The following is a 56,809-nucleotide window of genomic DNA, read 5'->3' as shown; positions in this document are numbered from 1 at the left end:
GGTGCCGTCGACGATCAGGTCGTACTGGCGGAACAGCTCGATCGCGTTGTCGGGCTCGAGGCGAATCTTGTGCAGCTCCACGGTGATTCCGGAGTTGATCTCCAGGATCGAGTCGCGGGCGCTGTCGGCCTTGGAACGGCCGATATCGGACTCACCGTGAATGATCTGGCGCTGCAGATTCGAGGCATCCACCTCGTCGAACTCGACGATGCCCAGGGTGCCCACGCCCGCGGCCGCCAGATACAGCAACGCGGGCGAGCCGAGGCCACCGGCGCCGATGACCAGCACGCGCGCGTTCTTCAAACGTTTCTGCCCGACCGTCCCCAGGTCGGGAATGATCAGATGGCGGCTGTAGCGGGCGACCTCGTCGCGGGTCAGCTCCGCCGCCGGCTCCACCAGGGGCGGCAGGGATGTCATCGAATTCATATACCCTCCAGAGAAATTCAGTTGCTTCATGCCCAGAGTTGGCCGTCGAGTTTTTCCTCGGCCTCTTCGAGGGTGCCGTCATATGCGCCGGTCGAAAGGTACTTCCAGCCACCGTCGGCGACCACGAAGGCGATATCGGCGCGCTGCCCGGCCTTCTGGGCCTTCTTCGCGACACCGAGGGCCGCGTGCAGGATCGCGCCGGTGGAGATGCCCGCGAAAATGCCCTCTTCGGCCACCAATTCCCGAGTGCGGCGCACCGCATCGTAGGGACCCACGGAGAACCGCGACGTCAGGACCGACTCGTCGTAGAGCTCGGGGACGAAACCCTCGTCCAGATTGCGCAACCCATAGACCAGTTCGCCGTAGCGGGGTTCGGCGGCGACGATATCGATGCCGGGCACCTTCTCGCGCAGGAACCGACCCGTGCCCATCAAGGTGCCGGTGGTGCCGAGACCCGCCACGAAGTGCGTGATCTCGGGCAGGTCGGCGAGGATCTCCGGGCCGGTGGTCTCGTAGTGGGCCAGGGCATTGGCGGGGTTGCCGTACTGGTAGAGCATCACCCAGTCCGGATGCTGCGCGGCGATCTCCTTCGCCAGCGCCACAGCCTGATTGGAGCCGCCCGCGGCCGGGGAGTCGATGATCTCGGCACCGAACATGGTCAGCAGCTGACGGCGCTCCACCGAGGTGTTCTCCGGCATGACGCAGATCAGCTTGTAGCCCTTGAGCTTGGCGGCCATGGCCAGCGAGATGCCGGTATTGCCGCTGGTGGGCTCGATGATGGTGTCACCGGGCTTGATCCGGCCCTCGCCCTCGGCCGCCTCGATCATGCGCAAGGCCGGACGGTCCTTGATGGAGCCGGTCGGGTTGCGGTCCTCGAGCTTGGCCCACAGCCGGACGTGGTTGTCCCCGTCCCATTGCGGGGACAGTTTCTGCAGCCCGACCAGCGGGGTGTTGCCCAGGGTCGCGATCAGCGACTCATAGCGGCTCACGACCAACCTCCTTCGCCGCCGCCCAGATATGAGACCGACGCTCCGCCAAAGGCAGCAGCGGCTCCTTGAATGGCATGCGTAGTCGCGACCGCGACTCCGAGCAGGCGCGACGCACGCAGCGCCCGGTACCGCCGATCAAGCTCGCGGCTCGAAGCAAGCCCTGACGCCGCAGTTGAGTGACCGCCAGGCGGGAGTTCTGGCCGTCGGAACACACCACGATCCATGGCACCGCCGAGTGTTTTGCGAGAGAAATCCGTTCGGGGCCATCCGGATCCAGGCTCGGCATGAGACGTGCCGAGTGAATCGCTATGGCGCCCAACAGCACTCCTTCGTCGATCCGCTCCCGCTGCGACCGGATATCGACCAATCGGCCGCCCTCCGCAACCGCAGCTCGCAGTCCGGTGACACTGATCGCTTCGGGACTGATCATCACGGCTGCACCGAAACCGCCCACGGCTCTTATCCGCCCGCCACGGCAGGCAGGATCGTTACCGTTGCCCCCACCGGGACAATGGCCTGCAAGCCACCATTGAAGCGCACATCCTCGTCGTCGACGTAGACGTTCACGTATCGGTGAAGCTTTCCGTCCCGAGCCACACGACCGGCCAGGCCCGGGTAGTTGCGCTCCAGATCCGAGATCACCTCGGCGACGGTCCCGCCTTGTACACGAACCCTCTTGTCACCCGATGTGTGCGGACGCAGGATCGTCGGAATCGAGACTGAAATCATCGTGACAGGTTCCTCACTTGCTTGCGGGTGAATACTCGGCGACAACTCGAATACCCTCTTCGGTCACTATGCCGTCGATGATTCGATAACTGCGAACCTCAGGCATATCCTCGTCCCGAGTTGAGATCACAACATAGTGCGCTCTCGGTTCGGAGGCATAGGAAATGTCCGTTCGGCTGGGATAGGCCTCTGTCGCGGTATGCGAATGGTAGATCACAATGGGCTCCTCCCCCGCATCGTCCAGTTCTCGCCACAGTCGTAGCTGCTCCCCGGAATCGAATCGATAGAACGTGGGCGAGCGGTCCGCATTCATCATCGGAATGAACCGAATCGGTCGATCACTATCGCATTGACCTGCGATGATGCCACATGCCTCGTCAGGGTGATCCGCCAGAGAATGAGCGATCATCGCATCGATCAATCCCGATTCAATTTCTAGCATAAGGGTGATTCTCCTTCACTGCCAAACTGTTGCAATTATCCGATTCGGCAAGTACCGTCGCCGATCGTGAAAGTTGCTTCAGGTATTGCTTACGATCGCCAGGGACAAGGCCCGACCGTTCTCCTTCTTCATGGCACCGGTGGGTCCCATCGCATTTGGCGACCAATTGTCGAGCGGCTCCGCGCCGACCGTGATGTCATTTCGGTGGATCTGCCGGGATGTGGATCCAGCGCCCCGATTTCCGCGCCCGGCCCGGTGACCAATGCCGAGTTCGCGCGCCGCATCGGCGCCTTCATCGACGAGCTGGGACTGCAGCACGTCCACGTGGCCGGGACCTCTCTCGGCGGGCATGTCGCGCTGCTGCTGGCCGCGGCAGGCAAAGCCGATGCCGCCGTGGCGTTCTCGCCGACCGGGTTCTGGAACAAGCGGCAGTCGCTCTATACCCGCACGCTGGTCCGCGTCTCTCGTTTCGGTACCTTCCTGTCCGCACCTGTCGTTCCCGCGCTGGCAGCTACGGTGTTCGGCCGAAATCTGTTGCTGGGCACCAGCTTCGCCAATCCCGCGGGTGTACCGTCCGAGGATGCCCACGCGGTGGTGACCGATCTGCGCACCTCCGCCGGCTTCGCCGGATTCGCCCAGGCCAACAGCGAGCGGCTCGGCGGCCAACCGGTAAGCACCAGCGAGGCCGCGTCCAGACCCGATGCCGGACTGCGTGACGCGCTGGCGAAGGTACCCGTGACGATCGCCTGGGCCGAGCAGGATCGATTCCTGTCCCCACGCCAGGCAGAGGTTGCGCGCCTGGCACTTCCACATGCTCGCCACACCACCCTCCCGAACTGCGGGCACCTTGCCACCTGGGACGATCCGGCACTGCTGACCGAACTCATCCTGACCGCCGACTTCGCCAACCACGAATCCCATTGACCCTCCCGGCTGGTGCGTCCGCAGCGGACGCACCAGCCGACCATCACGATGGGATCGGTTGCCGCTCACGCAATGCCACCGAGGCCTCGCGAGCAGCGCGGCGCCCCGAGGCGACCGCACCATCCATCTGCCCGAACGACTCGAAATCCGTTTCGGCTCCGGCCCAATGGATCCGTCCGGTGGCACGGTTCACTGTCCGAAACGGTCCTGTCAGCACTCCGGTGCCGGCGAGACCGAAGAAGCCGCCTCGCGCCCAAGGGTCTTCGGACCAGTCCTTTTCGATGTACTGGTCGCAGGCCTCGGCCTCGGGCCCGTACAACCGAGCCAAGCAGGCCAGTACGCGGGCTTCTCGCGCCACCGCGTCCATCGTCCGGAACTGCTGTGCCCACTCGCCGGGTATGACGCCGACCAGCACACCGGGGCCACCGCCGGCCGGCGTCATGTCGACCGTGGCCGCGATCGGGCCGTTGTCACTGCCGGCCTGGCCGCTCAATCCCGCTGCACGCCAGAATGGTTCGGGATACGCCACGATGACCTTGATGGCGTCGCCCATCGGTAGCCCCTCGAAGATCCGGAGTCGCTCGGGCGGTAGCGGCGGGTCGAACTCCACGGTCCGAACCAGCGGTGGCGGTAGCGCGACCACGACCTGTTCCGCTTCGACAAGCTCTGTGTCGGACATGATTTCGACCGACCCCTCACGTTGGCTGATCGCGCGAACCGGCCTGGACAGCAGGACACGAGAACCCAGAGCCGCCGCCATCCGGTGCGAGAGCTCTTGAGCGCCCGCCCCGAATCGATTGGCCAGCAGGCCCGCCGTCGAAGTCATCGCCTCCACGCTGCCCACCCCGTGGATGTAGGCCAGTGCCTGCAGCAGGTTGATCTCGTGAGGCTCGGCGGCCCAGATCGAGCGCGCCAGACTGGTCATCAGGGCACGGCCGGTAGCGGTCCGCAGTGTGTTCGCGATCCAGCTGCCGAGTGTGGTGGCATCCCATTCCCCGGCTCGCTCGGCCAACCACGGAGCTTCCGGTGGCACGGTCTTGGCGAGTTGATTCAACCTCGTCCGCGCCGTCGCGATGTCGAGCAGTGCCAGCGGCGCCAGGCGAACCATGCCACCGAAGACCCGATGGGTGTGCCCCTCCAGTTCCAACAGTTGTTTGCCACGGTCATAGGTCGGATGCGTTCCGGCGCCAACTTCCTCGGCCAGCTCGGCGAGGTGCCGGTGCCGCGTGGAGTGCCAGGTGCCGCCGATATCGATCATGTGGTCACCGGCGATCGGGACGCTGAGCGTGCGCCCACCGACCCGATCCTGGGCTTCGAGCACGACCACATCGTGTCCCTTGCGATGCAGGTCGTAGGCCGCGGTCAATCCGGCCAATCCGGCTCCGACGACAGCGATCTCGGTCTGGTGCCGGATCACCGTGTCACACTCGCCAATTCGGTGACGTCTCCGTTCAGGTAGCGCTGCCGGCATTTGCCGCGCTGTACCTTGCCCGAGGAGGTCCGGGGAACGGTGTCACGCGGGACGACGCTGACCCGGTCCGGTGCGTGGCCGAGCTGAATGCGCAGTCGGTTCATGACCGTTGTCGCCACCTCGGACAGGTCTGGCACCGAATTATCCGGCTCGACCAGCACGATCATCCGCTCGGTGTCGGCCAGGGAGAACGCGACACACATCGTCCCGACGCCGGGCACCCGAGCCGCGATGTGCTCGTAGTCCTCGGGATACAGGTTGCGGCCGCCAACGATGATCATGTCCTTGATGCGGCCGCAGACGACCAGTCCTTCGGGGATCAGGTAGCCGAGATCACCGGTACGGACCCATCCGTCGACCAGCACTCGCGCAGTTTCCTCCGGCTCGTCCCAATAGCCCCGCATGGCCGACGGGCTTCGGAACCACACTTCACCGATGTGGCGCTCGGAGAGTACGTCTCCCCCGTCGTCGCGGATCTCGAGCTCGATGCCCGGGAACGGCTGACCACACACGACGAGCAAGCGTGCATCGGGATCGCCGGGCTCGACGGGTCGCGCGTAGCGGCGATCGATCAGATCGGTGCGCGACACGTGGTCGCAGTACATCGGTTCGGCCATGGGACTCGAGGCCACCGCGACCGTGCCCTCCGCCAGGCCGTACATCGGGGTGATCGCTTCCGGCCGCAATCCGTACTCGGCGCCGACCTCGGCGAAGCGGGTCATGGTGTCTGCACGGATGGGCTCAGCCCCATTGCCGCAGATCAACAGCGAGGACAAGTCCAGCGGCCGCGGGCGGGCCAGCATGCCGCGTCCAGCAAGCTCGTAGGCGAAGTTGGGTGCCACGGTCGAGGTGGCCCGATACCGGGACAGCGCGTCCACCCACGAGTCGGGGCGGGCCAGATACTCCTCGGGCGGTTGCAGGACGAGCCTGCTGCGGATGGCGACCGAACCGAGCATGCTGATCAATCCCATATCGTGGTACAGCGGAAGCCACAACACGGTGGTCGGGTGCTCTACCACCGCCATGACGTCGTGCCATGCCGCGGCGACATTGGTCAACATCTGTCGGTGCGTCAGAGTAACGGCGCGCGCGTTTCCGGTTGTGCCCGAAGTGAATTGCAGATACGCGACATCGTCGGGATCGATGTCGACCTCATCGAACGTCTCCGCGCCGATGTCGTGGTGCGCGAGATCGCCACACTTCAGTACCGGGATATCAAGCTCGATCCGCCGAGCCAGGAAGCGATGGAAGGTGTCGGCGACCACCAGGCAGGATGCGCCGACGTGTCCGAGCCGACGGCGAATCTCGGCGAGCAGTTCCGGCAGGTCCGAAAGCCGGTGCGGCAGCGGCATGATCACCGGAACCGCGCCGGCCATCCATGCCCCGAACAGGCAGCCCAGGGACGCGATCGAGGTGGATGACATGATCACCACGCGATCGCCTCGACGCACGCCGTGGTGTGCCAGGCCCGCGGCCACCGAGCGAGCCATCGACTCGAGCCGCGCATACGGCAGCGGAGTCTCGTTCAGTTCACGGTCCACCATGACAATGCCCGAATTCTCCTGCGCGGCCAGTCGCAGCACGCCGGGAATGGTTGCGGCACCGAGAGAGTGCTCTGGACGCGGAGAGACCCGCGGTGCTGTCAAGACGTTGTCGGTTCCCATGAAGTCTCCTCGATTGCGGCCGAACGGCCGGATAGATATGTCGTCACTGCCTTCGCCAGACGCGGGGCGTCACGGCGCACGCTGCGGATGTTTCCGCTCAGGGGATGGGCGTAGCCCAGGAAGTACAAGCCTGGCGCCTGGGGTAGCGAGGTACCGCCACCTGCGACAGGAAACCCGTTGGACCGCAGTACATCTAGATCGCCGAGCATTTCCGGAAGGCCGGTATGATAGCCGGTCGCGGCGATCACCAGGTCGGGCGAGACCGCGGTCCCGTCCGCCAACAGGACCTCATTGCCGCGGAATCCGACCACATGCGCTACCGGCTCGATGGCACCTGTCCGCAGGCCCGCCAGGATGCCCGCATCAATGATCGGAGTGACGCCGGTCTCTGCGTATTGACTGCAAATTCCATTGGCCGGCTTGGGCATCCCGTACTTCGCCAGATCCCCGACCACCACCCGGATGGCAGCCCCCAAAGCCAGGTCACCGACTTTCGGGGGGAAGGGTTCGACCAGCACCGGCCCCAGCAGGGTCGGGACGCCGAGGATCGTGCGGGGCGCGATGTGAGGTGCGGTGCGCACCGCGATCCGTGTGCGCCGTGCGCCGCCCCCCGCGACCAACGCCGCGATCTCGCCCCCGGAGTTTCCGGTCCCGACAACCAGCACATCGGTTCCGCGGTAGCCGTCGGCATTCCGGAACTGCGACGAATGCACCACTGTCCCGGTGTATTCGGCCAAGCCCGGCCACTCGGGGATCTTCGGGATCCTGCTGTACCCGGTCGCGACGACTACCACGGGGACATGCCAGTCGCCACGGTCGGTTTCGATCCGCCAGCCGTCGCCACACCGGGTCACGCGACGGACCTCGGTGTCGAAGCGGATATCGATATCGAAGCGGTCCCGATAGTCGGCCAGGTATTCGAGGAACTCGTCGCGGGTAATCCACCGGCTGGCATGGCGTTTGTAGCGCATGCCCGGCAGATTCGACATGCCTTTGGGCGATTGCAATCGCACCGCGTCGTAGTGCCCGTGCCAGGGCGCCGCGAGGCGATCCGTTCGCTCCAGCACGGTCACCGATACTCCGGAGGCCCGCAGCATGGCGGCCGCCCCCAGCCCCGCGGGCCCCGCGCCCACGACGACGACGCTCGGTACGTCGGTGCGCCCGGTGGAACGCGGTCGTCGCAGGCGTCGGCCCCAGAAACGTTGTGTCACGCCGAGATCCCGATGCGCGAGGCCACGATGTCGCCGACCCGGGCCACGAACTGCGCCGCGAGCCGCTCGACGGTTTCGGTGCGGTGCAGGTTCTTGCTGTAGGTCCAGATCATGTGGATCTCACCATCGAGCGCCAGCCCCATGACGTCGATGACCCGCCACCGTCGCGCATTGGGGCTGCGGTGCTCACCGAAATGATCGATCAACGGCCGGGCCTGGTCGGTGAAGTATTCGCTCACGTCGCCCCAGAAGTTGAACCCCACATCGGGCGGGCGGATCGCTGCGACGGCGTCGCGCACGGACGGGTCGTCGCACAGGTAGCGGAGCAACCCGTAGCCGGTGCCGTGGTTCGGAATCGCACGCAACTGGTCACGCACACCGATCAATTCGGCGCCCGCGTCCGCGGCGTCGGTCACCTGGATCAGCGCGGGGGACAGCGTCGAGAATCGGCCGATGGTCCGGATGACATCCAGATCGCCGAAGACCTCATTGCGCCCGTGTCCTTCGAGCTCGAGCATCACCTCCCGCGAGCCGCTCCAGTCCGCGACCACACGCGCGAGCGCGGCCACCAGCACGTCGCGCAGCTCCAGATCGCCCTGTCGAGACAGCATGGCCATGATCGCCTCGGCCACCGCCCCCGTGAAGCTCACGATGTGCCGGTCGGCGGAACCTTGCACGTTGGGACCCAGATCGAAATCGACCGGCACCGAGGCGATCTCCGCGTTCGCCGACCGCGTCCAATGGGCCAGCTCGCCACGCGCCGCCGCAGAATTGGCATAGGTGCGCAGTTGGGCGGTGCTCTCGGCCAGCGAGGCATTGTGCGGCGGCAGGATCACGGGCTGCCCCACTACGAGCTGTGCGTACACGTTGGTGAGGTCTTCGAAGAACACGCGCGAGGAGTAGTAATCCATCACCAGCCAATGCGCGCTGATCAGCAGACGTGGCCTCCGCTCGTCACACCCGGTGAAGTAGGTGACGCGGACGGACGGGCCCGTGGACAGATTCAGGCTGCCGTGCTGGCTCGCCACGTATCGACCCAGTTCGGCGTCGTAGTCGTGGCCGGCCGCGCTGAGGTCGACGACCGTCAACGTGGCCATTCCGTCGGCCGGGTCCTGCGGAATGGCGGCCGTCCCGATCCCGTCCGCGTGCTCGTACCGGACCCGCAGTGCCCCATGGTGATTCACCACGTGACGCAACGCCTCGCCCAGCACCTCCACATCGAGCGCCTCGTTCAGTTCGAACAGCGGCCACATCCCGTTCCAATGGTCGCCATCGGCGAACCGTTGGTCGAAGAACCACTCCTGGCTCGCGGACAGTCCGACCGGGCCCGGACGATCCCCTTCCGCCAGGGTGTCGACGGCGCGCACCCGGACCACCCGCGCTTGCCCGGCGATTGTCGGGTTCTCGAAGAATTCGCGGACGGTCAGCGCGTATCCGGCCTCCGAGACTCGCGAGATGATCCGGATCGCCAGCAACGAGTCACCGCCGGAAGACAGGAACTCGTCGTGGCGGCCGACCCGCTCGACCGAGAGCACCGATTTCCAGGCTTGCGCGAGCATCTGTTCCAGGGGGCCTTCTGGCTGCTCGTAGGCCGTCGCTTCGAAATGCGGCTCGGGCAGTGCACTCCGATCGATCTTTCCGTTCGACGACAGCGGCAAGGCTGACATCGTGACGAAGGCGGCGGGAATCATGTACGCCGGGAGGCGATCCGCGCAGAACGCACGAAGGTCCGACTCGTCCAGGCCGCGTCCTCCGTCGGTCACGACATAGGCCACCAGGCGGCGACTCCCGCCGGCGGTGTCCTTGGCGGCGACCACCACCGATCGCGCGGCGCCGTGCTGGGCCAGCACGTACTCGATCTCGCCGAGTTCGATGCGATATCCGCCGACCTTCACCTGGAAGTCGTTGCGGCCCAGGATCTCGATGCTGCCGTCCGGGAGGTACCTGCCGAGGTCACCGGTCTTGTAGAGCGATCGGCCGCCCGACACGATGAATCGCTCCGCGGTGCGCACGGGATCACCGAGATACCCTGTCGCGACGCCGATTCCACCGATGTGGATCTCTCCGACGACGTGATCCGGGGTCTGGCGCAGGTTTTCCGACAGCACTTCCACGGTCTGGTTGTCGAGCTGCCGACCGTAGGGGATGCTGCGCCACCGGGGATCCACGTCGCCGATCAGATGGCCGATCGACCAGATCGAGGCTTCGGTCGCGCCACCCAGCGCGAACAACAGCGGTATTCCCGCGACCACCGCGCGAACGCGGTCCGGAAGCGTCAGCGGAATCCAGTCCCCACTCAGCAGTACGGCGCGGACATCGGTGATGCTCACCGACGCCTGCTCGGCGTGCTCGACGAGCAGTTCCAGTAGCGCAGGCACGGTGTTCCAGACCGTCACGCGGTGCTCGTTCACCAGCGTCAACCAGTGCGCCGGATCGTGGGTCTTGTCCGTGTCGGGCAGCACCACGGTGCCGCCGCAGCCGAGCACGCCGAAGATGTCGAACACCGACAGGTCGAAGCTCAGCGACGACAGGCACAGCACCCGGTCCTCGGCCGTCAGCACGAGCCGACGCGAGATGTCGTGCAGGGTGTTCACCACCGCGGCATGGCTGATCATGACGCCCTTGGGATTCCCCGTGGAACCCGATGTGAAGATCACATACGCAAGGTCGTCGGGCAGTGCGCGCGATGCACCGGCGAAGTCCGGCGCGCGTTCCAGCAGCGCGTCGTCGACAACAATGCCGTTCACACCTTCGGGAGGCTCGACACCCGGCTGAACCAGGGCCGCCCGAACGCCACTGACCTCGATGAGGCGGGCAATGCGTCCGGAGGGCAGATCGGCGTCGATCGGAAGATATGCCGCGCCGGCGCGATTCACACCGAGCACGCCAGCGACCTGCTCCCAGCCCTTGCGCATGATGACAGCCACGAGATCGCCACGGCCGATGCCGATCTCACCCAGCTCTGCAGCGATACCGCTGGCGAAACCGTCTAGTTCGCCGTAGCTCAGCGTCTTGCAGGACGTCACGACGGCGACCGAATTCGGTTGAGCGCGCGCGGCCCTGTCGAATCGGTCGTGGATCAATTCCAGGGTCGAGGCCGCAGTCGGCTCGACAGCCGCGGGCCGGACGGCCAGCTGCGACTCGGGCACGTTGACGACCAGATCCAAAGCGCCGGTGGGTGCGACGGAGATGTCGTGCAGCAGATCGGAATACGCCGTGAACATGTCGTCGAGCACGCCCGCCGGGAAGAGGCCGTCGATCGCGTCCCAGGTGATGATCAGTTCGCCGTCGCGCACGCTGACCTGATTGTCGAGGTACACCTGGGGCGTCTGCGAGATCCCGTAGTCGAGGCTGACCATGCTCGCCAGCTCGCCGAGACCGCCTTCGCTGAGCAGCGCGGTGAACACCACCGGCATCATCGCCTGCTCGGGGCCACGCAGCTTGGCGATTTCGCGCTGCACCTGGACGCCACTGAAACAGCGATGCTGCAGGTCCTCACGGAACTGCGCCTGCAGCGACCGGGTTGCCGCGGACAGATTCGAGTGCTCTCGGAGGTCACACTCCAGCAGAATCGTGCTACTGAAATCACCTGCGAGCTTCGCGAGCTCGCGATCCCACTGCGGGCGATCGGCGAAGGTCAGGTTCAGCGTGAAGGCACCCGAGGTCGACCACTTGCGCACCACCAGGGCATACGCGGCGCAGAGCAGCATGGCCGGCGTGGCACCGAGCTCGGCGGCACGTTCCTTGATTCGCTGCCAACAGATCGCATCAAGTGTCGCTGTCCGCCGGGTAAATTCGGGAGAATCGCCAGTTCCAGAACCGGTCACGACCGGCAGTGTGGGGGCAGCGGCAAGTTCGGGGGCCCGCTGCGTCCAATAATCTCGAGCATCGGCGTACTGCGACGTCTGTTTGAAGTCCTCGACGGCCACCACGTAGTCGCGAAAAGTCACGACCGGTTCGGCAGCCTCAGGTTCGGCCTCGAATCCGGTGAGCAGGCGCGCCCAGTCCGCGGCCAGGATCTGCAGGGTGCCGGCGTCGGCGAACAGCATGTCGATGCTGAGGCACAACCGGACCCTCGACTCCGGCAGCACATGTGCACGGACTTCATACAGCGGCCAGGTCTGCGAGTCGAATGCCTGGTGGCCCAGTTCATCTCGCGTCTGTTCCAGCACCTGCTTGCGCGTCGACGCGCGCGAAGCGGTCAGATCGATCCCGCGGATCCGGTACTCCGGCACCGAACGCAGGACCTGCTGGCGACCATCGGGCAGGACGACGGCACGCAACATGTCGTGCCGTGCGATCAGTGCGTTGAACGCCGATTCGATCTCGCCGAGATCGAATCCACGGACCTCGGCCTCGAGGTACACGTGCGTGGATCGCCCACCGAGCTCGAATGCCTGACTACCCAGCCAATAGGCCTGCTGAACATCGGTCAGCGGGAAGGGCTCGAACCGCTGCTCCGGGCGCGGCCGGAAATGGTCCACGACTCCGCGGCTCGAGCTCTCCAGTGCTTTGCCGTCGATCACGGCATTCGCCAGGGAATTGATTGTGCAGTTGGAGAACAGCAGTCCCAATTCGATCTCGACATCGAACTCCGCCTCGATGGCGGATTTCAGTCCGACGGCTTCGAGCGACTGCATGACGAGCACATCATCGCTGTCGGGCTCGAAAGCCGCATCGATTTCCATCCGCGACCACAGAACAGCCAATTGTTCCGCGATCGCATCCCGCGTCGAATCCTCGTGAACCTTCATATCCCCACTTTCAGAACGCACACCATCTGCTCGCCGGTGCCATCGGCACGGGCGAGTGTTATCGAGAGAAAAGTCAGACCGCCGATACGCTCATCGGACGGGCAACCTCATCGTCAGCGGAATCGGCCTCGCGCAGACCGATCCGATCGTGCAGGGCCGCCAGCGGTTTGGGCAGCCACCAGTTCGCGGTTCCCATCATGCGCATCAGCGCCGGCACCAACAGGGCCCTGATCAGGGTCGCGTCGGCCAGCACCGCGAGGGAGAGCCCGACGCCGAACAACTGCATCACCGAAACCCGTGATGTCGCAACACCGATGAAGACGATGATCATCAAACCGGCTGCGGCAGTGAAGATCCGGCCGGTACGCGCGACACCCATCGCCACCGCATGGGTGTTCGCCGCCGCCGAACGATCCGAGACGAGCCATTCCTCGCGGATCCGCGACAGCAGGAACACTTCGTAGTCCATGGACATCCCGAATGCGATGCAGAACATCAGGATCGGGATCGCGGCATTGATGTAGCCGGTGGGCGTGAACCCGAGCAGGCCGGAAAAGTGCCCCTGCTGGAAGACCCACACCATCGCACCGTAGGACGCCGACAGCGACAGCAGGTTGAGCAGCAATGCCTTCAGCGGAATCAGGATGCTGCCGGTGAACAAGAACAGCACGACGAAGGTGGCAGCGGCGATGACGATGAGAGCGAGCGGAAGCCGGGCCATGATGGCATCGAGGGAGTCCCTGTTCATTGCGGCATTACCACCGATCAGGACGGGTCCCGGTGCGGGCACCGCTCTCAGTGCGCGTAGCTGTTCAGCGCCGTCAGCGGAATAGGGGTCCAGCGTCGACTGAACGCTCAGATACGTTCCAGCGTCGTTGACCATACCGGCAGGTGCCGCTGTCATCCGTTGTCCGCCAACGTAAACGCCGGCGCTCGACAGCACCGCCGGTACATGATCAACCTTCGACAGCGCAGCGGCATACGCGCCCACGGCGGCGGCGTCGGATACACCGGGTAGGACAACAACCGGGCTGGCGCCGAAATTGGCCGCGAAGTCGGTGCGCAACTCATCACCCACCTGCCGACTCTGCGCGGACTCGGGTAGGGCGCGATCGTCCGGATAGCCGAATCGCAGGGACAGGAACGGCGCTCCCATCGCCAACAGCACAGCGGCCGCGGCGACGGTGACCGGAACGGCGCGACGCATGACCACGAGTACGAATCGATACCACCGCGACTTCTCGGGCGCAGGCGCGCTGCCCGGCTGACGACCTACCAACCGCAGCAAGGGTTTCCGTAGATCCCAGGCGTTGATTCGATCACCCAGCACCAGCAGAGCCGCCGGGAGGATCACCAGGGCGGCACCGGTGGCGGCACCGACGACCCCGAGGCCCGCGTACGCGAACGACCGCAGGAAGTACTGCGGGAACACGAGCATCGTGCCCAGGCACAAGGCCACCGAAAGCGCGGAGAACACCACCGTCCGCCCGGCAGTACGCACGGCGCGCTCAACCGCCGCCGGGGTGTCGTGACCGTCGGCCAGTTCCTCGCGGAATCGACTGACGATGAAGAGGCTGTAGTCGATCGCAAGGGCCAAACCGAGGGCCGTCGTAATGTTGAGCGCGAAGATCGAAACGTCGGTAACGGCGGTCAGCAGCCGCAGGATGCCGGTGGTTGCCACGATCGTGAATACGCCGATCGCGACAGGCAATGTCGCCGCCACGAAGCTGCCGAACACCAGGATCAACGCGACAAAGGTGAGCGGAACGGCGATCGCCTCCGCGGAGGTCAGGTCCTCGGCTGCCTGCTTGTTGATGTCGTACTGCGCCACCAGCGAACCACCGACGCGGACATCGACACCGGAGTGTTCCATCCGACCCAGTTCTTCGGCGATCGCACCGGCCGAATTCTGTGCCGCGGCTTCATCTCCCGTCACACCCACCAGGACGAGCCCGCTCTTACGATCCTTGCTGCGCAGCCCCTGCGCGAGGTCGGGACGATCGATGGTCCAGTAGGACTGAGCACCGGAGACATCTCGATGCTGCTGCAACCACGAGACGATCCGAAAGGCCGTGAACCGGACATTCGGAGCGTCCACGCCATCCGAACTTCCAATCGAGACAACCAGATTGGGGTTGCCGCCCGGGAAATGGTCGGTCAGGTAGTCATTGGCCCGCTGCGACTCCAAGTCCGACGTCATGACGCCGCCAGCCTTCAAGTGCGACTGCACGGACGCGCCGAAAGCACCTACCACCAGCACAAACAAAAAGGTGATAATAAGCAGCAACAGCGGCCTGCGCCCCACGGAACGCACCAATCTCACCAACACGTAAAACCCCTCATACGACGACCCGATGCTCTCGACGAGACATACGGAAGAACGAACCCATGAACGGAAGGAAAGTGGACGGCGAATCATTCGCCAGACGCATCCCCACAGGTACGGTTACTCCCCTGCAACACGTTTCACGACGTTAGCTACAAGATCGACGTAGCACAAACGGTAAGCGGTACCTTCGGACACAGGATCCCGCCGGTCCGCACATGCCAGAGGGTTGCCACCCGATCCCCCACGTCACCGACCTGCAAGTGAGCGAGGACACCGCGATTGCCATGATTGACAGTGCTACATGGAATATATGATTTCACGCTGATTCCAAACAGTGACATCGTCGACAGACCACCATGATCCGCCCTGGCGGGGCCGAATTGGTCGTCGAATCCCGGCTGCTGCCATAAGAATTCAGGGAAGTCGAAGAACAGCTGAACACCAGACAACCGCCAAGCTAATTGCTGGCGGCATCAAACCGGATGCACCCAGCGACAAGTGCGACTCTCCTCGGTTCCGGGCGGAATCAAGTTCCCAGCCAAGGGACTTGGGCGTTCGGACGCACTCGCTGAGACGGCCACGCTCTCCCGCATGTTCGCCATCCCGGCGGGCATCTAGGGCGGAACCCCGTGGTCGGCTATGTCGGTGAACCGCTGGGACAGCGGCACCGCGAAGGGGCATTCGTCGGCTACAAGTTCGGGCAAGACGTTCCGTACAACCAAGACGCGGTGCGGGCTCGTATCGACTTGACCGCTCGCGGCACACTAGGTCCTGTCTCCTGATGGTGAATCGGTCGGCCCCGCAGGCGGGGTCGACCGTGCATCATGACCGCCGTGGCGACCGCGATCGGTGATCGATACCAGGTTCTGACCGACAAGCAGTGGGAACTGCTGGAGCTACTGCTGCCGAAATCCCAAGGCCACGTGGGCCGTAACTTCGCCAACAACCGCCTGATCGTGGAAGGAATGCTGTATCGGCTGCAGTCCAGCCTGCCGGGACGCGACCTGCCCGAACTTCGGGCCGTGGCAAACGGTCTGGAAACGCCACCGCCGCTACGCCGCCGACGGCACCTGGGACCGGTGCTGACCGCGCTGATCACTTTGGCCGACACCACCGGCGACCTAAGTCGGAAACCGCTGCTGACCAGTGGAATGCAGCGCATCGGCGGACTATTTCGTGGTGGGTTTACCGTCACCCCGTGCGCCTACGAGGCGCCCGAATCCTCGCGGCGCAAGGCTGATGCCAACCTCGTGAAACCCTACGCCTAGGGGAGATCTCTGATCGGGCGGCCGCCAGATTCCAACTTTGCTCACGTTTTGAGGGTCGCAGCGACTCCATCGCGACAACGTTGTCCACTGCTGGACACGTGTATCCCTCCGAGTCGATGTAGTGCACGGTCGCGATCGTGGACGCCTCCTTGCGCCCCAATTGGGCACTGGCCCGCAGCGGATCGTTCGTCTTGCCCCTCACGTGCCTCGCGGCGGTGTCCCGGAAGTTGCCGCACTGCACCCATTCCAGCGCCGTGCCCCGAACCACCTTCTGCAGCAGTTGATCCGCGGCGCCCGTCGGGGGTCCTCCACACCCGCCTCAGCAAAGCCGGCGCCACGACATCGGCAAAGCTGGAAAGGGCTCTCGTCGAACGAGATCGGCGACGCAATCTTCGATGACAATGCCCTCTATCGGGAGGACATGGCGCGGATAACTGGCCAAGCGGCATCGCGACTGAGGATCACAGTCGCGAGCAGTCAGATCAGATTCCTCGACAGCAGAAGCGCGTGGACCTTCGTCACGGATTCCTCTACGGACAAACGGTGGGTCTCGAGCCATAGATCAGGATCGTCGGGCACCTCGTACGGCGCGTCGACCCCCGTCAGCCCTGAGATCTCTCCTCTGGCCTGTTTGGCATAGAGCTCCTTGACATCGCGTGCCGAGCACACCGCGACGGGCGCGGCGACATGGATTTCCAAAAACGGGATCGCCGCGGCATGGTGGCGTTCGCGCACAGCCTGCCGGCTGTGCGCGTAGGGAGCGATGACCGGGACGATCGCCGTGATCCCGTTGCGTGCGAGCAACTGTGCGAGATCGACCGGACACGGACGGCTCGCGGAATGAAGAGCGCGAGCCCGACATCCGCTTCGTATGGCACGCCGCCCGAGCGCCGAGCCCGAGAAGGCCGGGCCGAGTTGAAGTTCAGCCACACTGCACGTGATATCGGCTCGGCGGTCAGGGCGCCTGCACGATGGTGAGCTTGCCGCGTTTGCGGAGGGTGAAGCCGAGGGTCTCGTAGAGGCTGATGGCGGTGGTGTTGTGGGCGACGGCGTGTAGGAACGGGGTTTCGCCGCGGGCGCGAATGCCCGCGCCGACGGAGCGGATGAGGCGGGTGGCGATGCCGCGGCCGCGGTATTCGGCGTCGGTGCAGACGGCGCTGATCTCGGTCCAGCCGGGTGGGTGCAGGCGTTCACCGGCCATGGCGATCAGCCGGCCGTCGATGCGCATGCCCAGGTAGGTGCCCAGTTCTATGGTGCGGGGTGCGTAGGGGCCGGGGTCGGTGCGGGCGATCAGGTCGAGGATTTCGGGCACGTCGGCCGCCGTGAGCACCTCGAGCTCCGGGTCATGGGCGACGCGCAGCGCGGTGCCGTCCATCTGGACCGAGCCGAATTCGGCGAGAACCGTCCAGCCGTCGGGCAATTCGTGGCCGGCGCCACGCAGTCCGGTGCTGCCACCCGGCCCGAGCAAGGTGGCCAGGTCCGCCCAATCCTGTTCGTCCAGCGCCGGTGGATGCCCGATGAACCTGGCCACTTCCGGGTCGTAGCGCCCCACCCGCCCCGACCAGGTAGCGAATCGCCGATGTTCGCCCCGCAGTGACGCCCGCACCGGGTCGTCCAGCGGGTGCAGCGAGGTTTCGATATCGATGGCAGATTCAACGGTCAACGCGCACTCCTCCGGATCAGGGTTCAGCCACAGCACATTAGCGACGCGAACGACCTCTGGAACCGGTTGCGCTCAGCCCGATTCCGATGTGCCGGTGTCACCGCGTTGACAAGTCCGGGGCATCGGACTACCGATCCGGGTACTCTCGGTCAGCAGTCGGCGCACGAATTTCCGTTCCGCATAAAGGAACTCGATCGTCGACGGGGGCCGCGGCGCACTTCCACGGCCTTTCGGGGAAAAGGAGTACCGCGTGACCATTGATGCCGGCGTGCACCGTTATCCGTTCGGCGATCCGGTTCGGCTCGATCAGCATCCGATGGCGGCGAAACTGCAACGGGAGGAACCGATCTCGCGGGTGCGGCTGCCGTTCGGCGGGGAGGCGTGGCTGGTCACCCGGTATGCCGAGGTGCGGTCGGTGCTCAGCGATCCGCGGTTCGGGCGGGCGGCAACTGTGGGGCGGGAGGATGTGCCGAGAGTCCGTGAAACACCGGCGCTGCCGAACGTGCTGACCAGCATGGATCCGCCGGAGCTCACGAGGGTCCGCAAATTGACAATGACCGCCTTCACCTCTCGCCGGGTGCAGGAATTGCGGCCACGCGCCGAGCAGATCGTCGACGAACTGCTGACGGCCATGGCGGATTCCGGTTCGCCCGCCGACCTGGTGACGGCGCTGGCATTGCCGGTTCCGGTCACGGTGATCTGCGAAATGCTCGGGGTGCCGGCGCGGGATCAGCATCGGTTCCGCGAATTCTCCGATGCGGTCATGTCGACCACCGCGGTGACCGCCGAGGAGCGGATGGCCGCCTATGCCGAGCTCACCACCTATCTCACCGAGCAGATCGCGGTGCGCCGCACCGATCCCACCGACGATCTGCTGGGCGCGTTGGTGGCGGCCCGCGACAACGAGGACCGCCTGACCGAGGACGAACTGATCACCCTCGGCATCACCCTGCTGGTCGCCGGTCACGAGACCACGGCGAACCAGATCTCCAATTTCACCTACACGCTGCTCACCACGCCGGGTGCGTGGGAACGCCTGCGCGCGGACCCGGAGCTCGTCCCGACCGCCGTGGAGGAACTGCTGCGCTTCATCCAGCTGGGCAATGGCGGCGCGTTTCCCCGCATCGCGAGCGAGGATGTCGAGATCGCGGGGACCCTCGTCCGCGCCGGCGAGGCCCTTTTCGTCGATCTCCAGGCCGCGAACCGCGACGAATCGGTGTTCGAGGACCCGCACGCCCTGACCCTGGACCGACATCACAACTCGCACTTGGCCTTCGGCCACGGCTTCCACCACTGCATCGGCGCCCAGCTCGCCCGCCTCGAACTCCAAGTCGCGCTCACCGCGCTGCTGCGCCGCTTCCCGAACCTGCGGCTGGCGGTCCCCGCCGACGAGGTCCCCTGGAAATCCGGCATGCTCCTGCGCGGCCCGAAGAGCCTCCCGGCGGCCTGGTGATCGCGCGGCCGTGACATTCACGGCCTGAGCTTTACCCTTTCCCGCCGAAGGCTGGGCCGAGACTTCGCGACCGGCCGACCGTTCTGTCCTCACCGAGCTGCCACAGGCGACCTGATGCTCTCCAGCCAACTCGGCAATATCCTCCGTGCCCGGCTGAGCTAGCGCCTGCTCGCGCGGCGGTAGGCGAGGGCGGCGGGGACCGCGAAGACGCACAGCGCGCCCAGCGACCAGGCGAGCGTCAGAGTCAGCGGCCGCGCCAGCGGGCCACCCTCGGACAGCGCGCGCATGGCGTCGATGGTGACCGAGATCGGCTGGTGCTGCACCACGGGCCGAATCCAGTCCGGATACGCGGTGGCCGGGACGAAGCCGGTGCTGAAGAACATCAGCAGCGAGGTCAGAATCGTCATGCTCTCCACCAGTGTCGCTTTGGGGGCGGAGGCGGCGAGGGCGGTGACCATGGTGGCGAAGCCGAGCCCGAGCAGCACCGGGATCAGCAGGAAGGCGAGGGCGGCGAACACACCCTGGTGGAAGCGGAAGCCCAGCAGGTAGCCGAAGGCGACGATGATCACCGTGCCGACCAGGATCCGGGTGCCCTCGGCCAGGACGCGGGATGCGGGACCCGAGGCGCGGTGGATCGGCAGCACCCAGAAGCGGGCCAGCAGACCGGCTTCGCGTTCCCGCCACAGCATCGCGCCGCTGGCGACCGCTCCCGACAGCGCACCGATTACCGCGACCATCGGCACCGAACCGTAGAGCGCGTTGTGGCCGGAGAAGCCGCTCACCTGGCTGCCGATCACGGTATTGAGCACGAACAACAGCAGGCACGGGATGATGAGGGTTTCCAGCAGCGTGACCGGGTGCCGCGTCCAGCGCAGCAGTAGGCGCTGAGTCTGAATCATGGTGTCGCGCACCAGGACCGTGGTCATGCGCGGCTCCTGGTATTCAACCGCCAGGCCAGCGGCACACAGAGGACGATGATCGCCGCGATCCAAATCAGCGAGGGCCCGACCAGCGCGAGCGTCACCCCGGCGGTACGCGCGCCGGTGTCGCCCGCGAGCGCTCGCAGCACGCCGACGAACTGGGAGACGGGCTGGTTGCGCACGAAAGGCTGTATCCAGTGCGGGAATTGGCCGACCGGGGCCAGCCCGCTCGAGAGCATGCCGAGAATCAAGGGCGGCAATCCCAGGATCTGGGTGATCGATTCGGGACTGCGCGACGCGGTGCCCACCACGTCGGCGGCGAGGGTGAACACGATCCCGATCAATAGCGAGAAGCCCAGGAAGCCGAGTGTGTGCGCCGCGTCGAGCCGGAACCGGAACCCGATGACGTGCCCGCAGACCACGGCCGCCGCCAGCGAGATGCACAGTCGCACAACCGACCCCGACATCCGCGCCGCGACCGGCACCAGCGCGCCGACCGGCATCGCGGTGAAGCGGCGATCCAGCCCGGCCGCCGCGTCGGTGGCCGCACGCAAGGCCGCGGAGATGGCGGTGAAGGCGCTCGCCTGCAGGATCACCAGCGGCATCATGAACTGCGCGTAGCTGCTGAATCCCGTTCCGGCGAAGGACATCACGCGATTCAGCGGGATGTAGAACCCCGCGGTGAACACCGCCGGGGCGATCACGCAGGTCAGCATCTCCCCCGAGCGTACGGCGGGCACGATGGTCCTGCGGCTGAGCACCCACCATTGGCGCAGGGCGGCCGGGTTGGGCCGTATCGGCTCGAAGCGAAGCGCGGCGGTCACGGACGCACCGCCTCGACGCGCGTCTCCAGCGCGTGCTTGCCGGGCGTCTCCGTCAGAGACAGGAACACCTCGTCCAGCGACGGCCGCCGCAGGGCGATATCGCTCAATTCGATTCCCGCACTGTCGAGCAGCCGCAGCACCGCCGCCACGGTCTTCGCGCCGCCGGGCGCGGCGATGGTGAGCCGGTCGGGTGTGGCCGGGTCCCGTTGCGGCTCCAGCAGTTCCAGGACCGCCTCCATGATCCCCAGTTCGCTCCGATGCAGCGGGATGATCTCGCAGTAGCTGGACCCCGTGCGCGCCTTGAGTTCGTCGGGGGTGCCCTCGGCGACCACCGTGCCGTGGTCGATCACCACGATCCGATCGCAGAGCGCGTCGGCTTCCTCCAGATATTGGGTGGTGAGCAAGGTCGTGATGCCCTCGTTCCGGAAGTCGCGGACCAGCTCCCAAATGCCTTGGCGGCTGCGCGGATCCAGCCCGGTGGTGGGCTCGTCGAGGAACACCACCCGCGGCCGCACGACCAGCCCGCACGCGATATCGATCCGCCGCCGCATCCCACCGGAGTAGGTCCCGGCCCGCCGCGACGCCGCCTCCGTGAGTTCGACGAGCTCGAGCAGTTCGTCCGCGCGGGCCCGGGCGGCGCGCTTGTTCAACCCTTGCAGCCGCCCGAACATCACCAGGTTCTCGTAGCCGGACAGCATGTCGTCGAGCGCCGCGAACTGTCCGGTCAGCATGATGGACCGCCGCACCTCCGCGGCCTCGCGCACCACATCGTGACCGGCCACCGTCGCCTTCCCCCGGTCGGGTGTGAGCAGGGTGGACAGCACATTGACCGTGGTCGTCTTGCCCGCCCCGTTGGGCCCGAGCAGACCCAGTATCTCCCCGGGCGCGGCCGCGAAATCTATGCCGCGCAAGGCGGATACGCCGCCGAACGATTTCTCGATGCCCTCGACGCTCACGCCGCTGGATGTCACGAACGCTCCTCTCCTGCCGTGGCGGGCGGTTTGGACAGGTGGCCGTCGAGTAGGCGCGCGATCTGCGCCAACGCTCCGGGTGTGGCCATCCGGCTGTGTTCGGCATCGATGTCGTGCACGGTGATCTCGCCGCCGACATACCTCTGCCAGGCGCTCGGATCCGCGATGCGCGAAACACCTTGCGTGGCACGGAAGAACAGGATGTCGCCGTCGAAGGCGGGCCGCCGGTACCCGTCCATGAGCCGGATCGCGGAGTTGTAGGACCGGGTGAGCCGCTCCAGCAGCTCCGCGGTCACCAGCGACTCGGATCCCAGTTGCGCGCCGATCAATTCGGCGGCCTGCGCGGCGGTGGCCTCGGCGGGAATGTCGGCCAGTCCGAACAGTTCGCCGAACTCGCCGAGCAACGCACCGACTTCGAGTTCACCTGTGACATCGGCACTTTCGCCGTCGAGCTGGGCGTGCGCACCATTGGAGGCGTCCGCGTCCAGCAAGGCGACCACCCCCACCTCGGCCCCGTCGGCCCGTAGTCGAGCCGCGACGGCGTGCGCGATGATCCCGCCGAAGGACCACCCGAGCAGGTGATACGGCCCGTCGGGCTGCACGCCGCGGATCTCGCGCGCGTACCGCTCGGCGAATCCGGCAATGGAGTCGATCGCCGCCTCCCCCGAAAGCTCGGGAGCCTGCAGCCCGTAGATCGGCCGCCCCGGCCGCAGCGTCTCGGCGAATCCGAGGAATGGCCAGGCGATTCCGGACGCCGGATGAATGCAGAACAGGGCCGGTTCGTCACCGGTGCGGCGGATCGGGAGCACCACGTCCAGGCCCAGCGCCGAGCTGCCGCCGGTCTCGGTACCGGCGGCGAGGGCGGCGACCGTCCGATGCTGGAACACCTGCGCGGGTGTCAGCGTGAGACCCCGGCTCCGCGCCCGCGCGACGAGTTGCAGGGCGATGATGCTGTCGCCGCCGAGCGCGAAGAACGAATCATCCACACCGACCCGGTCGCGGCCCAGCAGTTCGGCGAACAGCTCGGCCAGGATCTCTTCGGTGGCACTGCCGGGAGCCCGGTATTCGGTGGTGTCGTCGGTGAATACCGGATCCGGCAGCGCCTTACGGTCGAGCTTGCCGACCGGCGTCAGGGGAATCGCGTCGAGGACGACGAAGGCCGAGGGCACCATGACCGCGGGCAGGCGTTCGCTCAGGTAGGCCCGCAGCTCACCGACCGCGAGTGCCGAACCGCCGGTGGGCACCACATACGCGGCCAGCGCCGGCGTCCCGGCCGGACCGCGAACCCCCAGCGTCACAGCGAATTCCACGCCCGGCGCACCCGCCAGCACCGTGTCGATCTCCCCCAGTTCGATCCGCTGGCCACGAATCTTGACCTGGAAATCCGAACGCCCCTGATACTCCAGCCGCGGCTCGTCATCCGTGGTCCACCGAACCAGATCACCCGTGCGATACATCCGATCCCCAGGTCCGCCAAAGGGATTGGCAACGAACCGGGCCGAGGTCAATCCGAACCGATGGAAATACCCCCGCGCCAGCGCGGGCCCGGTCACATACAGCTCCCCGATCACCCCGGGCGGCACGGGCCGCAGCCAGGAGTCCAGCACCAGCAGTTCGAACCCCCGCACCGGACCACCCAGCGTGATCGGCCCGTCAGCGGTCAGCTCCGCGGATCGCGTTGCGACAATGGTGGATTCGGTCGGCCCGTACAGATTGACCAGCTGCCGCCCCGGCGCCCACTGCGCCACCAGCTCCGCGCCCACCGCCTCCCCACCCACCGCGAGCGTCCGCAACTCGGGCAGATCGTGCGGCCGCATGGTGGCCAGCACCGACGGCGTGACGAACGCGTGCGTCACATGCTGATCGCGCAGCAGGTCTTCCAGATCCGGCCCGCTGTACGCCTCCGGCGGTGCGACCACGAGTGTCGCCCCGGAGCCGAAGGCGTGCAGGACCTCCAGGATCGACGCGTCGAAGCTGGGCGAGGCCACGTGCAGCACCCGCGCGTCCCGGTCCAATCGCATCGTTTCCAGTTCCTCGGCAACGAAATTCGCCAGCCCGTGATGATCGAGCAGCACTGCCTTGGGCTTGCCGGTGGATCCGGAGGTGTAGATCAGATAGGCGATCTGGTCCAGCGTGATCGGCCCGCCCCGCTCCCGATCGGTCAGCGGCCCCTCGGACACGGTCATGGCGTGCCGCAGCGAGCCCAGATCGTCGAGAACCAGCCAGTCGACGGTATCGGGCAGATCGGCGCGGATATCGCGCACGGTAATCCCGATCGGCGCCCGGGAATCGGCCAGCACATGCTCGATGCGGTCGATCGGATGGCCCGGATCCACCGGCAGGAACGCCGCGCCGGTCTTGGCGACCGCCCACAATGCCACCAGCGATTCCAGCGACCGGGTCAGCGCCAGCACCACGAACACCTCGCGGCCCACACCGTGCCGCAGCAGCACCCGGGCGATGCGGTTGGACCAGGCATCGAGGTCGGCATAGGTCATGGTCTGGGACCCGGCCACGATCGCGGTCGAGTCCGGCCCGGAAACCGCTGCCGCGGCGAGAATTTCGTGCAGCGCACGCGGCACCCTGGAGTCCGCGCCACGCCGCGGGGCCAGCGCCCGCCGCTCCCGCACGGTGGCGGCGGGCAGCTGCGCGACGGCACGGCGCGGGTGCATGGCGATCTCGATGAGCAGCTCCACGAACCGCTCGAGCAACGCCCCGGCCGCGCCGGCATCCACCTGACCGCTCCAGTAATTGAGCGTGACCCGCAACGCGGTCCGCCCGTCACCGTCCGGCCGTGGAGTGACCTTGAGGCTCAACGGATATGGCGCGGTCTCGGTATCGGCGATATCGCGCAGCCGCAGCCCTGCCCGCTCCAGCACCCCGTTCAACCCATCCCGGTCGATCGGCACCGATTCGTAGACGGTCATGGTGTCGAACAGTTCGGGCACGCCCACGGCACGGTGGATTTCGGCCAGCCCGAGGTGTTGATGCTCGAGCAGCCGGGCTTGTTCGGAGCCCACGCGAGTGAGGAGCTCGCCGATGGATTCGCCGGGATCGAGGGTGATGCGGACCGGCACCGTATTGATGAACAGGCCGATCATCTCCTCGACCCCGGCGAGCTGTGGAGGCCGCCCGGACACGGTCGCGCCGAACACCACATCGGTGCGACCGGTCAGGGTCGACAACAGTAGCGACCAGGCCACCTGCAGGGCGGTATTCACGGTGACCCCGGCGGCGCCGACGGTCCGGTTCAGCTCGGCGCTCATCGCGGCGGGCAGCTCCACCGACACCGTGCCGGAAACCGGTGCCGCCGAATCGACCGCCGGGAACGCCAGCGTCGGCACGTCGACACCATGCAACGTCTCGGTCCAGGCCGTGATCGCCGCATCGTCACGGTCGGCGAGCCAGGCCAGGAACCGCGCGTAAGACTGTGTCGGCCGCATGCCCTCGGGATCCGTTGGGCCGGTGAGATATCCGGTGAGCAGCTGCTGAATCAGCACCGGCATCGACCAGCCATCCAGAATCAGATGATGGCTGGTGATGAGCAGCGTCCAGTCCTCCGCCGCGGTCCGGATGAGAGTCAGCCGCAGCAGCGGCGGGCGAGTCAGGTCGAATCGAGTGCGCGCATCCTCCTCGACCAGCCGCGCGAGCTCCTGCTCACGATCGCCCCCGAACTCGGTCAGATCGATTTCCCGCCAGCCGATTTCGCCGTCGTCCAGCACGACCTGACGCGGCCCGTCTTCGGATTCCACGAAGGCCACCCGCAAGATGTCGTGCCGCTCCACCAAACCCTTTGCGGCCGAACGCAGCCGCGCAGTGTCGAGAGCGCCCGTCAACTCGGTGCGGGTCTGCAGCAAATAGCGATCCTCGGCGTCGGGATCGAATCGGCTGTGGAAGTACATGCCCTGCTGTAGCGGCGACAGCGGCCACACATCGACCAGTCGCGGATACTCCAGCCTCCAACGCTCGGAATCGGTTTCGGCGACCAGGCTGAACGGCTCCACCGGAACCACCGACGATTCCGCCGCCGTGGTCGCGGCGACGGCCGCCAGCCCGGCAACAGTCTTGTGCTCGAACACCTCCCGCGCGGAGAACTCCAGCCCGACCCCGCGCGCCTGGGAGACGAGTCGCAAGGCGATGATGCTGTCACCGCCCAGCGCGAAGAACGAATCGTCCACGCCGACCCGATCGCGCCCCAGCAGCTCGGCGAACAGCCCGGCCAGAACCAGCTCCGCGGGATTGCCGGGTGCCCGGTATTCCGCTGCGTCATCGTCGAATACAGGTTCGGGCAGCGCCCGCCGATCCAACTTGCCGACCGGCGTCAAGGGAATGGCATCCACGACAACGTAAGCGGCCGGAACCATCACGGCGGGCAATCGCTCGCTCAGGTAGGCGCGCAACTCACCCACGGTTGGCGTCGCCCCGGCGGCGGGTACCACGTAGGCCGCCAACGCCGGTGCCCCCGACGGTCCGCGCACCCCGAGCGTCACTGCGTACTCGACGCCGGGCGCATCGACGAGCGCCGCATCGATCTCCCCCAGCTCGATCCGCTGCCCGCGAATCTTCACCTGGAAGTCCGACCGCCCCTGGTACTCGATCCGCGGTTCGGCCTCCTCGGTCCACCGCACCAGGTCGCCGGTGCGATACATGCGCTCGCCGGGCTCGCCGAAGGGATTGGCCACGAACCGTTCCGCGCTACGCGCGAATCGCCCCGTATACCCCCGCGCCAGTGCGGGACCGGCGAGATACAGCTCCCCGGTGACCCCCGGCGGCACCGGCCGCAACCACGTATCGAGCACCATGGCCGCCAGCCCGCGAATCGGCCGCCCCAGCGTCACCGGTTCCGCCGCACGCAGTTCGGCGGGCCCGGTCGCCCAGATGGTGGTCTCGGTGGGGCCGTAGAGATTGACCATGCGCCGCCCGGCGGACCACTGCGCCACCAGATCCGCGCTCACCGCCTCACCCGCCACCGCGAGGAACCGCAACTCCGGCAGATCTCGCGGCGTCATGGTGGCCACCACCGACGGCGTGATGATCGCGTGCGTAACCCGCTGCGAGCGCAGCAATTCCGCCAGCTGATCACCGCTGTACACATCCGCCGGCGCGACCACCGCCGTGGCCCCGCGTGCGAAGGCCAGCACCTGCTCGGAGACGAACGAATCGAAACTGGGCGAGGCAACCTGCAACACTCGGGCCCGCCTGTCCATGTCGAAGGAATCCTGCTGATAGGCAACCAGATCCGCGATCCCGCGATGGGAGATGAGCACCCCCTTCGGCATCCCCGTCGACCCGGAGGTGTAGATCATCCACGCCGCGTTCTCCAGCCGTGGACGCCGCAGCTCGACCCGATCGGGAACGGTCGCTTCGGGATCGTCGAATGCCAGCCACTCCACCTGCCCCGGCAGCACGGACCGGCGGGCCATATCGGTCAGCCCCAGCGTCGCACCGGAGTCCCCGAGCATGAGCTCGATCCGCTCGGCAGGCTGGTCCGGATCGATCGGCAGGAACGCGGCCCCGGCCGCCGCCACCGCCCAGACCCCGATGATCAGCTCCGGCGACCGCGGGACAGCCAGCGCCACAATGGTTTCCGGCCCGGCTCCCGCGGCCGCTAACCGACGTGCGATCCGCTCGGACTCCGCCCGCAATTCGCGATAGGACATCGTTCGCGTCCCGGACACGATCGCCGTCGCGTCCGGATCCAAAGCCGCACCCGCCGTGAATATCTCGTGCAAGGTGCGCGGCGACGCCGAGTCCGCCCCACGCAGCGGTGCCAGCACCAACCGTTCCGATTGGGTGACCGGCGCCAGCTGCGCGACCCGGCGCTCCGGATCCATCGCGATATCGGTGAGCACCCGCACAAACCGCTCCAGCAGCATCCCGGCCCGCTCGGCATCCAGCCGCGAAGTCCAGTAATTGATCGCGATCCGCATCCGGTCACGACCCTCGCCAGGCTCCGGAACGACCTTCAGGCTCAACGGATACGGCGCGGTCTCCAGATCGGAGACCTCCAGCACCCGCATCCCCGCCCGGTCCAGCGCCGCGTTCAACCCGTCCCGATCGATGGGCACCGATTCGTAGACGGTAATGGTGTCGAACAGCTCCGGCAGCCCCGTGGCCCGATGGATCTCGGCCAGCCCGATGTGCTGGTGGTCGAGCATGCGCACCTGCTCCGCGCTCATCCGCCCGAGCACATCGGTCACCCGGTCACGAGGATCGAGAGCGACCCGCACGGGCAGCGTATTGATGAACAGCCCGATCATCTCCTCGACCCCCGCCAGCTGCGGGGGCCGCCCGGACACGGTCGCGCCGAACACCACATCGGTCCGGCCCGTCACGGTCGCCAGCAGCAGGGACCAGGCCAATTGCAGGGCGGTGTTCACCGTCGCACCCGACGCGCGCGTCACCGTCTCCAGCCGCGCGGCGATCTCGTCGGACAGCCCGACAGACACGGTCCCCGCCCCGATCGGCCCCGGATCGGCCGGTGCGGGCAGCGCCAGCGTGGCCGCGTCCAGGCCCCGCAGAAGCTCTGTCCAGGCCTCGATTCCGACCCCGTCGTCGCTTGCCAGCCAGGACAGGAACCCCGCATAGGAGGGTGCAGACGGTCGGAGTTCCTCGAAATCCGTTACCCCACTGATGTATCCGGCGAGTAGCTCCTTGATCAGCAGCGGCATGGACCAGCCGTCGAGGATGAGGTGGTGGCTGGTGATGAGCAGCGTCGACGTGTCGGCCGTCGTCCGAATGAGCGTCAACCGCAGCAGCGGCGGACGGGCCAGATCGAAACGGGTCCGCGCATCCGCCTCGGCGACCCGCCGCACCTCCTCGTCCCGCGCTCGATCATCCTGAATGCCACCGAGATCCACTTCCCGCCAGGCCACCTCCGCGTGTGCGAGCACCAGTTGCCGCGGCCCGTCCGGCGAATCCCGGAACGCGACCCGCAGGCTGTCGTGCCGATCGAGCACCGCCTGCGCGGCGGCCCGCAATCGCCCGGCATCGATCGACCCGCCCAGCGCGGCCCGGGTCTGAATCAAGTAGCGATCGACGTCGGCGGGGTCGAACTGGGTGTGGAAGTACATGCCCTGCTGCAGCGGCGAGAGCGGCCACACGTCGATCAGTCCGGGCTGCTCGTCCCGCCAGCGTCGCAGGTCGGCGTCCGCCACGGTGACGAGGCTGAAGGGTTCGACGGGTTCAGCGGGTGACTGCGGTTCAGCAGTGGTCGCGACGGCGGCCAATCCCGCAACGCTCTTGTGGTCGAACACCTCCCGAGCGCTGAACACCAGCCCCACGGCCCGAGCCCGCGAAACCAGTTGCAGGGCAATGATGCTGTCCCCACCCAACGCGAAGAACGAGTCATCTACTCCGACGCGATCGCGCCCCAGCAGATCGGCGAACAACGCGGCCAGCGTCGCCTGCACCGGGCTGCTCGGTGCCCGGTATTCGGTCGTGTCATCGGCGAATACCGGTGCCGGCAATGCTTTCCGGTCCAGCTTGCCCACCGGCGTCAACGGAATAGCATCCATCAACACCAGCGCCGAGGGCACCATGAACGCGGGCAGCCGCTGGGCCAGATAGGCCCGAAGCTCCCCCACATCGACCACCGACCCCGCCGCATCGGGCACCACATAGGCCGCGAGCGCGGAAGTCCCGGCCGGACCGTTCACGCCCAGCGTCACAGCGAATTCCACGCCCGGAGCCCCCGCCAGGGCAGCATCGATCTCCCCCAGCTCGATCCGCTGACCACGAATCTTCACCTGGAAATCCGACCGCCCCTGATAAACCAGTCGCGGCTCGTCTTCTGCGGTCCACCGCACCAGATCACCGGTGCGATACATCCGCTCCCCCGGTCCCCCAAAGGGATTCGCGACGAACCGGGAAGCACTCAGCCCGAACCTCCGTAAATACCCACGACCCAACCCCGGCCCCGCGAGGTACAGCTCACCGGTAACCCCCGGCGGCACCGGCTGCAGCCAACTGTCGAGCACCAGCACCGAAAACCCCCGCACCGGCCCACCCAGCGTGACCGGAAGATCCGCCCCCAACTCGGCCGATCGCGTTGCGACAATGGTGGTTTCGGTCGGCCCGTACAGATTAACCAGCCGCCGCCCCAGCGCCCACTGCGCCACCAGCTCTGCCCCCACCGCCTAACCAAGAACCGCCAGCGTCCGCAATTCGGGCAGATCATCCGGCTTCAATGTGGCCAGCACCGACGGCGTGATCAACGCGTGCGTCACCCGCCGCTCCCGCAACAGCTCCTCGAGCGCCGCACCGCTGTACCCGTCCGGCGGCGCGATCACCAGGCTGCCGCCGCACCCGAACGCGAACAGCGCCTCCAGAATCGACGCATCGAAGCTCGGCGAAGCCGCATGCAGCACCCGCGCGTGCCGGTCCAGCCGCATGGTTTCCCCATGCTCGACAACGAAATTCGCCAGCCCGCGGTGATCGAGCATCGCGGCCTTGGGTTTCCCGGTAGACCCGGACGTATAGATCAGATACGCGAGCTGCTCCGCCCGGATCGCCCCGCCCCGCTCGGCATCGGACACCGCGGTCGCCGGCTCGGACACCGCCCGCCGAATTGTGTCGGGATCATCCAGCATCAGCCAGTCGACCAGGCCGGGCAGCCCAGCCCCTATCTCACGCAAGGTGATCCCCAGCGCCGCACGCGAATCCGACAGCACATGCTCGATGCGATCGATCGGATGCCCCGGATCCACCGGCAGGAACGCCGCGCCCGTCTTGGCGACCGCCCACAACGCCACCACCGACTCGATCGACCGCGGCAGCGCCAGCACCACGAACTGCTCACGCCCGATACCCCTGCGCAACAGCACCCGCGCCAGCCGATTCGACCAGGCATCCAGCTCGCCGTAGGTAAGCGTTTGATCACCCTCGATCAGTGCGATCGCTTCGGGGTCCAAAGCCGCACCTGCCGCGAGGATTTCGGGCAGGGTACGCGGGATCGCTGACGCCGCACCCCGCACCGGCACCAGCGCCGCGCGCTCGGCCGCCGAAATGACCGGTATCCGCGACAGCGCAACCTCGGTGCCCGCCTCCAGGAATCGATGCAGATAGTCGACGAACCGCCGATGGTGCTCGGCCAACTCCTCCGCCCCGTACAGCGTCGGATTCCCCTGCAGATCCAGATGCGTGCTCTCCCCACCCACGCCCGGATACACATTGACGAACAGATCGTCGATCAGCCCCGAAATTAGCACATGAAGCCGCCCGACCACCGGCCCGAGATGAATCCGGTTGTCGAACATCATGAGATTCACCGTCGGCCCGAACGAGGTCGCGATATCCATGGTGTGGCCCAGATCCCGGAAAATATCCTCCTGCCGATACCGCTGCCGCCGCAGCGCGCCGGTCAATTCGCGCTGGGTGGCCCCGAGCAGTTCGCCGACGGTCATCCGCGGATCCCGAACCAGCCGCAGGGGCACCACATTCGCGACCATCCCGCCGGACCTGCGCAATGCCGCGGTGGTCCGACCCGAAACCGGCAGCCCCAGCGTCACTTCCGGCCCGTCGGTCATGGCCCCCAGATACGCCGCGAAGGCGGCGACCACAATCGGCGCGATACTCCCCGATTCGGCCGCTGCCATTCGCTCCAGCAATTTCGCCGTGGCGGGCGGCAATTCATCCGATACGAGCGTCGGTTGCGCCGCCACGCCGCCGCTGCGCCCGGCCAGGGTCACCGGCTCGGACATTCCCGCGAGATGGTCGTGCCAATACTCGCGGTCGGCTCGCATTCGGCTCGAATCCCGATAGGCGAGATCATCGCCCACGACATCCCGCAGTGCGGCAGCACGCGCGGGCGGCACTTCCCGTCCGGCGAGCAGCGCGTCATGGATCTCACTGGTCCGCTGCATCATGGTCATCGCGCCCGCACCGTCGATAACGATGTGGTGCATTCGGGAATACAGGAACCAGGATTCGGTATCCAACCGCAGCAGTGCCACCCGGACCAGCCGATCCGCATACAGATCCACCGGTGTCGCGTATTCGGATCGCATCCAGGCCAGCGCGGCTTCCGCCGGATCGGCTTCCCCGCGCAGATCCACGACCTCGACTTCGATATCGAGCTCCGGATCAACCATCTGCCCCGGCACACCGCCGTTTTCGATCAGTCGCAGCCCACCCGTCCCGAATTCCCGCCCGGCCCGGCGCACGGCCCGAGCCAAAATGTTTATGTCGACTTCCCCACTGAATTCGACATACTGCGCAATGGAAATCGGGACGGTGCCCGCGACCTGCTGGGCGAACCAGATGCCGCGCTGTGCGGCGGACAATTCGAATACTTCGGAGGCCGGGCCGGTATCCCCCACGGCGGCTTGGAGCATGGTTGTCCTGTCTGCGAAGGTGAGAGTCGGTTGTCGGTGCGGGAGAGGTCAGCTCGCGCGCCGCCCACCCAACTCGGCCGTCGTCAGCGCGGCCCCGGAGGTGCTCAGGTACTCCCGCAGGGTCTCCCGGTCATCCAGCACCAGCCACCGGACCGAGTCGCTCAACCCCTCCCGCCGCGCGTGCACGGTCACACCCACCGTGGTCGCGGGCAGGAACACTCCCGCCTCGACCCGCACCGACCCGCAACCGACCTTCGCCAGGGCATGCCGCACCGCGACGGTCTCGAATTCCGGCACCGCCGCCATCCCTACCAGGCACCCCGGCCCCGCTCCCCGCCGCAGCAGCATGCGCGCCAGCCGATTCGACCAGCGATCCAGCTCGGCATAGCTCAACTCGAACCGCCCATCGGAGGCGACAATCCCATCCGGATACGACGGCACCGCCACCACTCCATCGGTCAGCGCGCCCGTACCCGTCCGCCCGGACAACATCGCAGTCGAAGACATTCCGATCAATCCTCCCGAGTCATTGAACGCACACGATTACGCACGCCATCGGGCGATAATCGCTAAAGAGCACAGACACCCAGCGTCAGGTCCAACCTGGGATTTTGCGGCGGACCAGGTCTGTGGGTGGGACCATCGCCGCGAAATGTAATGCCGCTGAATTCAATTCGAAGGGCTTACCCACCCCACCGTAACCGCGCTCAAACCTCTCGGTCTGATCCCGTTCGGTGCACACACCAGCCAGTGCAACCACTCGACAAGGCCCACCACCATCCGACTGCCCGATCCGATTCTTTGGGTTTTCGGTGATTCCGCCATGCGATTCGAGTTGCTGTCATCGACAGAGTCGAAAACCATTCTTGCCACCCCCTTTTCATTCTCGACTCTTTTCCCGCCGCGGAGACACGCTCCGGCCGAGCCGCCGACGCCCCGTTCCTGCCTGGTCGCTCTCAGCCGGACTGGGTAGGGTGCCGCCCGTGGATACAGCGGAGTTCGTTCAGCGGGGCAGCACGATCGTGGATCGGCTGTCGACCACACAGGCCGCGCCGCCGTGGCAGCTGGTGGTGGGGACCGGTGTGGTGGCGCTGGTGCTGGTGGTGTTCCACCCGACCTGGCGGGTGCTGCGCAATGTGGTGACCATCGCGCACGAGGGCGGCCACGCGTTCACCGCCTTGCTGACCGGCCGCCGCCTCAACAGCATCCGATTGCATTCGGACACTTCGGGTCTCACCGTATCGAGCGGTAAGCCCTACGGCCTGGGCATGATCCTGACCATGGCCGCGGGTTATCCCGCGCCCGCTCTGCTCGGCCTGGGCTACGCGGCATTGCTGGGCGCGCACCGCATCACCCTCATGCTGTGGCTGACCATCGCCCTGTTGCTGGTCCTGTTGATCAAGGTCCGCAACTTCTACGGCCTGCTCCCCCTGCTGGTGACCGGCGGCATCATCTTCGCGGTGTCCTGGTTCGGCACCGACACCCTCCAGGCCGCCCTGGCCTACTCGGCCGCCTGGTTCCTGCTGCTCGCGGCCGTACGCCCGGTGATCGAACTGCAGCGCAACCGCCGCCACGAACCCAATTCCGACGCCGATCAACTGGCCCGCCTGACCCGCATTCCGGGCCTGCTCTGGGTGCTGGCCTTCGGCGCGATCGCCCTCTGCTCGCTGGCCCTCGGCACCCGCCTGCTGCTCGCCGATGTGACCGGTGTCTGCGTGCCGCCCCTCACACACAGTACGTGCGCCGCGTCAACCGATCGGTGAGCATTCTCCCAGCCAATATCGCCAATGCGATCCACCTCAGGGTGAGAGTGGTCCCGTGGCAAGGATTCTGGTGAATGGCGACTAACATTCCTCTTGCACCGTCCGGGTGATCACGAACACCGGATTTGCCCGGATCTTGGCCCGTCTCGCGCGATGATCGTTCCGATCGACGCCGAGCCGGGCGTTCGATCGTTGCGGCAAGGAGGGATTCGGGGATGGAAAGACCGGCGTGGGCTCCGGAGGGCGTGGACATGAACCGGGCCAGCCCCGCGCGGATGTATGACGCGCTGCTGGGTGGTTCGCACAATTTCGAGGTCGACCGGCAGGCCGCCGAACAGGCCAAGAAGCTGGTGCCGGACCTACCGCGGCTGGCGCTGAGCAATCGCGCGTTCCTGCGCCGGGCGGTCCGATTCCTGGTGGATTCGGGTGTGCGGCAGTTCCTCGACATCGGCTCGGGCGTGCCGACCGTGGGCAATGTGCACGAGGTCGCCCAGGCCATCGATCCCGAGTGCCGGGTCCTCTACGCCGATATCGACCCGGTGGCCGTCGCCCATGCCCGGGCGATCCTGCACGGCAATGACCGCGCCGCCGCCATCGAGGCCGATCTGCGCGAACCCGAGGCCCTCTTGGAACAGGCCCGCGCGACCGGCATCATCGATTTCAACCAACCGGTCGGTGTACTGCTCATCGCGGTCCTGCACCTCGCGAGCGACGCCGACGCACCCGTCGACAAGGTCAACACCCTCTACGACGCCGTGCCCGCCGGCAGCTATGTGGCCATTTCCCACCTGACGTCGGCCACTCGCCCCGACGACGCCGCCAAGCTGCAGAACAACTCGACCAATGTCAGCCGGGTCGGCCTGCACTTCCGCGGCCGCGAGGAGATCACCGCCCTGTTCGGCAAGTGGGAGCCGATCGAACCCGGTGTGGTGGAATTGCCGTTGTGGCGGCCGGAATCCGACCGCGACCAGCACGAGGAGCCGGGCCGTTCGCTGGGTCTGGCGGGTGTGGGCCGCAAGGCCTGAATCGCACGGATCAGGGGAAGGGGGTCGGTGGTGGCAGGCGAGCTGGCGGTTCGATGGGCCGCCATGCTGGACGGCGCGGTCGCGCCCACCCTGACCCGCGCCCAGGTCGAGGACCTGCTCGACACCTTCGGCGCGCGCCTGATCGCGGCGGTGCGCGGCACGGCGGACATGTCGGTGGCCCGCGACGCCGCCGCGGCCCTGGTCGCCGCCAACTACCGCGATCCGCTGGCCGTGCACCGCTCGGTGCTGGTGCTGTGCAAGGACCTGGTCACCGCCGTGTGCCCCGACGCCGACTGCCCCGACTACTGGCCGGTCCGCGAGCGCGCCATCGAACTGGCCGCCGAATTCGCGGCCGAGTTCACCGCCGGACTGCGCAACGCCGCACTGGCCGAACAGGAGACGACGCTTTCCGCCGCGCTCACCGCCGCCCGCGAGGCCGAAGCGCGCAGACATCTGTCCGAGGCCAGATTCCAGGCCATCTTCGAGGGCGCGTCGGTGGGCATCGGCACCGTCGACATCACCACCGGACGGGTGGTCGACGTCAACAACGCCATGGCCGAAACCCTGGGCGTCCCCGCCGCGGACATGCCCGGCCGTTCGGTGGCGGACATCCTGGGCCCGGCCAATATCGGTGAGGCGTTCACGCTGTTCCAGCGCCTGCTGTCCGGTGAGATCGACCGCTTCCGCTTCGAGACCGAGCACACCAAACCCGATGGCGCGCGCACCATCATCGACCTGTCCATGACCATCGTGCGCGACAGCGAGGGCAAGCCGCGCTTCCTGATCGGCGTCACCGTCGATGTCACCGACCGCAAGCAGCTGGCCGATCAGCTCTGGTACGACGCGCATCACGACTCGCTGACCGGACTGCCCAACCGGCTGCTGTTCTTCGACCGGCTGGCCGCGGCCACCGGCCAGGTCGGCGTCTGCTATCTGGACCTGGACGGGTTCAAGGAGATCAACGACCGCCGCGGCCACACCGCCGGCGACCGGGTGCTCTGCGATGTGGCCCAGCGGCTGCGCATGGCGCTGCCGCCGAACGGGGTCTGCGCGCGCCTCGGCGGCGACGAGTTCATCGTGCTGGTCGAAAACTGCTCGGGCCAGGCGGAATTGGATACCGTCGCGGACAAACTGCTGGCCGCGCTGGACGATCCGTTCGATGTGGCCGGGCTGCTGGTGCGGGTCGGCACCAGCATCGGCACCGCATTGGTCGACACCGACGCCACCGCCATCGACGAGCTCATGCACGCGGTGGACACCGCCATGTACCGGAACAAGGCGCTGCGCCACCGCGGCAGCGGTTCGGTGCCGCGCTAGCCGCCCGCTAGATCACGAACGGCACCAGGGCCTTTCGCTCGGGCGGGTAGTCGGTGAACTTCTCCCGGTACCAGCCGTGGGTGGCGAACGCCCGCGGGACCAGATTGCCGAAGGTGATCAGGAAGATGACCACGCCGGGCAGTGCCCAGGTCAGGATGGCGAATCCGGCCCAAGCGACCAACTCGCCCAGATACGTGGGGCTGGTGACGAATCGAAATCCCAGACCGTACGGAATCTTGTATTCGGTTGCGCCCGGGTTGTTCTTGTCGCGCAGATTCCGCACGATCGCCTCCGAGCTGACCAGGAGAGCGAAACCGCTGAGGTAGACGATCAATCCGAGGATGAAGCGCGGATCGGTCAGCCAGCCGGTGCCGTACTGCCCGAGATAGTCGTGACTGAACAGCGCCCCGTTCAGGTACCCGTGCAGCGAGGTGACCAGCATGCCCATGCCGAGCACCGAAACGTTGAAACTGCTGGTCTTACCGGGCACTTGGCGGATGTTGAGGGGGAAGAACCAGCCCCGATTGCCGTAGTGCAGAATCCAGATGGCCGCCAGCACCAGGGAAGTCGGCTCGAAGCGGTTCGGACCGGTCAGGTACGCGACCGCGAAGACCACGGTGGCCGGGATCTCCATCAGCCACCAGCCCAGCTTCGGATTGAGGTTGAGTCCGAGTTTGGTGGTGGCGAAGCGACCGTACGGGCTCTGCCCGAAGAGGCCGCCGATGAGAACGAATGCGGCGAACGCGAAGGCGATCGTGAGCACGGTGTCGTAGACGGTATTGCCGGTATACCAGTTCATTCGTGGTCCTTCGGGGTAAAAACTAGAACAGGTTCTACCACAGTGCGCGTGCCGACCGGTACCCATGGTCGGGCACCGGGGAGGACCGGCGGGTAGGTTGGCGGGAACCCGGAGGGAGGCAAGGTGGGTTCGCAGGGATGGGATGCGCTGCTCGAATGGATGCCGTTTTTTCTCGAGGAGGACGAGGACGCCGACGAATCCGGCCTCGGATGGAACCCGCGTTTCGTCCAGGTCCGTGACGAACTCACCGGCCGCCGAGCGCATTTCGCGCAGCAGGGCACCGAGATCGAGGTGATCGTGGCCGTCCCCGACGACGCCGCCGACGCCGAGCGACTACTGAGCACGCTGCGCGAGCAGCCTGACGGCACCTGGGATCCGGTGCCGCTGCCCTCGGAATCCGATGCCACCGCACCGGATCCGCAATGGCGGGCCATGCAGCGGGTGCATCAGCAGCCGCGGCTGGCGCGCGAGTGGAGCACCGGATGGCAGCGCGGCGAGGCGCTCGACCAACGCCGCGGCGTCGCCGAATCGGTGGTGACCGTGCTGCGCGACGGCCTCGATATGGACGGCGAGCGGCTGCGCTTCGCGACCTGGAGCATGGACGCGCCCGGCACCGGCAGCTACGGCCTGCCCGCCGACCGGCCCAGCGAGCGCGACGCGCCCGTGGTGTGTTCGGACTGGGACGATTTCGAGGCCCGGCTGGGCTGGGCGCTGACCACGCTGCCGTGGGACGGGGTCATCAATCTGAGCACCCCGCATCCCGGGCCGGATCCGTGCTTCGTCCAATTCCTGCACGGCAGGCAGCTGTTCAATGAGGCCAGCGGCTGGGATGTGGCCGGGCTGGGCGGTGAATTCGACCGGCGCATGCGGGATCTGGGATGGAGCTTCGCACCGCACAGCGTGCCCGGCGGGGCGGCCTTGATCTGGGAGGGGCCGCTGGCGAAGGCCGGGTTCAACCCGAGTCTGCGAGGCGCGCCGCGGCGGACGGTGAAGACGTTCACCGAGGTGTTCTGTGTCGGGCATCCGCAGGATCTGGTGTTCCGCGCCTTCCGCAATGGGCGGCGGAAGGATCCCGAATTGCGCTATCTGGACATCGAACTCGGGATTCCTCGCGACGTGCGGTGACTACAAGCGCCGCAGGTGGATCGGCAGTCCGTCGGCCGGAGTCGGGCCGGTTCCGGCGACGAGGGTCACCTCGTAGTCGTCCGGCACGCTCCAGCGGTAGTTCAGCAGCATCCGGTGCATGGTGGCCTTGACGGTCATGCCGCCGAAGTACCGCCCGATGCACTTGTGCGCGCCACCGCCGAAGGGCGGCCAGGCGTAGCGGTGCGACTTGTCCTCGGCGCGGGCGGGATCGAAGCGTTCCGGATCGAAGACGTCGGGATCGTGCCAGTACTCCGAATTGCGCATCATGGCGTACGGCCCGGCCATGAGCAGCGTGCCCTTGGGGATGTAGTAGCCCGCGATATCGGTGTCCTCCAGCGCTTCTCGCACCATCTGGCCGACCGGGGCATACATGCGCAGGGTCTCGCGGAAGGCCATCTCCAGGCCGGGCAGCCGGTCCAGATCGCCGTAGTCGAGGGTGGGCTTGCCCAGCGCCTCGGATTCCTTGCGCAGGCGTTCCTGCCATTCCGGATGCCGGGCCAGTTCGTAGGCGAGCATGGAGATGGCCAGGGTGCTGGTGTCGTGGGCGGCCATCATCACGAAGATCATGTGGTCGACGATGTCGGCGTCGGTGAAGGATTCGCCATCCTCGGTCTCGGCGTGGCAGAGCACGCTGAACAGATCCTCGCCGTCGCCGGCGCGCTTGGCGGGCAGCTCGCGGCGGAGGTAGTCCTCGAGCACGCGGCGGCCGCGCAGGCCCCGATGCCAGACGCCGCCGGGCATATTCGTGCGGACCATGGCCGCGCCGCCGTGCACGGCGGCCTCGAAGGCGCGGGAGAGCCGGGTGGCCTCGGGGCCGAGTTCCGCGCCCGCGAAGACCACCGTGGCCTGCTCCAGCAGCATGCGCTTGACGTGGTCGTAGAGCAGGAAATCGGGGCCGGGTCGCCAGGAGTCGATGGCGCGCACGATGCGCGGGGTGGTGAGATTCAGGTAGCCGATCAGCCGCGGCCGGGTGAAGGCCTGCTGCAGGATGCGGCGGTGGTAGCTGTGATCGTCGAAGTCGCGCAACAGGATTCCGCCGCGGAAGAACGGGCCGATCAGGAATTCCCAGCCCTGCTGCGCGGAGAGCACGCGTTTGCGATCGAGCAGCAGTTCCTCGAAGGCCGCCGGGCTGCCGATGCCGACGACCCGGCGGCCGAACATGCCCATCCACTGCACCGGACCGTAGCGCTGCATCCGATCGCGGCTGAAGCTGAGCGGATTGGCCAGGGTGCTCACCATGTGGCCGACGCCCGGCGGGCCGTAATCGCCCATCACCGCTTTGAGCCCGCTGCCGGGCGGCGGCGTCGCCAGCGGCCGCGGCAGGGCGGGGTAGCGCTCCAGCACCGCCGCGGCGCGACACTGAATTCGATGGTTCACCACGGCTTTTCGCACAGCCATGCACCCACGGTAGCGGAAACGGAGATATCCGTAAACGGTCGTTTCCCGACTTCTGTGCGAAGCTGTGTGGGTGACGCGTGCATTCACCGGAACCTATCGCGGCACCAGCACCGACGAGCGCCGCGAGCAGCGACGGCGGCGGTTGCTGGACGCGGCGGTCGAGATCGTCGGGACGCAGGGACTGGCGCTGCTCACCGTGCGCGGGGTGTGCGAGCAGGCCAAGGTCGGGCCGCGCTTCTTCTACGAATCCTTCACGGACCTGGACGCTTTGGCGATCGCGGTGCTGGACGAGGTGCAGGGCGAGGCGCTGGAGCGGGCGCGCACGGCCATGACCGAGACGCCGGGCGGGTCCGAGGAGAAGCTGCGGGCCGGGGTGGCCGCGCTCATCATCGCCGTCACCGATGATCCGCGGCGGGCGAATATCGCCTTCGCGCAGGCGCACGGCAGCGCGGCGCTCATGCGCCGCCGCTTCGAGGGCATGCGTCAAGTGGCCCAGCTGCTCATCGAGCAGACGCGGGTGCTGCTCGATCGGCCGGAGGGCGATGACACGGCGCTGACGGCGGTGGCGCAGTTGATCACCGGCGGGGCGGCGGAGCTGATCCTGGTGTGGCTGGACGGCGGGCTGAAGGTCGACCGGCCGGTGCTCATCGCCATTGTCGCGGATTATGTTGTGGCCATGATGGATCGACTACCCGGCATCACCGAGCAGCTGGCTTGAGCGGGACTGCTCAGGGACCGGCGCGGCCCACGTTGGCGGCGACGATCTCATCGACGACGATCTTGGCTGTCTCCACGCAGGCCGTGATCCCGCCGTTCGCGTACTCCTTGACCGCGTCGCCCACATTCCACAGATTCGCGATCGGGGTGTCGTGGGGCAGGTCGTAGCCCGCGACCGCGCGCTGGGGCGGCCACTCGTCGCGGGTGACGGCGATGGACAGGATCCTCGCCTGCTCGAAACCCGGGATCTCCTCGCGCAGATCCTGCAGTACCAGCGCGGTTTCGGCCTCGGCGTCGAAGTCGCCGACCGAGGGTTTGGGCACGCCCGCGCCGACGTAGAGATGCCAACCCTCCGGTGCCATCTCCGGGCAGGTCGCGGTGAAGTTCGCGACGTAGCACAGCCGTCGGGTGCGGGCGAAGCTGAGCAGACCGGGCGCCTTGATCAGGGGTTCGCGGCTGGCGAAGTTGACCGAGATCATGCCGCAGGGCAGGTCGCGCTGCAGGACGCTGCCGACGTAATCCGGCGGGAAGTGTTCGGGGCCAACGAGATCCAGCGTCGCCGAGGGGCCGATGTCACTGACCGCGAAAGCGCAAGTGACTTCGACGGTTTCGCCGTCGCGGCGAATGCTCGCCCCGGTGACGCGGTCGTTCTCGATGTGCAGCCGCCGCACCTCGCTGTTCAACCAGACCTGTCCCCCATTGCGTTCCACGACATCGGCGAGCGACCTCCACAACCCGATGGTCCCCTCCGGGCAGAAGCCGAACTTCTTGAACGCGGCCTTGCGGGTGAAGTAGGTCAGGAACACCCGCGCCGGTAGCTCCTCCGAGCCGACCGCGAAGATCGATCCGCACATATTGCGGAAGATCCCTTGCACCGCATCGTTTTTGGTGTAGCGGCGCACCCATTCGGCGGTGGAGGGTTCCCGGTCGGGCGGGTCGCCGTCACCGTGGGCCGCGACGCTCGCGAGTGTCCTGGCTCCGTGCCGGGTCAGCTGCGAGATGAGCAGCCCCCAGCCGCCGGCATTGATGTCCACATCGCGGCCGTTGATTCGGTAGAGAATCGGCGGATCCGCCGGGCGCACTTCGAATTTGGCGCCGACCTCCTCGAAGGTCTGTTCGGTGATGCCGCCGATCTCGACGACGACGGCGCCGGTATTGATGGTGAATCCGTCGAGCTTCTCGGTGGAGGCGCGGCCACCGACCCTATCCAGACGTTCGACCACCAGGGTGCGGTAGCCGTGGTGGGAGAGCCGGGCGGCCGCGCACAGCCCGCCCACCCCGGCTCCGACAACCAGTGCGTCCCACATGTTCTCGCTCATGGCCCGGGTGTTCTGGCTCATGATGAGGCTCCTCGAGCAGGCTCAGCCCGCTGGGTTCACCCCGGGCTGAGCGTCGGACATATCGGTAATACGACTCCAATTCTCTCGCACCTCATCCAGCGTCGGGACCGCACTGAACAAGACGGGCTTGTTCGCGAACAGCTGGACCCGGTGCACCGCGCCGCCGCCGACCACGAAGGTCATGCCGGAATCCTGGTTCTCCTCGCTGACCAGGTAGGCCACGATCGGGGCGACCTGGGCGGGCGGCAGCTTCTCGAGGAACTCCGGCGAGGCGATATCGGCGGTCATGCGGGTCGCGGCGATGGGGGCCACGGCGTTGACCTTGATGTCGTACTTGCGGCCCTCGATGGCCAGGGTGTTCATCATGCCGACCAGTCCGAGCTTGGCGGCGCCGTAATTCGCCTGGCCGAAGTTGCCGTAGAGGCCGGAGGTGGAGGTGATCATGACGATCCGGCCGAAGCCCTGCTCGCGGAAGTGGCTCCAGGCGGCATGGGTGACATTGAACGAGCCGAACAGGTGCACGCGCTGCACGGCCTCGAAGGCCTCGGGGGTCATCTTGCCGAAGCTGGTGTCGCGCAGGATGCCGGCATTGTTGACCACGCCGTGCACCGCGCCGAAGTTGTCGAGCGCGGTCTGGATGAGCGCCTGCGCGCCCTCGACGGTGGCGACGCTGTCGTAGTTGGCGACCGCGGTGCCGCCCGCGGTGCGGATCTCCTCGACCACCGAGTCGGCCATATTGTGGCCCGAGCCGGAGCCGTCACGCGCCCCGCCCAGGTCGTTGACCACGACCAGCGCGCCCTCGCGGGCCAGCAGCAGCGCGTACTCGCGGCCCAGACCGCCACCGGCTCCGGTGACGATGATGACGCGGTCGGTTACACCAGGCATGAGAATCTCCTCGTTGAAATCTAAGTTCCTTTCGGAAAGTAGCAGCCGGTGATTCGGGGCCGTGTGCTGCCCGCCACACTCGTCGCGGCACTGGTCCATCGATAGGGTTGGTGTGGTGACTCCGCATCTGCACCAGCGCTATCCCGAACTCGAGCGGACGCTGCCCCACATCCGCCTGGGTTCCACCCCGACACCGGTGCGGCGGCTGGCGGCGCTGGATACCGTCGGGGCCGATATCTGGCTCAAGGACGACAGCGCGTTCGGTGACGGCGGGTGGGGCGGCAACAAGGTGCGCAAGCTGGAATGGCTGCTGCCCGATGCGCTGCGGCGGGGTCGCTCGACCATCGTCACCGTGGGCGGCATCGGCACCAATTGGGGACTGGCGACGGCGCTGTACGGGCGCGAGCACGGGCTGAAAACCGTTCTGGCACTGATCGATCAGCCCGAGGACGAGCATGTACGCGCGCAGGTGAAGCGGCTGCGGGACTCGGGGGCGGAGCTGCATTTCACTCACACCAAGGCGCGGACGGTGCCGACGGTGCTGTGGCTGCTGGCCCGGAATTTCTCCGGGGTGCGGCCGCCGTATTTTCTGCCCGCGGGCGGGTCGTCGGCATTGGGTGCGCTCGGATATGTCGAGACGGCACTGGAATTGGCCGCGCAGGTCGAGGCGGGTGCGTTGCCCGAGCCGAGCCATATCGTGGTTCCGGTGGGGTCGGGCGGGACCGCGGCGGGGCTCTCGCTCGGATTTCGGTTGGCCGGGCTCTCGACGCGTGTGGTGGGTGTCGTCGTGAATGACACTCTGCGACTTGATGAACCGACCCTGGCGAAGCTGGCGGGTCGTAGCGAGCGGCTGTTGCGCAAGCGGGGTGCGCGGCTTCCCGAGAACCTCGCCCCCACAACCAATCTCGATATCGTTACCGAGTATCTCGGTCCCGGGTACGGCTATCCGATGCCGGAAGCCGCTACCGCGCAGGCACTCTCGGCGGATCGGGAGCAAATGACGCTGGAGCCGGTCTATACCGCCAAGGCGATGGCGGCGCTGCTGGATATGAACGCGCACGGCCGGTTCGGCGACGGCCCGGTGGTGTATCTCAATACCAACGGGCCGCGCTGAGTCCGGCCATCTGCTCGCGTCCGGTCACGCGGTGGCGAGCTTGGCGGCCAGGAATTCTTCCCAGGTCCGTTCGCCCACAGCGTGATCCGGGGTCAGGTTCGCGCCCTGCGCGTAGATGCGCGAGGCCTTGCCCGGGGCCTTCATGGTGAAGACCGGACGCTTCTTGCCGAGGGCCTCCAGGTAGCTGCGCTCCAGTTCCTTCATGGTGTAGATCTTGGGTCCGCCGATCTCCTCGACGTAACCCGCGGGCTCGCCCAGCGTCAACTCGACCAGACGCGCTGCGACCTCGCCGGTTTCAATGGGCTGGAACTGGAAGTTGAAGACCGGCACCAGCGGCAGCTTGCCGAGTGCCGAGACCATGGTGAACAGCAGATCGTGGAATTGGGTGGCGCGCAGGATGGTCCACGGCAGGCCCGAATTCTCCACCACCAGTTCGGCATCCCGCTTCGAGGCCATGTAGGCCATGGTCTGGCGGTCGATGGCGCTCTCGACCGGGACGCGCTCGGCGCCGACGACCGAGATGAAGACCAGGTGCGGGAACACGCCCGCGGTCTCGATCGCCTGGACCAGGGTGCGGGCCTTGTCGCCGTCGCCCTTGGTGGTGCCCGCCAGATGCAGCACGGTGTCGACGCCCGCCACGGCCGCGGCGACGCCCTCGCCGGTCTCCAGATCCCCGGCGACGTATTCGATCCCGTCGCGGGCCTCCCGCGCGGTGCGGCTCATCACCCGGATGTTCACGCCGGCCTCGCGCAGCAGCGGGGTGACCAGCTTGCCCAGCGTGCCCGTGCCGCCGGTGACCAGAACCGTCTTCGTCATGATGACCATCTCCTTCGTCGTTGTCCGACGCCCCGTTCGGTGGCGTCCTGCCCAGTTGACGAAGCGACCCCGCCGGGTGTGACATGGTGTGAGCGGTCCCACAGGATCGCCGCGTCGTACCCTGATCTCATGCCCGATACCCGTTCCGCCGAGCAGCTCGATCGCCTGCTGGAACTGGTCTCCGGCCGCCGCCTGGCGGTGCTCACGGGCGCGGGCATCTCCACCGACAGCGGCATTCCCGACTACCGCAGTCCGGACGCGCCGCCGCGGAATCCGATGACCTATCAGCAGTTCGTCGGGGATCCGGTTTTCCGGCAACGGTATTGGGCCCGCAATCACGTCGGCTGGCGGCGGATGGACGCGGCGCGGCCGAATCCGGCGCATCGTGCGTTGTCGCGGCTGGAACGCGCGGGTGTGGTCACCGGGTTGATCACGCAGAACGTCGATCTGCTGCACACCAAGGCGGGTCATCGCAGGGTCGTCGACCTGCACGGCATCTATGCCCGGGTCACCTGTCTGTCCTGCGGAGCGCTCAGCTCGCGCATGTCACTGGCCGATCGCCTCGAAGCCGCCAACCCCGGCTTCGCCGAAGCGTTCCCGCTCGACGGGCTGGAGGTCGCCCCGGACGCCGATGCGGTAGTCGACGACACCGCGTCCTTCCGCATGGTCGACTGCCTGATCTGCGGCGGTCTGCTGAAACCCGACATCGTCTACTTCGGCGAATCCGTCCCCAAGCCGCGCGTAGCCACCGCCTTCGACCTGGTGGATTCGGCCGACGCCCTGCTGGTGGTCGGCTCGTCCCTGACGGTCATGTCCGGCCTGCGTTTCGCCCGCCACGTCGCCAAATCCGGCCGCCCCGTTATCATCCTGAACCGCAGCCGCACCCGCGCCGACAACCTCGCCACCCTCACCCTCGACACCGGCTGCGCCCCGGTGCTCACCGCTCTCGCGGACGCGCTGTGCCCCAACTGATTTCGGAAGGCAATTCCAATGACTACCGTTGAACAGAACATGTTTCCGGCCTGGTTCGACCGCCTACAGGCCCGCTACATGAATCCGGTAGTCCGCAAAATCGGACCCTACCTCCCCGGTTTCGCCGTCATCCAGCACCGGGGCCGCAAGTCCGGCCGTGTATTCACCACCCCCGTCAACGCCTTCCGGGCCAAGGGCACCCTCTATGTGGCCATGGGTCACGGGCGAACCGACTGGATCAAGAACATCCTCGCCGCCGGTGAAGCCGAGACCACCTACGCCTTCCGCCAGTACCGCCTGACCAATCCCCGAATCATCGCCCGGGGCGAGAGCGACCCCGGCCTTCCCCGCCTCGCCCGGCTCATGTCCCGCCGCCTTCCTCTCTTCGCGGCCGACACCGAGTAGCTCGGCGCGCCTCGAGGTCACCCGGGGTCGGTGGATTCCGGGTCCAGGGCAAGCGCGGAGCGGCCGCCGTCGACCGGGACGGTGGCGCCGTTGATGAATCCGGCCTCCGCCGATAGCAGGAATTCGACGGCCGCGGCGACCTCGTCGCTGGTGGCGACGCGGCCGAGCGGGTGGAGTACCCCCATCTGGTGTTCCACCGCCGCCGCGGCGCGGCATCCAGCGACGCCAGGTACTCGGCGTACCGCTCGGTCGCAACCGACCCCGGCGCAACAGCATTCACCCGAATCCCCCGGCCACCGTATTCCACCGCCAACGCCCGGGTCAGGCCCTCGATGGCCGCCTTCGCCGTGCTGTAGGGCAGCGCACCCGGCACGGCCCGGCGAGCCTGGTGGGAACTGAGATTCACGATCGCCCCGGCCGACTCCGACGCCAGCAGCCGGCGCACGGCCACACCGCACCCGACCACGACCGGCCGCAGATTCGCGTCGATGAGTTCCAATACCCGCTCGGGCCCGGCCGCATCCAACGCCGCATCCCGAAACACCGCCGCATTGTTGACCCACCCGGCCAAATCCCCGGCCCGCTCCGCACAATCAGCCGCCCGCTCGGCAACCTCCTCCAGCGCCGCATCCCCCACCACAACCTCCACCAACCCCGAATCCCAGCAAAGGTTCCCGGCATCGCGCTCGACAACCACGACCGCGTGCCCACCCCGCACCAGTCTCTCGACGACCGCTCTGCCGATCCCCCGGCCGCCTCCGGTAACAACATACGATCGCGCCATCATTCGATGCTAGGCACCGGATCTCATGGCGCGCCGAAACAGGACGGGACTAAGGCGACCGCGATCACTCGAGGGCCGCGTCGAGTCGGTCCAGGTATCGGGCCACGGGGTCGAGGGTGACCAGACCGGTTCCGGCACCGGCGAGTTCGGCGATCGCAGGGGCCAGACGGTCTCGCACTCGGCGCAGCACATCGCGTTCGGCGAGTTCGAGAGCGGCGTGGGCCAGCAAGGCCAGGCGTAGTTCCAGCAAGAGGTCGCCGGGCGGATTCGGGGCAGCGAGCAGGGCGGCGTGAGCCGCTTCCCGGTCGCGGCGAGCCAGCAGGAGCAGGGGTGCGACCCATGGCTCGTGCGGGCCCCAGTCGGTGAGTGGTTCGGCGGCAACGGGTTTGCCGTGGCGGAGGCTCAGGCAGAGCAGGGCGAGCGGGAGCAGGCCGTGGTTGAGGCCGGGCATGGCCGAACCGGGGTGAGCCGCCGACACCGAACGGTAGGCGGCCGTCGCTTCGTCGTACGAGGCGGATATCGACGTGCGCAGGGCGGCGTACCAGGCGGTGAAGAATGGGACCAAGGGCAGGCCGTATTTGTCGGCGAGGGTGTCGACAGCCTTCGCGTGTATGTCGGCGGTGTCGAAATCGGCTGTGGCGCTGAGCGCTTGGATGCGGATCAGATGGCCCAGGACTTCGAAGGTGGCCAGATTATCGGCCTGAGACAGGCGGACCAGCTCCGCGCCGATGGCGGCTCGCTCAAGAGCCAGGCCCGCGCGCTGGAAGGTCTGCATGAAACGCGCGTTGAGTGTGAGCGCGCGCAGGGCCGGGTTGTCCAACTGGGCGGCAAGGGTTTCAGCCTCGTCCAGGGCCGCGCGGGCACGGGCCGGGTCGGCGGCGCGCAGCTCCAAAGCGATGGTGGTCAGTAGGCGGCAACGCAGTTCGACGTCGGCGGTGGGGAGGTCGCGCAGAGCCCCCTCGGCGGCTGCGACCACGGCGCGGACCAGGGCCGGATCGTCAGGGTCGGTCCATACCGAGGGCACGTCGAAAGCGACGATGACGCGCGCGGTGAGTTCGGGGTCACCGAGGCGTTCGGCGGTTCGAATTGCCTCGGCGCGGCGGGTTCCGGCTTCGGAGAGGCGGCCGGTGATGGCGAGGGCGCGGACCAGGCCCATGGTGGCTTCCAGACCCGATCGAATGTCACCGGCTCGGTCGTAGGCGGCCACCGCGTCCGCCCACAGGCGTGCGGCCTCGTGCGGCGCGAAGGCTTGTTCGGCAGCCAATGCGGCTGCGCGCGAGTATTTTCCGGCCCGGGGCGCGGTCGCGCGGGTGGCGGCACGGACGAAATGGTGTGGCAGCAGGGCGGGGTCGGCGGTTCCGGAGGCTTCGAGCAGGGTGCCGGTCCGCTCATGCCAGAGGGATCGGCGAGGGGCGGGAATGTCGCGATAGACGACGTCGCGGACCAGTGCGTGCGCGAAAGCCACACCCGTCGAGCCGGATTCATCCAGAAAACCGGCACGCAACGCCGCCGCCACCGCAGCGTCCGCCAGCTCCGCATCCCCGGACAGCTCCACCAGCAGCTCGAAGTCGACCTCGGCCCCGATCACCGCGGCCTGCTGCAACACCACCCGTTCCGCCTCGGCCAGCCGCTCCAGCCGGTGCCGCACCACATCCCGCACCCCGACCGGTACCGACTCCAGCCCGGCCTCCCCTTCCTCGGCCCACAACCGCGCCAGCTCCCGCGTATAGAACGGATTCCCTTGCCCCCGAGCATGAATCCGCCGCAGGGCATCCGGGCCGATCTCGGCCCCCGCCACCTCCCGAACCAACTCCCCCGCATCGTCGGCGACCAGCCCGCCCAACTGGATGCGCACCGGCTCCCCCCGCGCGATCCGCGCCAATGCCGCCGCCAGCCCGGACTCCACATCGGTGCCGCGATAGGTACCGACCAACAACACCGGCCCCACCACCGGCGTAATCGCCAACGCGGCCAGTAATTCGAGCGTCTCCTCCCCCGCCCAATGCAGGTCATCGAACACCACCAGCACCGGCCCACCGCGCGCCACCGTGCCCAGGTACCTGAGCGCCGCCCGCTGTGAATCGAACCGCCGCACAGCCGGATCCACGCTCGAGCCGCCGACGTCGGCTGCCCGAGCGGCGACCGCAGCGCCGCCCGCCCGACTCGCGCCTACGCTTTCCGCCGCAGTCGGGCCACCGCGCGCAGCCGACAGCGCGGACGTAATGCACGTCCACGGCCAGTTGGGTGGTGCGCTCTGGTCAGCCGGACTGGGCCCCCAGGCGGCCGTCCATCCGCCCAGTGCGAGATCGGCCGAAAGCGCCTGGACGAGTGCCGTTTTCCCCACGCCCTCGACTCCGGACACCAGCACCGATTTGGCCTGTCCGCTCGCCGCCACCCGCTCCGCGACGGCCCGCAGCCGCGCCAACTCGTCGACCCGACCGACGAAGACATCGCGGACGGTCGACTGTTCCGCGGCGGCACCGACTGCCACCGATGCCGCCGCACCGTCGCGATCTCTCCCGATCACCGGGTTCGCGGCGGAGAGTGCATACGCCTCGGCGGCCTGCGTTTGCGCAGCGGAGGCGGTTGCGTGATCGCCGGTCGGCGCTGCCGTCAGGTGTAGAGCCTGGGCGAGGATGTCGGACTCGAGTTGGCGCAGAGCCGGGCCGGGGTCTACGCCGAGTTCGTCGCGGAGGTTGGCACGGATGGTGCGCAGGGCGGCGAGGGCGTCGGCTTGGCGGCCGGCGCGGTAGAGGGCCAAAGCCAGGGTGTGCCAGGCGGGTTCGTGGAGGGGGTGGTCGTGGAGGTGGGGTTCGAGGGCGGCGACCGCCTCGGTGTGGCGGGAGAGGTTCGTCAGGGCGCGGGCACGCTGCTCTATTGCGCGGGCCCGGAGTTCGTCGAGGCGGGTGATTTCGGCTCGGGCCCAGCTGGTGTCGGCGAATTCGGCGTAGGCTGGGCCTCGCCAGAGGGCTAGGGCGGCATCGAGATTCGCCAGCGCCGTGGCGGGGTCGGCGGGCAGGGTGCGGCTCGCCGCCGAGATCAGTGCTTCGAAGCGGTTTGCGTCGAGCTGTTCCGGGGCGATGCGAAGGGCATAGCCGGGGGCGGCGGTGACCAGGAGCTTTGCCGGTTGGCGGGGTTCGCGGTCTGGTTCGAGGATGCGGCGTAGGTCCGAGATGAAGGTCTGGATGGTGCCGGTCGGGTCGCGGGGCGGGGTTTCCCAGAGGTCGTCGATGAGGGTCGGGACCGGGACCACGCGGCCGCGGGCGACCAGGAGGCGGGCGAGCAGGGCTCGGTGCCGCGGGCCTTTGAGGGCCAGCGGTCCGTGCTCGTTCTCGGCCCGCAAGGGGCCCAGGACCTCGAAGGTCACCACGCCGATCGACTTTATCGGCTGTTCCGGGCTATCCCCTGAGTGGCACTGACTCGGCGCTGAGCGATTGCTGACCGGCCTCGATCAGGCTCGTTCCGTACCGAAGATCTCTTGGAAAGGACCATCATGACCCCGCGCATTCCCGGTTTCGACTACCAGCGCGTCACCGTCGCCGACGGTGTCAGCCTCAATGCGGCGGTCGCCGGATCCGGCAGCCCGATCGTGCTGCTGCACGGCTTCCCGCAGACCCACCTCATGTGGCGGCATGTGGCGGCGGACCTGGCCGCCGATCACACCGTCATCTGCCCGGACCTGCGCGGTTACGGGGACAGCGACAAGCCGTTCGACGCCGATGGCGAGGTGTACTCCAAGCGCACGATGGGCAACGATATCGTCGCGCTGGCAAAGGCTTTCGGGTACGACCGCTTCGCCTTGGCCGGGCACGACCGGGGCGTGCTGGTCGGGTTCCGTACCGCGCTGGACCACCCGGACAACGTCACCCACTTCCTGGCGCTGGATGTGCTGCCGACCCTCGACATGTGGGATGTCATGGGCGGCCTGACCGGGGTCGTCGGCTTCCATCTCTTCCTGATGGCCCAACCGGTCGGTCTGCCCGAACACATGATCGGCGCGACAGCCGACGAATTTTTCGGCCACTTCCTCGACATCTGGACCCGGAATCCGGAGGCCATCCCCGCCGAGATCCGCGACGCCTACCTGAAGGCCAGCCGCGAGGCCATCCCGTCGATCGTCGCCGACTACCGCGCCTCGGCGCACATCGACGTCGAGCATGATCGCGTCGACCGCGCGGCGGGGTCGACCTTGCGGATGCCGGTGACCGCCATGGCACAGGATTGGGGTGCCGAGCTCGGCTTCGACGCCGAAGCACTGTGGCGGGCGTGGGCTCCCGACCTGCACCACGAGCTCATCGCCAGCGGGCATTTCATGGCCGAGGAAGCTCCGGCCGAGATCATCCGCGCGATGCGGGAACTGCTGAAGCGCTAGCCGCGCACCTCGAACCGCCGCACCATCGCGACCAGGGCCGCCCGCAGGGTTTCCGGATCGTCGGTGTCCGCGCCGAGGATCATCCGGACCACCTGTGGCGCGGCGAACCACCAGGCCGCGAGCGCCGCGACGGCGTAGAGAAGATAGCCCGGTGCGACATCGTCGGTGAGGGATCCCGCACGCTGCGCCTCGGCCAGCGCGGCGACCTTCTCCGCGTAGTGCGAGGCCCGCGCGGATTCGGCGGGTAGCTCACCCTCCTGCGGTTGCAGCCCTTCCCAGTACATCAAGCGCAGGAACTGGGGATGGCTGCGGTGGAAGTCGAACACGTGCCCGGCGTATTCGGCCAGGTCCCCGGCCTTGTCGGCGGACAGTGGACTGGCTGCGGCCAGCTGCTCGAGCTGATCGGTGAGCACGGCCTCGAACAGCCCGCGCTTATCGCCGAAGTACTGGTAGATACGTTCCTTGTTGATCCCGGCGCGGGCCGCGATGGCGTTCACCCGGGCGCCGTCGGGTCCGCGTTCGGCGAACTCGTGGACCGCCGCCTCGAGCAGCAGTCGTCTGGTCCTCTCGGTATCCCACGCCATGGGGTCCATCCAACCATCTCCAACCGCACGGTTGCGGATCGGCTCGCGGCTGTGGCAAACTCCAACCACACGGTTGCAACCATTCGGTTGCGGATTGCTCGACAAGCACGAAAGCAGGAGGTGGCGAGATGCCCGAGTTGCGCTCCCGCACGGTCACGCACGGACGGAACATGGCCGGGGCCCGCGCCCTCATGCGGGCCAGCGGGGTGCCGTCGGCGGATATCGGCCGCAAGCCGGTGGTGGCGATCGCCAACAGCTTCACTGAGTTCGTGCCGGGTCACACCCATCTGCAGCCGGTCGGCCGGATGGTGTCGGAGGCGGTCCGGGAGGCGGGCGGGATCGCGCGCGAGTTCAATACGATCGCCGTGGACGACGGAATCGCCATGGGGCACAGCGGAATGCTGTACTCGCTGCCGTCGCGGGATCTGATCGCGGATTCGATCGAGTACATGGTGAACGCGCACTGCGCGGACGCGCTGGTGTGCATCTCCAACTGCGACAAGATCACTCCCGGCATGCTGATGGCCGCCATGCGGCTCAATATCCCGACGGTCTTCGTGTCGGGCGGGCCGATGGAGGGCGGCACCGCGGTGCTGGTCGACGGCACCGTGCGCAGCCGCCTGGATCTCATCGTCACCATGTCGGAGGCGGTGTCCCCCGACGTCTCCGACGAGGACATGGCGCTCATCGAGGAGAACGCCTGCCCGACCTGCGGTTCCTGCGCGGGCATGTTCACCGCGAACTCCATGAACTGCCTGACCGAGGCGCTGGGTCTGGCACTGCCCGGCAATGGCACCACGCTGGCCACCCACACCGCGCGCGCCGAGCTGTACCAGGCGGCGGGGCGCACGGTCATGGATATCGCCCGCCGCTACTACGACGAGGACGACGCCTCGGTCCTGCCCCGGAATATCGCCTCCCGCAAGGCCTTCGACAATGCCATGGCGCTGGATCTAGCCATGGGTGGATCAACCAACACAGTGCTGCACCTGCTGGCCGCCGCTCAGGAGGCCGGGCTGGATTACGACCTGACCGATATCGAGAAGATGTCGCTGCAAGTGCCGTGCCTGTGCAAGGTCGCGCCGAATGGCACCTACCTGATCGAGGACGTGCACCGCGCGGGCGGCATCCCGGCGCTGCTGGGCGAGCTGAACCGGGCCGGACTGCTGCACCGCGATGTGTATGCGGTGCACGCGGATTCGCTGGACGGCTGGCTGGCCGAATGGGATGTCCGCGCCGCCGAGCCGTCTGCCACGGCCCTCGAGCTCTTCCATGCCGCACCGGGCGGCAAGCGCTCGGCGAAGGCGTTCTCTCAGTCCGAACGCTGGCACGACCTGGACGTGGATGCCGCCGAGGGGTGCATCCGCGATGTGGCCCACGCGCATTCGAAGGACGGCGGTCTGGCCGTGTTGCGTGGCAATCTGTCCGTCGACGGCGCGGTGGTGAAATCCGCGGGCGTGGCACCCCACATGCACACCTTCACCGGTCCGGCGATCGTGCTGGAATCCCAGGAGGAGGCGGTCGAGGCCATCCTCTCCAAGCGCGTCAAGTCAGGCGACGTCCTCGTCATCCGCTACGAGGGCCCGCGCGGCGGCCCGGGCATGCAGGAAATGCTCTACCCCACTTCATATCTGAAGGGTCTGGGCCTGGCCGGGGAGTGCGCGTTGATCACCGATGGCCGCTTCTCCGGTGGCTCGTCGGGCTGCTCCATCGGCCACATCTCCCCCGAGGCCGCCGCGGGCGGCACGATCGCCCTGGTCGAGGACGGCGACACGATCACCATCGACATCCCTTCGCGCACCCTCACCCTGCACGTCGGCGATGACGAACTGGCCGCCCGCAGAACGGAACTGGAGGCGAACGGCGGCTACCGTCCCCGTAGCCGCGACCGCCAGGTGTCACTCGCACTGAAAACCTATGCGCTACTGGCCACGTCGGCCGATCGTGGCGCGGTGCGTGATCCGGCCAAGCTGGCCTGACGGTCAGACGGTTTCGACCACGAAGCTGGCGACGGTGGTGGTACTGCCGCCGATGTTCACGGTGCCGTAGCGGGTGACGTCCGGAAGTTGGTAGTCGCCCGCTCGGCCGGTGACCTGTTTGTAGGCGTCCAGGAGCATGCGGACGCCGGTCGCACCGACCGGGTGTCCGATGCCGATCAGACCGCCTCCCGGGTTGACGGGGAGGCTGCCGTCGCGGCCGATCATGCCGGACTCCACGGCCTTCCAGCTCTCACCCGGCGCGGTGAGGCCGAGATGGTCGATGGCGATGTACTCCGACATGGAGAAGCAGTCGTGGACCTCGATGCCGTCGAGCTGGTGGATGTCGGCCAAGCCCGCACGGGACAGGGCGTCGAGGAACGCGGTGCGGACGTGGGGGAAGACGTAGGGCTCGGCGGCGGAGACGCGGAACTTCTCGTCGAGCGGGAGGCCGACGGTGCGGTGACCCCAGCCGGAGATCACCGCGGTGGGACGGATTTCACTGTGCCGCCGCAGGAACCGGTCCGACACCAGGATTACCGCGGCCGCGCCGTCGGTCATCTGGCTGCAGTCCTGGCGGCGCAGGACGCCGGTGACCGGTGGGTTGGCGGTGTCGTCGGTGGTGAAGCTGGCGTCGGTGTAGGTCCAGTCGCGGGTTTGGGCGTAGGGGTTCAGGCGAGCGTTGGTGATGTTCAGCTCGCTGATGACGCGCAGGTGGACGGGGTCCAGGCCATAGCGGCGGTCGTATTCGTCGGCGATGGCGGCGAATTGGGTGGGCCAGACCAGATCGGTGTCCTGGGCCTCGTGACCTGCCCAGGCAGCGGCACCCATGTAGGCGGCGGCCTGACCGCCCGGCACCGTCTTCTCCAGCTCCGCGCCCAGCACGAGCGCGCAGTCGTAGCGGCCGGATTCGAGGTCGGCCATGGCCGCGAGGACCGCCATACTGCCTGAGGCGCAGGCCGCCTCGTGGCGGGAGGCCGGGATGCCCCACAGGTCCGGGTGGACGGTTGCGGGCATGCCGCCGAGATGGCCTTGGCCGGTGAACAATTGGCCGAACGCATTGCCGACGTGCACGACATCGATCGCGGTGGCGTCGAGATGTGCGTCGGTGAGCGCCGCTTCGAGGACATCGCGGATCAGGGCATCGAATCCGAGACCGGCGCGATGCCAGTTGACGGCGAAATCGGTTTGGGCACCGCCCAGAATGTGCACGGACACGGGGTCCTCCAGAGTCAGAGTCGGGAACGCAGTTCGCGGCGCAGCAGCTTGCCGACCGGATTACGCGGGAGCGCATCGATGATCTCCAGCCGCTCCGGAAGTTTGAACGAGGCCACCTCCCGCGCCTTCAGGTGCGCGACGAGATCCGCGAGGGTCACGGTCACGCCGGGCGCGGGAACCACTACGGCACAGCACTTCTCACCGAGCACCGGATCCGGGTAGCCGACCACCGCCACATCCGCGACGCCGGGATGGTCGATCAGCAGCCCTTCGATCTCGGCGGGCGCGATATTCATCCCGCCGCGGATGATGATCTCCTTCACCCGGTCCACGAACCGCAGATACCGTCCGCCCTCGCACAGCTCGAAAACATCTCCGCTGCAGAGGAATCCCTCGTCATCGAAGGGTTCGGCAATGGCGGAGCCGGGCAGATATCCACCGAAGACAGCCGGACCGCGCAGCCGAAGCTCCCCGCGCCCGCCGACCTCGGTGACCGTCGCCGCGGTGGTGACATCGACCAGCTTCACCGCCGTCCGCTCGGCCAGCCGCGTCGACCAACGCACCCCGGCGGCACCGTAATACGGCAGATGCTGTGCCCGCAGCGTCGGATCCGGAATATCCGCGGGTGCGCCCAGCAAGCTCACACCCTCGTTCGACCCGAAGAAGTTGATCACCTGAATCCCCAACTCCTCCTGCCACTGCCGCACCACCGGCGGCGGCAACGGCGCACCACCCGACCCGACAATGCGCAGCGACGACAGATCAGCCTGCGCCCGCAGCGCGTCGTTCCGCAACAGCATGGTCAACAGCGCGGGCGGCATGCTGGTATGCGTCACCCGATACCGCGCGATCTGCCCCAAGAACACCGCCAAATCCAGCGGCTGATGATGCACCAGATGCCCACCCGCGAGCAGCCACGGCAAGAACGCCGCCGCGAACCCGGCCATATTCACCATGGGAAACGGATTGAGCACCACCGAATCCGGAGCAACCCCCAACCCATCCTGAACTCCACCGGCAATCGCCAACCAATCACCGTGACATCGCGGAACGCCCTTCGGCGCAGCCTCGGTGCCACTCGTCCAGCACACCGTGACGCGATCGTTCACCGTCACCGACAGCCCGGCTTCATACTCCCGCACCCGCTTCCGGCCGTCCGCCCGAGCCTGGTCGGGGATATCCGTCACGTCAGCCGCGGCAATCAGCACCGCGCCCGCCGGAACAGCCGGACCGAACGCGAAGACCGTTCGCGTGCCCGCGGCGACATCCAACGCCTCCGCCGCAAGCGCCCGATCCCCCAGCGCCCCAACCGTTATGATCGCCTCGGCGTCGGTCGCCGCCACAATGCCCGACAGCTCATGCCGCCGAAATGACACCGGCATCGGTGTCGCCACCGCACCCAACCGCCACAGCGCGAGATATGTAGCGGTCAGCGCCACCGAATTCGGCAACTGCACCGCAACAGTGGCCCCCTGCCGAATCCCGTTGTACAGCAACAGCACCGCGAGATCAGTGACGTACTCATCCAACTCCAGCCAGGTAAGCGTGCGCGGCTCCGCCCCCGTCAACTCGGCAAGGTTCGCCGGATCACTGACCGCCGCCGCATCCGGCGCCGCCTCAACCCGCTGCCGAAAAACCTCGGGAATCGTCTCCGGCTGCCACCAGCCCCGCTCGAGGTAGGTGCGCGCGGTCAGCTCCGGATGACAGGTATGCACCGGGTGCCGTGCGGAGAGGTCAGTGGCGGAGAGGTCGGTCATCGATCCGACTCCGCCTGCCCCGTACCATCCCCAGCGCCAACGCCGCCCC

General features: G+C 67.2%; 40 protein-coding genes and 2 pseudogenes. 13 read left to right on the top strand and 29 right to left on the bottom strand.

Annotated elements, in window-relative coordinates; translation table 11 throughout:
• The 5 genes from ACAM49_RS10595 to ACAM49_RS10575 all read right to left on the bottom strand — a co-directional run.
• On the bottom strand, window positions 1-417 hold a 417-nt coding region (locus ACAM49_RS10595; RefSeq protein ID WP_369635291.1), incomplete at its 3' end, for a ThiF family adenylyltransferase.
• A gap of 35 nt (window positions 418-452) precedes the next feature.
• A complete protein-coding gene (locus ACAM49_RS10590; RefSeq protein ID WP_369635285.1) occupies window positions 453-1,415 on the bottom strand; it encodes a PLP-dependent cysteine synthase family protein in 963 nt (320 codons plus the stop codon).
• The gene (locus ACAM49_RS10585) at window positions 1,402-1,869 is read right to left on the bottom strand and encodes a rhodanese-like domain-containing protein (protein ID WP_369635284.1); all 468 of its coding nucleotides are present in this window, start codon (window positions 1,867-1,869) and stop codon (window positions 1,402-1,404) included. Before ACAM49_RS10585 ends, ACAM49_RS10590 begins: the two co-directional genes overlap by 14 nt.
• Before the next feature lie 5 nt (window positions 1,870-1,874).
• Window positions 1,875-2,144 (bottom strand): MoaD/ThiS family protein, encoded by a 270-nt coding sequence (locus tag ACAM49_RS10580; RefSeq protein WP_369635283.1) that lies wholly within the window; start codon window positions 2,142-2,144, stop codon window positions 1,875-1,877.
• A gap of 13 nt (window positions 2,145-2,157) precedes the next feature.
• Complete coding sequence (locus ACAM49_RS10575; protein ID WP_369635282.1) at window positions 2,158-2,586, bottom strand: Mov34/MPN/PAD-1 family protein; 429 nt, start codon at window positions 2,584-2,586, stop codon at window positions 2,158-2,160.
• 66 nt (window positions 2,587-2,652) lie between these two features.
• Between ACAM49_RS10575 and ACAM49_RS10570 the strand changes: the two genes are divergently transcribed.
• Entirely contained in the window at window positions 2,653-3,510 is an 858-nt protein-coding gene (locus ACAM49_RS10570) for an alpha/beta fold hydrolase (protein ID WP_369635281.1), read from the top strand.
• A 43-nt stretch (window positions 3,511-3,553) separates the two neighbouring features.
• On the opposite strand, the gene ACAM49_RS10565 is transcribed toward ACAM49_RS10570, so the two are convergent.
• From ACAM49_RS10565 to ACAM49_RS10545, 5 genes are all read right to left on the bottom strand, one after another.
• Window positions 3,554-4,927 (bottom strand): flavin monoamine oxidase family protein, encoded by a 1,374-nt coding sequence (locus ACAM49_RS10565; RefSeq protein WP_369635280.1) that lies wholly within the window; start codon window positions 4,925-4,927, stop codon window positions 3,554-3,556.
• Window positions 4,924-6,564, bottom strand: a complete 1,641-nt coding sequence (locus ACAM49_RS10560) for an AMP-binding protein (protein ID WP_369635279.1) — start codon at window positions 6,562-6,564, stop codon at window positions 4,924-4,926. Before ACAM49_RS10560 ends, ACAM49_RS10565 begins: the two co-directional genes overlap by 4 nt.
• 59 nt (window positions 6,565-6,623) lie before the next feature.
• Entirely contained in the window at window positions 6,624-7,778 is a 1,155-nt protein-coding gene (locus tag ACAM49_RS10555; RefSeq protein ID WP_369635290.1) for a flavin-containing monooxygenase, read from the bottom strand.
• Window positions 7,779-7,852: 74 nt separating this feature from the next.
• Complete coding sequence (locus ACAM49_RS10550; RefSeq protein WP_369635278.1) at window positions 7,853-12,610, bottom strand: amino acid adenylation domain-containing protein; 4,758 nt, start codon at window positions 12,608-12,610, stop codon at window positions 7,853-7,855.
• A 73-nt stretch (window positions 12,611-12,683) separates the two neighbouring features.
• Window positions 12,684-14,924, bottom strand: a complete 2,241-nt coding sequence (locus tag ACAM49_RS10545; protein WP_369635277.1) for an MMPL family transporter — start codon at window positions 14,922-14,924, stop codon at window positions 12,684-12,686.
• Window positions 14,925-15,772: 848 nt separating this feature from the next.
• On the opposite strand from ACAM49_RS10545, the gene ACAM49_RS10540 reads away from it, so the two are divergent.
• On the top strand, window positions 15,773-16,207 hold the full coding sequence (locus ACAM49_RS10540; RefSeq protein ID WP_369635276.1) for a transposase: 435 nt from the start codon (window positions 15,773-15,775) through the stop codon (window positions 16,205-16,207).
• A gap of 477 nt (window positions 16,208-16,684) precedes the next feature.
• On the opposite strand, the gene ACAM49_RS10535 is transcribed toward ACAM49_RS10540, so the two are convergent.
• Both ACAM49_RS10535 and ACAM49_RS10530 read right to left on the bottom strand, forming a co-directional pair.
• On the bottom strand, window positions 16,685-17,137 hold the full coding sequence (locus ACAM49_RS10535) for an adenylyl-sulfate kinase (protein WP_369635275.1): 453 nt from the start codon (window positions 17,135-17,137) through the stop codon (window positions 16,685-16,687).
• 25 nt (window positions 17,138-17,162) lie between these two features.
• The gene (locus ACAM49_RS10530; RefSeq protein ID WP_369635274.1) at window positions 17,163-17,870 is read right to left on the bottom strand and encodes a GNAT family N-acetyltransferase; all 708 of its coding nucleotides are present in this window, start codon (window positions 17,868-17,870) and stop codon (window positions 17,163-17,165) included.
• Window positions 17,871-18,120: 250 nt separating this feature from the next.
• Between ACAM49_RS10530 and ACAM49_RS10525 the strand changes: the two genes are divergently transcribed.
• The gene (locus tag ACAM49_RS10525) at window positions 18,121-19,323 is read left to right on the top strand and encodes a cytochrome P450 (RefSeq protein ID WP_369635273.1); all 1,203 of its coding nucleotides are present in this window, start codon (window positions 18,121-18,123) and stop codon (window positions 19,321-19,323) included.
• A gap of 158 nt (window positions 19,324-19,481) precedes the next feature.
• Here ACAM49_RS10525 and ACAM49_RS10520 read toward each other — a convergent pair whose 3' ends face one another.
• From ACAM49_RS10520 to ACAM49_RS10495, 6 genes and pseudogenes are all read right to left on the bottom strand, one after another.
• A complete protein-coding gene (locus ACAM49_RS10520; RefSeq protein WP_369635272.1) occupies window positions 19,482-20,249 on the bottom strand; it encodes an ABC transporter permease in 768 nt (255 codons plus the stop codon).
• Window positions 20,246-21,067, bottom strand: coding sequence for an ABC transporter permease (locus ACAM49_RS10515; protein WP_369635271.1), 822 nt, complete (start codon window positions 21,065-21,067; stop codon window positions 20,246-20,248). The genes ACAM49_RS10520 and ACAM49_RS10515 overlap by 4 nt, the downstream gene beginning before the upstream one ends.
• On the bottom strand, window positions 21,064-22,038 hold the full coding sequence (locus ACAM49_RS10510) for an ATP-binding cassette domain-containing protein (RefSeq protein ID WP_369635270.1): 975 nt from the start codon (window positions 22,036-22,038) through the stop codon (window positions 21,064-21,066). The genes ACAM49_RS10515 and ACAM49_RS10510 overlap by 4 nt, the downstream gene beginning before the upstream one ends.
• Complete coding sequence (locus ACAM49_RS10505; protein ID WP_369635289.1) at window positions 22,035-29,294, bottom strand: amino acid adenylation domain-containing protein; 7,260 nt, start codon at window positions 29,292-29,294, stop codon at window positions 22,035-22,037. Before ACAM49_RS10505 ends, ACAM49_RS10510 begins: the two co-directional genes overlap by 4 nt.
• Window positions 29,271-32,372: pseudogene (locus ACAM49_RS10500) on the bottom strand (amino acid adenylation domain-containing protein); the annotation flags it as partial. The gene ACAM49_RS10505 and the pseudogene ACAM49_RS10500, both read right to left, overlap by 24 nt.
• Window positions 32,373-32,420: 48 nt before the next feature.
• Window positions 32,421-32,879, bottom strand: coding sequence for an AMP-binding protein (locus tag ACAM49_RS10495; protein ID WP_369635269.1), 459 nt, complete (start codon window positions 32,877-32,879; stop codon window positions 32,421-32,423).
• A gap of 476 nt (window positions 32,880-33,355) precedes the next feature.
• On the opposite strand from ACAM49_RS10495, the gene ACAM49_RS10490 reads away from it, so the two are divergent.
• From ACAM49_RS10490 to ACAM49_RS10480, 3 genes are all read left to right on the top strand, one after another.
• Entirely contained in the window at window positions 33,356-34,135 is a 780-nt protein-coding gene (locus ACAM49_RS10490) for a M50 family metallopeptidase (protein ID WP_369635268.1), read from the top strand.
• A gap of 215 nt (window positions 34,136-34,350) precedes the next feature.
• Window positions 34,351-35,160 (top strand): SAM-dependent methyltransferase, encoded by an 810-nt coding sequence (locus ACAM49_RS10485; RefSeq protein WP_369635267.1) that lies wholly within the window; start codon window positions 34,351-34,353, stop codon window positions 35,158-35,160.
• A gap of 30 nt (window positions 35,161-35,190) precedes the next feature.
• Window positions 35,191-36,477, top strand: a complete 1,287-nt coding sequence (locus ACAM49_RS10480) for a diguanylate cyclase (RefSeq protein WP_369635266.1) — start codon at window positions 35,191-35,193, stop codon at window positions 36,475-36,477.
• 7 nt (window positions 36,478-36,484) lie between these two features.
• Here ACAM49_RS10480 and ACAM49_RS10475 read toward each other — a convergent pair whose 3' ends face one another.
• The gene (locus ACAM49_RS10475) at window positions 36,485-37,276 is read right to left on the bottom strand and encodes a 3-oxo-5-alpha-steroid 4-dehydrogenase (RefSeq protein ID WP_369635265.1); all 792 of its coding nucleotides are present in this window, start codon (window positions 37,274-37,276) and stop codon (window positions 36,485-36,487) included.
• Between the two features lie 123 nt (window positions 37,277-37,399).
• Here ACAM49_RS10475 and ACAM49_RS10470 point away from each other — a divergent pair, with 123 nt between their 5' ends.
• Window positions 37,400-38,401 (top strand): hypothetical protein, encoded by a 1,002-nt coding sequence (locus tag ACAM49_RS10470; RefSeq protein WP_369635264.1) that lies wholly within the window; start codon window positions 37,400-37,402, stop codon window positions 38,399-38,401.
• On the opposite strand, the gene ACAM49_RS10465 is transcribed toward ACAM49_RS10470, so the two are convergent.
• Window positions 38,402-39,820, bottom strand: a complete 1,419-nt coding sequence (locus tag ACAM49_RS10465; protein ID WP_369635263.1) for a cytochrome P450 — start codon at window positions 39,818-39,820, stop codon at window positions 38,402-38,404.
• A 70-nt stretch (window positions 39,821-39,890) separates the two neighbouring features.
• Here ACAM49_RS10465 and ACAM49_RS10460 point away from each other — a divergent pair, with 70 nt between their 5' ends.
• Window positions 39,891-40,538, top strand: a complete 648-nt coding sequence (locus ACAM49_RS10460; protein ID WP_369635262.1) for a TetR/AcrR family transcriptional regulator — start codon at window positions 39,891-39,893, stop codon at window positions 40,536-40,538.
• Between the two features lie 10 nt (window positions 40,539-40,548).
• Here the strand turns inward: ACAM49_RS10460 and ACAM49_RS10455 are convergent, their stop codons facing one another.
• Both ACAM49_RS10455 and ACAM49_RS10450 read right to left on the bottom strand, forming a co-directional pair.
• The gene (locus ACAM49_RS10455; protein ID WP_369635288.1) at window positions 40,549-41,856 is read right to left on the bottom strand and encodes a phytoene desaturase family protein; all 1,308 of its coding nucleotides are present in this window, start codon (window positions 41,854-41,856) and stop codon (window positions 40,549-40,551) included.
• Between the two features lie 42 nt (window positions 41,857-41,898).
• Window positions 41,899-42,762, bottom strand: a complete 864-nt coding sequence (locus ACAM49_RS10450; RefSeq protein ID WP_369635261.1) for an SDR family oxidoreductase — start codon at window positions 42,760-42,762, stop codon at window positions 41,899-41,901.
• A gap of 115 nt (window positions 42,763-42,877) precedes the next feature.
• Here ACAM49_RS10450 and ACAM49_RS10445 point away from each other — a divergent pair, with 115 nt between their 5' ends.
• Window positions 42,878-43,876, top strand: a complete 999-nt coding sequence (locus tag ACAM49_RS10445) for a 1-aminocyclopropane-1-carboxylate deaminase/D-cysteine desulfhydrase (RefSeq protein WP_369635260.1) — start codon at window positions 42,878-42,880, stop codon at window positions 43,874-43,876.
• A gap of 24 nt (window positions 43,877-43,900) precedes the next feature.
• Here ACAM49_RS10445 and ACAM49_RS10440 read toward each other — a convergent pair whose 3' ends face one another.
• Window positions 43,901-44,692: an SDR family oxidoreductase gene (locus ACAM49_RS10440; RefSeq protein WP_369635259.1), complete on the bottom strand. Its 792-nt coding sequence runs from the start codon at window positions 44,690-44,692 to the stop codon at window positions 43,901-43,903.
• A 129-nt stretch (window positions 44,693-44,821) separates the two neighbouring features.
• On the opposite strand from ACAM49_RS10440, the gene ACAM49_RS10435 reads away from it, so the two are divergent.
• Both ACAM49_RS10435 and ACAM49_RS10430 read left to right on the top strand, forming a co-directional pair.
• Window positions 44,822-45,664 (top strand): NAD-dependent protein deacetylase, encoded by an 843-nt coding sequence (locus ACAM49_RS10435; protein WP_369635258.1) that lies wholly within the window; start codon window positions 44,822-44,824, stop codon window positions 45,662-45,664.
• Between the two features lie 18 nt (window positions 45,665-45,682).
• Entirely contained in the window at window positions 45,683-46,069 is a 387-nt protein-coding gene (locus tag ACAM49_RS10430) for a nitroreductase family deazaflavin-dependent oxidoreductase (RefSeq protein WP_369635257.1), read from the top strand.
• Window positions 46,070-46,086: 17 nt separating this feature from the next.
• On the opposite strand, the gene ACAM49_RS10425 is transcribed toward ACAM49_RS10430, so the two are convergent.
• The 3 genes and pseudogenes from ACAM49_RS10425 to ACAM49_RS10415 form a co-directional block, all read right to left on the bottom strand.
• Complete coding sequence (locus tag ACAM49_RS10425; RefSeq protein ID WP_369635287.1) at window positions 46,087-46,371, bottom strand: SDR family oxidoreductase; 285 nt, start codon at window positions 46,369-46,371, stop codon at window positions 46,087-46,089.
• Window positions 46,317-46,853 (bottom strand): annotated as a pseudogene (locus ACAM49_RS10420) (SDR family NAD(P)-dependent oxidoreductase); the annotation flags it as partial. The pseudogene ACAM49_RS10420 and the gene ACAM49_RS10425, both read right to left, overlap by 55 nt.
• A gap of 64 nt (window positions 46,854-46,917) precedes the next feature.
• A complete protein-coding gene (locus ACAM49_RS10415) occupies window positions 46,918-50,223 on the bottom strand; it encodes a BTAD domain-containing putative transcriptional regulator (RefSeq protein WP_369635256.1) in 3,306 nt (1,101 codons plus the stop codon).
• Window positions 50,224-50,346: 123 nt separating this feature from the next.
• Here ACAM49_RS10415 and ACAM49_RS10410 point away from each other — a divergent pair, with 123 nt between their 5' ends.
• The gene (locus tag ACAM49_RS10410; RefSeq protein WP_369635255.1) at window positions 50,347-51,225 is read left to right on the top strand and encodes an alpha/beta fold hydrolase; all 879 of its coding nucleotides are present in this window, start codon (window positions 50,347-50,349) and stop codon (window positions 51,223-51,225) included.
• Here the strand turns inward: ACAM49_RS10410 and ACAM49_RS10405 are convergent.
• A complete protein-coding gene (locus tag ACAM49_RS10405) occupies window positions 51,222-51,809 on the bottom strand; it encodes a TetR family transcriptional regulator (RefSeq protein WP_369635254.1) in 588 nt (195 codons plus the stop codon). The two genes, ACAM49_RS10410 and ACAM49_RS10405, sit on opposite strands and share 4 nt — an antisense overlap.
• A 128-nt stretch (window positions 51,810-51,937) precedes the next feature.
• Here ACAM49_RS10405 and ilvD point away from each other — a divergent pair, with 128 nt between their 5' ends.
• A complete protein-coding gene (gene ilvD / locus ACAM49_RS10400) occupies window positions 51,938-53,788 on the top strand; it encodes a dihydroxy-acid dehydratase (RefSeq protein WP_369635253.1) in 1,851 nt (616 codons plus the stop codon).
• Window positions 53,789-53,791: 3 nt separating this feature from the next.
• Here ilvD and ACAM49_RS10395 read toward each other — a convergent pair whose 3' ends face one another.
• On the bottom strand, window positions 53,792-54,997 hold the full coding sequence (locus ACAM49_RS10395) for an acetyl-CoA acetyltransferase (RefSeq protein WP_369635286.1): 1,206 nt from the start codon (window positions 54,995-54,997) through the stop codon (window positions 53,792-53,794).
• Between the two features lie 20 nt (window positions 54,998-55,017).
• Window positions 55,018-56,760, bottom strand: a complete 1,743-nt coding sequence (locus ACAM49_RS10390) for a class I adenylate-forming enzyme family protein (RefSeq protein ID WP_369635252.1) — start codon at window positions 56,758-56,760, stop codon at window positions 55,018-55,020.
• Between the last annotated feature and the right edge of the window lie 49 nt (window positions 56,761-56,809).

This window comes from Nocardia sp. JMUB6875, assembly GCF_041154655.1.
Taxonomy (GTDB): domain Bacteria; phylum Actinomycetota; class Actinomycetes; order Mycobacteriales; family Mycobacteriaceae; genus Nocardia.
Note: the sequence above shows the minus strand (reverse complement) of the source record. Positions and strands in the feature narration are given on the sequence as shown.

Coding starts and splice junctions, on each gene's coding strand:
- ACAM49_RS10580 (WP_369635283.1), bottom strand. CDS start 2,144: ATGATTTCAGTCTCGATTCCGACGATCCTGCGTCCGCACACATCGGGT.
- ACAM49_RS10575 (WP_369635282.1), bottom strand. CDS start 2,586: ATGCTAGAAATTGAATCGGGATTGATCGATGCGATGATCGCTCATTCT.
- ACAM49_RS10550 (WP_369635278.1), bottom strand. CDS start 12,610: ATGAAGGTTCACGAGGATTCGACGCGGGATGCGATCGCGGAACAATTG.
- ACAM49_RS10520 (WP_369635272.1), bottom strand. CDS start 20,249: ATGACCACGGTCCTGGTGCGCGACACCATGATTCAGACTCAGCGCCTA.
- ACAM49_RS10495 (WP_369635269.1), bottom strand. CDS start 32,879: ATGTCTTCGACTGCGATGTTGTCCGGGCGGACGGGTACGGGCGCGCTG.
- ACAM49_RS10485 (WP_369635267.1), top strand. CDS start 34,351: ATGGAAAGACCGGCGTGGGCTCCGGAGGGCGTGGACATGAACCGGGCC.
- ACAM49_RS10475 (WP_369635265.1), bottom strand. CDS start 37,276: ATGAACTGGTATACCGGCAATACCGTCTACGACACCGTGCTCACGATC.
- ACAM49_RS10465 (WP_369635263.1), bottom strand. CDS start 39,820: ATGGCTGTGCGAAAAGCCGTGGTGAACCATCGAATTCAGTGTCGCGCC.
- ACAM49_RS10455 (WP_369635288.1), bottom strand. CDS start 41,856: ATGAGCGAGAACATGTGGGACGCACTGGTTGTCGGAGCCGGGGTGGGC.
- ACAM49_RS10450 (WP_369635261.1), bottom strand. CDS start 42,762: ATGCCTGGTGTAACCGACCGCGTCATCATCGTCACCGGAGCCGGTGGC.
- ACAM49_RS10440 (WP_369635259.1), bottom strand. CDS start 44,692: ATGACGAAGACGGTTCTGGTCACCGGCGGCACGGGCACGCTGGGCAAG.
- ACAM49_RS10435 (WP_369635258.1), top strand. CDS start 44,822: ATGCCCGATACCCGTTCCGCCGAGCAGCTCGATCGCCTGCTGGAACTG.
- ACAM49_RS10430 (WP_369635257.1), top strand. CDS start 45,683: ATGACTACCGTTGAACAGAACATGTTTCCGGCCTGGTTCGACCGCCTA.
- ACAM49_RS10410 (WP_369635255.1), top strand. CDS start 50,347: ATGACCCCGCGCATTCCCGGTTTCGACTACCAGCGCGTCACCGTCGCC.
- ACAM49_RS10405 (WP_369635254.1), bottom strand. CDS start 51,809: ATGGCGTGGGATACCGAGAGGACCAGACGACTGCTGCTCGAGGCGGCG.
- ilvD (WP_369635253.1), top strand. CDS start 51,938: ATGCCCGAGTTGCGCTCCCGCACGGTCACGCACGGACGGAACATGGCC.
- ACAM49_RS10390 (WP_369635252.1), bottom strand. CDS start 56,760: ATGACCGACCTCTCCGCCACTGACCTCTCCGCACGGCACCCGGTGCAT.